Raw genomic sequence first — 57,671 nt, 5'->3', positions numbered from 1 at the left:
AAGAAGGTCGGCGTGTGGACAGTCGCAGGCGTCACCCTTGCCAACGGCGGCGACAACATCGGCGTCTACACCCCTGTCTTCCTCAGCGTGGAACCTCTCGCAGTAGTCGCCTACTGCATCATCTTCCTCGCGCTCGTCGCGGTCCTGGTGGCCCTGGCAAAGTTCGTCGCCACCCGCCCCCCGATCGCCGAAGTGCTCGAACGCTGGGAGCACATCCTCTTCCCCATCGTTCTCATCGGCCTCGGCATCGTGATCCTCGTCAGCGGCGGAGCCTTCGGACTCTGACGTAGCGGCAGCGATCCAAACGGCCCCGACCGGGCGCACCCCTCTCGGTTCAGACCGCGACACCTACCTGCAGCCAGTCCTGCGTGATCGCGGCAACAAGACCGCCACGGAGCGCTGCAAAAACCCCGCCACCAAGCGAACGAAGCCACAGGTGTACCCCAAGAGCCTCATGACATGATTATGACTCACAAACCCCTACCGAGCACCACCCTGCGACAGTTCACGGTGAGACGACTTCGCGAGAGGCAGAAGGTGCCCATCGGCCCATGAAGCGGTCTCGGCGTCCGGTCCCCGCCTGGTGTCTCATAAGACTGTAGGTTTTTAAGGCACATTCACGGCGCCAGGCGGGCCGCCGCGGGAGCCCTCGTCCACCCCGCTGGGGCCGCGGGTTTCAGGCGCAGCATGACGTCGGCATCTGGTTTCGGAAGAGGCCGGCCACGATGCGCAGGCTTTCGCTCATGGTCAGGTACGGCGCCCAGGTGTCGGCCAGATCGTCGACGGTCATGCCGCTTTTGATGGCGTAGGTGGCCGCCAGCATGATCTCCCCGGCCCCGTCCGCCAGAGCGTGCACGCCCAGAACCTTGCCGCTCACGGCGTCGGCGACGAGCTTCACCGCCCCGCGGGTGTCGTGCTGGACGAGCGCCCGGGGGACATCGGACAGGTCCAGGACGCGGCAGTCGCACGCGTGCCCTCGGGTGAGGGCCTCGTCCTCGGTCAACCCCGCCGAGGCCAGCTGGGGCCGGGTGAACACGACCGCAGGAAAGCCGGCGTAGTCGACCCGAGCTGCCGGCGGGTACCTGTCCTCGGTCAGGGCGTTGAGCGCGGCGGCCCGACCGCCGGCGGCGGCGGCGTAGACGTACTGGGGAGCCCCCGAGACGTCACCGGCGGCCCAGACGCGCGGGTTGGAGGTGCGCTGGGTCTGGTCGACCACGACGAAGCCGCGCTCGTCCACGTCCACACCGGCAGCGGCCAGGTTCAGGCCGTCGGTGCGGGGCAGGCGTCCGGTGGCCACCAGGACCTGCGCGCCGCGCACCTGTTCGCCCGAGTCCGTGGTCACCACCACCTCTCCTGCGGGGCCTGGTTCGCGGGCCACAGTGGTCGCGCGCTCTTCGACCACGGTGATGCCGTCGTCGGTGAAGACTTCCCGAAGTCTCTGGGCCAGCTCCGGCTCGGCGTGCGGCGCCAGACGCCCGACCACAGAGACCCGGGTGCCGAGGTGAGCGAACAGCTGGGCCTGCTCCATCCCGACGTACCCGCCACCGATAACGACCAGGGACTCAGGCAGCTCGGTCAGCTGCATCGCGGTGGTGGACGTCAGCCGGTCCACAGAGTCGAGACCGACCACCTCCGGGATGGCGGGGGTGGCACCGGTGGCGACCAGATAGGCCCGGGCCCGCAGCGCCTGGCCGTCGACGGCCAGGGTGTCCCCGTCCAGGAAGCTGGCCTGGCCTGGGCGGACCTGGAAGCCGTAGGCAGCGGCCACATCGGCGTACTTCGCATCACGCAGGCGCTCGATGAGTGCGTCCTTCTGGGCCACCAGATCGCCGAGGTTCACCGGTGCGGCTGACGTTGGGGCACCTTTGAAGGGATTGGTGAGCGCGGCGTGCCGGGCCCCGGCGGCCGCCAGGAGCGTCTTGGACGGCACGCAGCCGATGTTCACGCACGTCCCGCCCAGAACACCGCGCTCAACCAGCACGACGCTCTTACCGGCCTGGCTGGCCGCGATGGCGGCGGACATCGCCGCGCCTCCTGAGCCGATCACGGCCAGATCGACGTCGTAGTCCACACCCATTTGCCCACCTTCCTTCGCGTGACCCCTCTTCAGCGTCCATAGTGGACGTTCCAGCGCAGGGGAAGGTCAAGGCGAACATGGACGAGAGCCGAGAAAGGGGCCACTGTGCGCATCGGTGAGTTGGCCGTGGCCAGCGGCACCACAACCAAGACGCTGCGCTTCTACGAAGAAGCCGGCCTACTACCTGCGCCTGAGCGCACCGCCAACGGATACCGCGACTACACCCCTGCGGCCCTGGCGCGCCTGGACTTCGTTCGCCGCGGCCGCACCGCTGGGCTCACCCTGGCCCAGATTCGCGAGATCCTCGACATCCGCGACGCCGGAGTCGCACCCTGCCAGCACGTGCACGCCCTGCTCGAAGCCCACCTGGGCGACCTGGACCGCCAAATCGCCGACCTGCAAGCACTGCGACACACCGTCGCGCACCTTCACCACAGTGCCACCACCAGCGACCCCACCAAATGCGACACCACGACCGTCTGCCGCTATCTGTGACCAGACCGGTGCTCGCGTGTATCGCCATGAGCAGATGCCGCCACAGAGCGTCGACAGAACCCCGCCATATAACGGCGAAAGCCACATCAAGGGTCCGGGGCCTACGGCAGTCATTTGGGGTGTACCCCAGGTGCACCACCAACGCTCGCAGTTCAAGGTTTCACCTACCAAATGGTAAAGTTAGCTATATGCGACCCAGTCAGCGCTCCGCGATCCTGGAAGCTGCCCTCCGCGTCATGAACGCAGCGGAGGGTGGCGACATCACCCTTGACGCAGTGGCCCACGAGGCCGGGCTCACCAAACCGGGATTGCTGTATCACTTCAGCAACCGCGACGTGCTGCTCGCCGCGATCGTCGACCACGCTGCGGCCAACGTCGAGAACGACATGACTGCCACCCTTGGCAAGCCCCTCGAGAACGCCAACGCCACCGAGCGGCTCCTGAGCTACCTTCACGTCGCCGCCCACGGGGCCGCCAAGCGCGCCGAGTTCATCATCTGGGGCCAAGCGACGTACCGGCCCGAACTCACCGAACCGTGGACTACGCGGATGGGCCGCTGGCTCGAACTCCCGGACGATCTCGACGCCGCCACCCGAGCCAGGCTGACCACCGCCCGACTCGCCGCCGACGGACTCTGGGGTGCCCAGGCCACCGGTGTGTTCACCCTCCACGGCGCGGATCTCGAAGCCGTCGTCTCCAGCATTCGCTCCCTGATCGAAGGAACAACCCCATGAAGAAGTGGCTCCTGCTCGCCGGCGCCATCACTACCGAAGTGGGGGCGACGCTGTCTCTCAAGGCGGCGCTCAATCACCCATCCTGGTACATCGTGGTTGCTGCCGGATACATCGGCGCTTTCGTCTTCCTCACCTTCTGCCTGCGCGAAGGAATGCAGATCGGCGTCGCCTACGGCATCTGGGGAGCCAGCGGGGTCATGCTCGCCGCCGTGCTATCCGCCGCGATTTTCGGTGAACCTCTGACCGCTGTGATGGGTCTTGGAATGGTTCTGATCATCGGCGGTGTACTCACCGTCGAACTCGGCTCCCAGAAAGCTCAGCAAACCGCAGCCCAGGAAGCAGGAGTCAACTCATGAGATGGATCTTCCTCGCCGGCGCCATCTTGTCCGAAGTCGTCGCGACCATGTCGCTACGAGCCTCCGACGGTGGCCGGGTGAAGAAATGGTTCATCGGCGTCACCGCGGGGTATCTCGTGGCGTTCGTCGCCTTAAGTCTCGCCTTGGCCGACGGCATGGCCCTTGGCGTCGCCTACGGCATCTGGGCAGCATCCGGCGTAGCTCTCACCGCGATCCTCGCCCGAGTCATCTTCCACGAACCCCTCACCCGAACCATGACCCTCGGCATCCTCCTCATCGCCGTCGGAGTTCTCACCGTTGAACTCGGTGCCAACTCGGCGCACTGACGCATTTCCGCAGGTCAACCAGGCAGATTGGTGTACCCCAAACACCCCCGAAAAGATGTGCGACGGCTGACCCCGTGGGAGGACTTACGCTGCGAGGCTCAGTCGTCATGAGTAGCGTTGATGAGCTTGGCCAGCGCCTCGAAATTCCCAAGGGTCGTCGGGGATAGCTTCTCGATTCTGGAAGGGTCGCGAAGCAGAATTTCCGCTGGCCCCCAGTGATCGAACTTGCCGTCCAGCTCCGCCAGTCGAAGGACTAGTCGATCTGGATGAACAGGAAGGTCCCCCACCTTGTGCTTCCTACCGAATGCCTCGTTGTAAAGCATGAGGTAGTCGCTGACGCCAAAAAGGTCCTCGATGTCACTGTGCTTCTGCTTGAGAACCGACCCGACGAAAACGATCCTTTTGCCTGCAATCTTGTTGGCCTTTATCGCGGCCTCAACCTTGCCGCTGCCCTCGGTGCCAGAGTCGAGCAGTACCGTCACGGACACCTTCTGCCCGAGCAGGGAGACGAAAGCGGGCAAGTTGGACGCGCCGCCCGCTGGGAGGATCCGCCAGCGCTCGTCGAGCCCTTCCCTGCCTTGGGCGCGTAGGTGGCGGCCAATTAAGTCCAGATACACCAAGTCGGATGGACCCTCGACGAGCAGGTTGCGCTCACCGATAAAGAGGTTCTGCGACAGGTCATAGCCAAGGGCGGCTTGGAGGGGAAACGCACTGTCATCGCCGACCTCTAGAACGTCCGAAGAAGTTACAGAGCCGACCTCACCACCACGGTCCTCAACGATACGGACTCGCTCAATCTGCTCAACCATGAACGGTGAATGCGTCGTGTAGAGGACTTGGCCGATTGGCGCGAGGCGCTTGTTGATGAACCTCAGGAAGTCACGTTGAGCCTTGGCGTGCAGTGTGAGCGCTGGCTCATCGAGCAGGATCACCACGTCATCTCGGTCCTCGAATTCGCTGAACGCCGCAAGGAAGGAGAAGAACCACTGGTAGCCAGACGAGCGGAGTGAGAAATTGTTGGTGAAGTCGTGCTTGCGGTCCTCCACCCGAAAGTTGAGGTATCGGACAACGGTGTTCTGCCCGTTCGGCGCCTGGACGGTCTCCGGCTCAATTTCCACCTTGATCCGCAAATCGGGATTGGTGCTCCAGTACTCGGCCATCTCGCGCGATAGGTCGCTGGACACGGCTTCAAGCTCTGCAGTGCGCGATTCGAACTCCGCATCGGTAAGCGAATCGATGTCGGTGTCGGCGAGTCGGAGCAGAGCCCTCGCCGTCTGCTTAGACGAGGCACCCGGCTGCTCGTTCGCCGTGGAGCGCAGCGTGGAGACGTCAACGCGTCCCTCAAGGTTTTGATATGAAGCGAAGCGGAAAAACTTCGGCATCCGTTGCATCACGATCCTCATCGCGATCGCGTCCAGGCTCTCTTCCTCACCGAGAAGGGACGTGATCCTTGCCAGAGCCTCGGCGTCGGCGGCGGCCAACGCGGTAGCTTCGGCGTCCTCGTCGGACTCATCCGTAACGTCCCCACCGCCAGGCGAAGGCGTAGCATCCGCCGCGAGGGCGTCTTTAAGCGAGGTGACCGAGGCGTGCGCCTGCAAGAGTTCGGCTGCGCCAGGGTGCCCGTCGAGGACGTTGTGGAGAAAACGCCGCTCATCGACCAAAAAGTCAATCCACCGGTCTCCGTCGTAGCGCCGACCGGTGACTACGGTCGCGGACGTGGCGACGCCCTCACCAAGCGCGCTCCGCAGCGCCTCAAGGTCGTCCTCGTCGAGTTCGAAAGTCGCCTCAATCGGTGTGACCGCAGAAAGGTTCTCCTTTCGTCCGTCACGCTTCCATCGCCACCGCGGGTAGTCGTCCCTCTCCACGAAGATGTCGGCGTACACGGGGTTCAACCGGTAGAGCGCATCCAACATTGTCGACTTGCCCGACTCGTTCATGCCGACGAGCGTGGTCACGTCCGATTCCACCGAAACCTGCGTCGAATCCAACACGTTCTTGTACCGCCGGACCTGAAACGATCGAAGCTTCATCTCTCACCCTGTCTGCAGAGCCTCACATTTCTTGACCAGCCTAGTTCCAGCAACCGGTAACGGTCCGCGAAGCCGACTTTGGCCCGACCGTTTCGAACAACGTCTGCATAGGGTTGATAGGTCCAGGCAGCGACGTGCTCGCGGACCTCGCGCAGGTACGCAGGGTGTCGTCGGCTGCCATGGCTGGACCTGCGAACACCGGATTCACACGAGCTCGTGGGGGCGAGCCTTGCGGGCGTTGAGAAGGGGAGGACTTCCACCTCAACGGTCTCCATCGAGCCGTATTCACGCAGCAGGACCGCGCGGCGGTTGACCTTCGACCTACCCGGCCACCCACGCAAGCGGACTCCTGACGGGGCAGCCGAAAGGAGGCCGAAGGCCGCGGCCGCCCCACGGGCCAGATCGGCCGTGTCAGGTAGACGGCGACCGTGACCACCCTCGTCCTGGGCCCTTCGTCATGTCGCGTCGGTCGAAGACAGCGGTGGTGAGGAAGACTGCCCGCATGAGCAAAACCGACGATGGCGCACTGATCGATTGGACGACGATCGGCCGCGAGCGGTTCGAGAGGCTCATTGAAGCCCTGATTCCCTACCAGCACCCGCACGGAACACTCGTTCACCCTGTCGACGGGCGGGGTGGCGACGGAGGCATTGATGCCCTGGCCATCGAGCCGAGCGAAGACACCGAGGGGATGGTCGTGTACCGGGATGATCCGGGCCTGGTCGTGGTGTACCAGCTGAAGTATTTTCCCGACGGGTTCTCCGGAAGGAACAAGGACAGGCAGCAGCAGATAAGGCGGTCCCTCAGGCAAGCGATCAAGAACGTTCCTCGCATGAAGAAGTGGTTTCTAGTTGCGCCGTGCACAGCCTCCAATACGGGATGGGAGTTTCTCAGCAAACTCGGCAAAGAAAACCACGGATTAGAAAATTCCTTCATTCATCGAGGCATACTTGATGGGCCTAAATGGGCTCATCACAAACCAGGGTGTAGCTGAGGTCTGAAGCCGCCGGTTTCGAGGAGGGATCGGGCGATGTAGTGGGCGAGGTTGCGGAAGCCGAGGGCCGACCCGCGTAGGTGCTCGAGGCGACCGTTGATCGCCTCCGTTGGTCCGTTGCTGGTGCCAGGCCGGTCGAAGTAGGCCAGCACGTCGGCGGACCGCTTGGTCAGGGTGCGGCCAAGGGTGGTGATCTCGGTCAAGGCCTTGGGCACACCGGTACTGATCGAATCGATGAGGGCGGTCATGAGCTTCTTGCCGGTGGCACGGTCGCGGTGCCGGTACGCCGCGATCATCCGCTGGTAGATGCCCCAGGTGCACTCAACTTCCACATGCTCCTCGACCGCGAACAACGCGGTGAGGCGGTCCTGCTGCCGGTCGGTGAGCAGGTCCGCTCCGGTATGCAGCGTGCGCCGCGCACGGTACAAAGGGTCACCGGCCCGACCCCGGTGGCCGTGCAGCTCGTGCTGGACCCGGCGCCGGCACTTGTCCAGGGCGTCACCGGCTAACCGGACGACATGAAACGGGTCCATCACCGTGGTCGCGTCCGGGAGTTCTTCGGTAGCAGCAGTTTTGAAGCCGGTGAACCCATCCATCGCGACGACCTGCACCGTCTCACCTGAGTTGGGTCACTTTGATGGATTCGAGGGGTTTGAATCGCTGTGACCTGCGGGGATGCCGACGATTAGTGTGTCGCTAAGGCACTAATTCGATGGTGAGGGTCGCGCGGTGGTGTGGATTCGGCGGGTGCGGACGGCCTCGGGAGCGACCGCGGTGCAGATCGCTGAGTCGGTCAACGGTCGGCGTCGGATCGTGCGTCATGTCGGGTCCGCCAGGAACGAGGCCGACCTCGGGTTGCTGATGGAGCAGGCGCGGGCTCTGCTCGCCGATGACCGGCAGGGGGTGCTGGACCTCGGGATCACGCCGGTGGCCGCGAAGGCGGTGATGGTGCCCGCGGCGCGGCCGTCGGGGCTGTTCATGGACCCCGAGCCATCGTCGGCAGTGTCGGCAGTGCCAGCGGTGTCAGCGGCTCGGCCGATGGTGTCGAGGTCACGGGTGCTCAAGACGTCCTCGGGGCTGCTGTACGGGGCCCTGGCCGGGGTGTACACGGACCTGGGTTTCGATGTCGTGGCCGATGACATCTTCCGGGACTTGGTGATCGCTCGGGTCGTGGAGCCGACGAGCCTGCTCGATGTGGACCGGGTCCTGGCCGAGTTGGGGCGGCGAGCGGTGAGTCTGTCGACGCGGAAGCGGACGTTGCGGCGGGCGCATCAGGGCTCGTACCGCGACCAGGTCGCGGTGGCCTGTTTCGAGCACGCCTGCACCAGCGGTGATGTGTCGTTGGTGTTGTACGACGTCACCACGCTCTACTTCGAGGCGGAGAAGGAGGACGGCCTGCGTAAGGTCGGGTATTCCAAGGAGCGGCGGGTCGACCCGCAGATCGTGGTCGGGTTGCTGGTCGACCGGGAAGGGTTCCCGCTGGAGATCGGCTGCTTCGAAGGCAACAAGGCCGAGACGGCCACGATCATCCCGATCGTCAAGCAGTTCCAGGAACGCCACAACATCGCGGACATGGTCGTGGTCGCCGACGCGGGGATGCTGTCCACGTCCAACCTCACAGCCCTCGACGAGGCGAACTTGCGGTTCATCGTGGGCTCCCGGGTGACCAAGGCACCCAAGGATCTGGAGTCTCATTTCCGGTGGCACGGTGACGCGTTCACCGACGGGCAGCTCATCGATACCCTCACCCCACGGACCGGGCACACGGTCGAGAACGACCCGAACCTCAAGGCGGAACCGGTGTGGGATCGGGAGCAGCATCCCGGGTCGTGGCGGGCAGTGTGGGCGTACTCCGCGAAACGCGCCGCCCGGGACAGCACCACCTTGACCCTGCAGGAGAACCGCGCCAAGGCCGTCGTCGCCGGTGAAAAGGCCGCGCGGACACCACGATTCGTCAAAACCACCAACGGTTCACGCACGCTGGATGAGGCGTCACTGGCGAGGGCACGCCGGCTGGTCGGGCTCAAGGGGTACGTCACCAACATCCCGGCCGAACTGATGCCCGCGAGCGAAGTGATCGCCAGCTACCACGACCTGTGGCACGTCGAGCAATCATTCCGGATGTCCAAGACCGACCTGCGCGCCCGGCCCATGTTCGCCCGCACCCGCGACGCGATCGAGGCCCACCTCACCATCGTGTTCACCGCCCTCGCCGTCAGCCGCGAAGTACAAGCCCGGACCGGGCTGTCCCTGCGCCGTGTCCTGCGCGCCCTCAAACCACTGCGCTCAGCCACCATCGAAATCAACGGCGTCGTCACGACCATCCCACCCGCACTGAACAGCGACGAAGCCGAGATCATCGAGGCGCTGGAACGCCCGCCCTCAAGGCACTAAGCGTTTGACCCAACTCAGGTGGGCACGGCAGATAATCCGGTGGAGCTGTAGCTTGGATTCCTACGGTCGGCGACGATGACGCCGGTACGCAGCCATCAGGCATCTTGATCGATAGCTGCCCGCGAACCAGTTCGGTCCGGTTAGGCTCGCGTCGTGTCGGACCATACGCAGAATCTGGAATTCGTGCTCCAGGACAAGCTCATCGAAGTGGCGGACTATCAGCGACCGTACGCGTGGGGCGAAAAGCAGTTGCGGGACCGAGGTTGTTCTCAGTGAGGAATGACACAACAGTGTCCACGGCCCCCGGCGCCAGCCGAAGTTCTGGCCGAACCAGTACAAGACCCAAGCGTTGCAGACGATCCAGCCAGGGGGTCCCGAGAATAGAACGCACGGCCTCCGGGCCGCATCGGAAGTACGGGTCAGCGGCGAACAACTGGGCTTTGCCCGGCGATGCGGTGAGCGCTGTGGTGATGTCCGGGGCACCAAACCGTGTGCGCAGATGCGGCGACCGCTGACGGCCGTGTCACGTCATTTCCATCAAAACTTATGATTCCGCGCGGCACGTGCTGCATGCGGACCGACCTCATCCGCCACCCGAACCCCGACCGCCTGTCGGTGCCGTCGCGTAACCTCACGCGAAGACGTGAAAGGGGTACGGGTGACCGACGACAAACCGGCGACGAAGCGCTCGCTCGTGCTCGGCGCGTACCCCGCCATCCAGTGCCCCGTCCGCACGCATTACGACTTCGATCCTTCGATGGTCGGTGCGCCGATCCCGATCTCTCCCGAACTGCAGGACGCCATCGACGCCGGCAACGCGTTCGAGGCCGAGTTGTTCGATCGAATCACGGCTGATGCACCGGAGCGTTTCCACGTCGTCGACCCCGACGCGTACTACCGGGACGCGGTCGACCAGACGCTTGTCGCGATGGAGCGCGGGGTCGAGGTCATCGTGCGCGGTGCACTCCCTGAAGACAGCGAGGGTCACCGGTCCGGGCGCCCAGATCTGCTGATCCGACACGGCAATTCGTGGCCGGCCACCTACCTGCCCGGGGATGTGAAGCTGCACAAGTTCCTGTCGGCGATGAAGTCCAACAGCAGGAACACCTACGCCGTCACGGTCGCGCCGGCGAGCAACCCGCAGCAGCGCTCGACCCTCGCCGAGGCACGTCCGCGCGGCGGCCGGTTGGAGCCCGACGCGCTCCAGCTCGTCCACTACACTCGCATGTTGGAGGCCATCGGCCGCCACCCCGGTCCCGACCACTACGAAGCCTTCCTCGTCTCCGGCGACGACTGGGCGATGTGGGGGCTGAACGAGGTGCACGGCACCTGGATCGCGCTCGACGAACCCGCCTTCACCACATACTCGCGCAGCGAGGGCACCAAGACCCGCAGCGCGCTCGAACGCTACGACCACGAGTTCGGGTTCCGACTCGCCGTCGCGCAGAACGCTGCCGCCGGCAACGACTCGCTCGTCGTCCCGATCTACACCTCCGAGTGCGACAACTGCCCCTGGTACGCGGTCTGCGGGCCGGTGTTCGACGCCGACCCCACCACCTCGTTCACCTCCTGGCGCCCGACCCTGCGCGAGTGGCTCGCCCTGCGCACCCTCGGCGTCCACACCGTCGACCAGCTCGCCGCGCTCGAACTCACCCCCGAATGGCTTGGGAGCTACCAGGCCGAAACCGGTGACCGCACGAAGAACGCCGGCAAGCGCATCGCGCTCACCATCGAGAAGGCGAAGATCGCCGTCGCCGGTCACGCGCTCGCTTTTCGCACCGACGTCGTGCTCCCGCCGAGTGCCGACGTCGAGATCGATCTCGACATGGAGAACGACACCGACAACCGGGTGTTCCTTTGGGGTGCCCGGCTGCGGCGTGGGGACGAGTCGAGTTTCCACATCTTTGTCGAGTGGGACCACCTGAGCGATGAGTCCGAGTTGGCGCTCGCGAACCAGCTCACCGACTGGCTTGCGCAACAACGTGATTCGGCGCTCGCGAACGGCGAGACGATCCGGGTCTTCCACCACGGACCCGTCGAACGACAACGCCTCACCAACATCCAGGGCAAGTCCGCCGTCCAGGACACGGGTATCGAGTTTGTCGACACCTGCGCATGGGCCGAGAAGCACCTCATTTCCGCCGCCGGCCACGGACTCAAACCGCTCGCCGTCGCCCTCGGGTTCGCCTGGCGAGACGACGACCCCGGCGGACGCAACTGTCAGCTGTGGCTGGATGAGTCCCGTGCCACCACCGACCCGCAGCTGCGCCAGATCCTGCGCGACCGCGTCCTGGCCTACAACGAGGACGACACCGCCGCCACCGCCTGGATCCGCGACCACGCGCCCGGCCTGCCGACCCTCGCCTCGCTGGAGACCGAATGACCGGCATCCACGTGCACCGCAGCGACCGGCCGCAGGAACTCGCAGCCGGTCTCGCCACGATGCTCGCCGACAACCCGGCGGACGTCTTCAGTTCCGAGGTCGTCGTCGTGCCCGCGCGCGGTGTGGAGCGCTGGCTCACCCAGCAGCTGTCGCACACGCTGGGATCGGTCGCCGGCGACGACGGTATCTGCGCGGGACTGGAGATCCTCACCCCTTCATCGCTCGTCGGGTTGCTGCGCGACCGCGACCGCGACGATCCGTGGTCGGCCGACCGGCTCGTCTGGCCCACGCTGGACGCCATCGACGAGTTGTGTGGCACGCCCGGGTTCGAGGCCATCACTCGTCACCTCGGTGCCGGCCCGGAGATCGTCGCAGACCCCGCCGCCGAGTGGGACCGCAAGGCACGTCGGGCCCGCCGGTACGTCGTTGCTCGGCGCATCGCCGGGCTCTTTGCTGCGTACCACCGGGATCGTCCGCAGATGCTCGGCGAATGGGAATCCGGTTCGAAAACAGACGGATACGGGTCGTCTTTGGCGGACGATCTGATGTGGCAGCCGCCGCTGTGGCGGCGCGTCGTCGAGCTGACCCTGGACGCGCACGGGCTCGATGAGTCGGTCACCGGACGGCACCAGCGGGTCGTTGCGGGTTTGCGGGACGGTTCGTTGCCGTTGGAGTTGCCGGAGCGGTTGTCGTTCTTCGGGTACACCCGGTTGGCGCGGGCTGAGCGGGAGTTGATCCACGCACTGGGTTCGCAGCGGGAGTTGCACCTGTGGTTGCCGCATCCGTCGCCGGCTTTGTGGGACGCGATCGGGTCCCTGGGTTTCGGCGCGTCCGATTCCTCCCGCTGGTTGAGCCGTACTGATGAGCTTGCGAATCCGTACGCGCCGAAACCGAGGTCCGAGGACGAGACCGCTCTCGTTGCGGAGAACCCGTTGTTGGCGACGCTCGGGCGCGATGTTCGTGAGTTGCAGCAGACGCTCGTGAGCATGGGGCCGGTGGTTCATGAGCCGTTGTCGTCGGGTTCGTCCGCCGGTTCGCGGTTGGCGTCGATGCAGGCGGATGTGCGTGGGAACACGGCTCCGACCTCAGTGCCGCGCGATGTTCCGGTGGTTTCGGCGCGCGGGACTTCCTTCGTCAGTCCCGCGGCTCAACCAGCGGAACACGGTGGGCACGCGCCGTCGCCGCTGGTTGAGCCTGGGCGCGGCGACGAAGGAGCAGCGTCCAGTGCCGAAACCAAGGCACGCTTCACGGACAACTCGTTCCAGGTGCACTCGTGCCACGGCCGCCCCCGCCAGGTCGAAGTACTCCGCGAAGTGCTCACCTGGTTGCTCGCCGAGGGCAAGGGCGACCTGCAACCGCGCGACATCCTGGTCATGTGCCCCGACATCGAGGCCTTCGCACCGCTGCTGCGTGCCACCTTCGGACTCAGCAACGTTTCCTCGATCACCGTGCCCGACCACGACGTCCACCCCGGCCAACGACTGCGCCTGCAACTGGCGGACCGGTCGCCCGGTGCCACCAACCCGCTGTTCGACCTCGCCCGACGCGTGGTCGCGATCGTCGCCGGCCGGATGACCGCGTCCGAGGTGCTCGACCTCGCCGGCCACGAGTCCGTCCGCCGCCGTTTCGGGTTCGACGACGACTCACTCAGCCGCATCGCCGCCTGGGTCGAGGACGCCGACGTCCGTTGGGGATTCGACGAACTGCACCGCCGCGAGTACGGACTGCGCGGCTTCGACGCACACACCTGGACCCCTGCCCTCGACCGCATCGCCCTCGGGGTCGCCATCAGCGCGGACGCCGACGGTCCGGACGCGATCGGTGCCCCGGTCGACGACATCGGCAGCCGCGACATCGAGGTCGCCGGACGCTTCCTCGAGCTCATGGAGCGCATCAAACGTGCCGCCGACGACGTGCGCGGACGCGGCGAACACCTCACCTCCACCGACGGCAACGTGCAGACCGCGCAGTGGATGAACTGGTTGAAGGACATCGTCCACGGTCTCGCGGATGTGCCGCTCGACGACCGCTGGCAGCTGTCGCAGATCGACCGCGAACTCGACACCATCGCCGCCTCGGCCAGCGAGGTTCCGCTGCGGCTCAGCGACATTCGCACGCTCCTCGACCAGCGCTGGGCGGGCCGTCCGACCCGCGCCAACTTCCGCACCGGCGCGATCACCGTCTGCTCGATGGTGCCGATGCGTTCGGTGCCGCACAAGGCCGTCGTCGTGCTCGGCCTCGACGACGGCGTCTACCCGCGCTCACCCGTGGTCGACGGTGACGACGTGCTCGCCCGCCGACCGTTCGTGGGGGAGCGCGACCCGCGCAGCGAGGACCGCCAACTCCTGCTCGACGCCGTCATGGCCGCCGACGACTACTTCGTCGCGATCTACTCCGGCGCCAACGAACACAACGGTGCTCGGCGCCCACCGGCCGTCCCGCTGCAGGAGCTCATCGCGGTCGCCACTCGCACCGGGGGCGGCGACGACTCCTTCGTGCACCTGCACCCGTTGCAGGCGTTCGACGAACGCAACTTCACAGCAGCGTCCCCGCTGCCCGGCGGCACCTTCGACCGATCCGCGCTCGCCGGCGCGAAGGCATTGCGCCGATTCCGTCACGACCAACCGCAACAGGCACCGTTCCTGTCCGGACTTCTCCCGGCTCGCCCTGTCGACGCCGTCACCATCGACGAACTCACCGGGTTCCTGCACAACCCCGCCCGCGACTTCCTGCGCAGCCGCCTGGGCATCTTCGTGCCGCGCGAAGCCGACCCCGTCGACGACGCCGTCCCGATCGCCCTCGACGGCCTGCAGACCTGGGCCATCGGCGAACGCATGCTGCAACAGATGGTGCAGGGCGCGACCCTGGACGAGGTCATGCAGCGCGAGAACCGCCGCTCGAGCTTCCCGCCCGGTGCCCTCGGCGACAAGGCGCGTAAGGATGTCCAGGGTGAACTCGCCACGATCACAAAGCATTTGCACCGGCCGGACGACGTGCCACCGCGCTCGGTCGACGTTCGCCTTGACCTGCCTGGGACGGGCGGTCCAGGCTCGGTGCGGTTCACCGGTGTCGTCGGCGGCGTGCACGGCGACGAACTGCGCGTGCACACCTTCTCCCGCATCGGTCCCAAGCAGCTGATCAGCGGCTGGGTGCGACTGCTCGCGCTGGCCGCCGTCGAACCTGACCGCACCCACCATGCCACCCTGCACGGCAAGCGGGGCAGCGTCCGTCTGAGATCGCCTGGGGCACAAGAAGCTTCGACACTTCTGGCCGATCTCGTCGAACTGCGCGGCAAGGGACTGCAGTACCCGATGACCGTCCCACCCAAGACCGCGCACGCGTTCGTCCGCGGCAACCGCGTCAAGCTGTTGAACGGTGACGACAACCTGCTGCTGCACTTCGCGAGCACCGAATGGGAAGGCGACAAGATCCCCGGCGAGAACACCGACCCGTACTGGGTGAAGATCCTCGGCCGCGGAGCCCCGATCCAACAGATCGAGATGCTCGGTCTGCGGCAGTTCTCCGCCCGCATCTGGTTGCCGGTCCTCACCCACCAGGAGGACGCGTGAGCACCGACACCTTCGAAATCACCGGCCCCCTGCCCGAAGGCACCACACTCATCGAGGCGTCCGCCGGTACCGGCAAGACCTGGACGCTTGCGGCCCTCGCGACCAGGTACGTCGTCGAGCAGGGCATGCCGATCGACAAACTGCTCATCGTCACCTTCAGCCGCGCCGCCAGCCAGGAGCTGCGCGAGCGCGTGCGGGCCCGGCTGGAGGAGACCCTCGCCGAACTCGAATCGTCCGCCCCCACCGAAGACCCGCTCGTCGAGCACCTGCGTGACTGCGCGCCAACGGAATTGGCGCTGCGCGTGCGACGGTTGCGGACGGCGGTCGCCGACTTCGACACCGCCACGATCGCGACCATCCACCAGTTCTGCCACTACGTGCTGCGCGGACTCGGCGTCGCCGGCGACTCCGACCCGGGCGCGACCCTCGCCGAAGACCTCGAACAACTGCAGAGCGACGTCATCGACGACCTCTTCCTCGCCGACCACCTGCGCGCGGTGCCCGACACGCCCGAGTACGCGATCGCCCGCAAGGACGCCCGCCACGCACTCAACAACCCCGGCGCCGAACTGCACCCGACGGACGCGCCCGGCCCGCTCGGCGTGCGCATGGACCTGGTGCGACGGGTGCGGGAGGAGTTCGAGAGGCGGAAGCGGCGCGCGGCCGTGCTCTCCTACGACGACCTGCTCGAACAACTCGCCGAAGCCCTTGAGGACGAGGACGGACCGGCGCGGCGGAGGATGCGCGACCGCTGGTCGGTGGTGCTGGTGGACGAGTTCCAGGACACCGATCCGGTTCAGTGGCAGGTGTTCTCGCGTGCCTTTGCGTGTGAGGGCATCTCGCTGCTGCTCATCGGCGACCCGAAGCAGGCCATCTACGCCTTCCGCGGTGGCGACATCCACACCTATCTGCAGGCCGCCGACACCGCCGACCGGCGCACCTCGCTGCCCACCAACTACCGCAGCGACGAACCCCTCGTCCGTTCGCTGCAGACCCTGATGAACGGGGTCGCGTTGTCCGAGGGCATCGTCGTCCACCCGGTCACCGCGCACCACAAGACGCATCGACTCAGCGGTTCGCCGGACGACACCCCGGTGCGGCTGCGCACCTGGCCGCTCATCGACGGCGAACGCCAGCCGTCCATCGGTGACGTGCGCCGGCAGGTCTACCCCGACGTCGCGGACGACATCGAGCGGCTGCTCGCGTCCGGTGCCGAACTCGACGGACGGCCCGTGCAGCCACAGGACATCGCGGTGCTCTGCCACGTCGGCAGCGACCTCGCCGGGATTCGGGAAGAGTTGCGTCGCAGGGGAATTGCGTCGGTGCTGGTTTCCGGCACGTCCGTGCTGCGGACGCCCGCTGCCGAGGCCTGGCTCGAACTGCTGATGGCGCTCGAACAGCCCCACCGCCGCGACCGGGTCGGTCTCGCAGCACTCACCCCGTTCATCGGCTGGACCGCCGAGCAACTCGACAGCGCCGACGAAACCGAAATCGAAACAGTTGCGGCACAGATCCGTTCGTTGATCACCGCATTCCATCGTGGGGGAGTCGCGGCTGTGTTGGACGTCGCGCGCAGCCAGGGGCTGGCCGAGCGCGTCCTGGGTCAGGTCGGCGGCGAACGAGACCTCACCGACATCGAGCACTGTGCCCAAGTGCTGCACGAGCAGGTGCTGCAGGGCATGACCGGGTTGCCGTCGTTGATCGCGTGGATGATGAAACAGAGCGCGGACGACGCTGTCACGCCTGCGGATTCGAGGACCATGCGCCTCGACTCCGACGCGCTCGCCGTCACGCTCTCGACGATCCACAGCAGCAAGGGACTGCAGTACCCGATCGTGTACGCGCCCTTCCTGTTCAACAACTGGCTGTCCGACAAGGAGCACGCGGTTGTTGTGCACCGCGACGGCCACCGCATCCTGTCCTACGACCGCGCCGACCTCAACGGTTCCGAGCGTCGCGCCGACGACCTCGGCGAACACATGCGCCTGGCGTACGTCGCGATGACCCGTGCCCAGTCTCAGCTGGTGCTGTGGTGGGCGCCGACCTACAACAGCAAGGACGCCGGCCTCCACCGCCTCCTCTTCGGCCAAGCCCCCAACCCCGAAGCCCTCGACCAGTTGCTGCGGTCGCGGACACACGGCAACGCCGCCGAACCACACGCTGGTCGAGTAGGTGCGAGCCCGGACAACGCCGCCGAACCACACGCTGGTCGAGTAGGTGCGAGCCCCCAGGGCGAGCGCCGCGATCGAGACCATGGCGACGATCACGAAGACTCTCCCGACGACCTCACCGGGTCTCGATCGCGCTCGGTCGATAACCCTGCCTCGCTACTCGACCAGCGTGCGGTGATCACGCTGCTCGACCCGATCGACAAGCACTCGATCGCCACGAACCAGCGCTTCCTGCAGACCTGGGCCGACCACGGCGCGTTCAGCCTCGAGGTCATCGGTAGCGGCACGACGCAGCCGGCACCCCCGGTCGAGCCGTCGACCGAACGCCTGACGGCCCGCTGGTTCGATGACTCGATCATCGACCGGGACTGGCGCCGCGCGTCCTACTCCTCGCTTGCTGCAGCGGGTGAGGCGGCTGCCGAAGCCGCGGGCGAACTATCCGAACCCGAGGACGGTGCCGTCGGACGCATCGACGAGGAGGTCATCGTCGTCCCCGGTGGTTTCGGCGCGGGCGACTTCCTTCGTCAGTCGCCCGGCTCAACCAGCGGGAACGCGGGCGACCACACCACACCACTCGGCGACGAGCCGAAACCCGGTGACGGGAACGCGGGCGACCACACCACACCACTCATCGACGTGCCGAAACCCGGTGACGCGAACACCGAACCCTCGCCGATGGCCGACCTTCCCGTCGGGGCGACCTTCGGCTCCCTCGTCCACGCTGTCCTCGAACACGCCGACCTCCAGGCCCGCGACCTGCGCGCGAACCTGCTCGACAACGTCCGCGAACAACTCGTCTTCTGGCCGGTCGACCTCGTCCCCGAGGCACTCGTCGACGCGATGGAGGCGGTCTGCACCACGCCGATGGGTCCCGAACCTGATGCCCCTCGACTGGTCGACATTGCGAAGACCGACCGGTTCTCCGAGATGGACTTCGAGATGCCCCTCGCCGGCGGCGACCGCCCGCACGCGCGTCCGGTGCTGCGCGAGATGGCCGAGGTTCTGCGCACACACCTCTGCGACGACGATCCATTGATCGACTTCGCGGACGCACTGGCCGGCGACGCGTACGGCGACCAGACCCTGCTCGGCTACTTCACCGGATCGGTCGACCTCACCTTCCGGCACGACGGACGGTTCTACATCGTCGACTACAAGACCAACTGGCTCGGCGAACCCGGCGAACCGCTGACCCTCGCCGACTACGAACCCGCCCGCCTGAACGCGGCGATGGGCCACTCCTCCTACCCGCTGCAGGCGATCCTGTATTCGATTGTGCTGCATCGGTATTTGCGATGGCGGCTGCCCGCATACGACCCGGGCGAGCACTTCGGCGGCGTGATGTACCTGTACGTGCGCGGCATGGCCGGCCCCGCCACCCCGGTGGTCGACGGTGGACGCTGCGGCGTCTTCACCTGGCACCCACCGGCGGCCATCCTCGACGACCTGTCGAAGGTGCTTGACGGAGGTGAGCGATGACCGACGCCGCACTCAGTCTCAACGCCCAGGGACGCCTCGCCACACTGAACGAAGCGGGCATCCTCGACGGCAGCGACTGCCTCGTGGCCGCGCGGGTCTGTGCTGCGTTGGGGGAGGAGCCGACCTCGGACGCCGCCCTCGCCTTCGCGTTCGCGGTGCGGGCGGTACGTGACGGTTCGACCGCGCTTGACCTGGCAGACGTCGCCGGCTGGACCGCCGCCGTCGATGTCGACGAGATCGAGCAGGACGCGGAGACCGCACAGGGTCTCGTCGATCTGCCGTCACCTGAGGACTGGCTGCACGCCCTTCAAGCCAGTCCACTTGTGCAGCAACGGATCCTGCGCATCGACCTCGGTCTGGTCTACCTGGATCGATACCTCGCCGACGAGTTGCTCATTGCCTCCGCGCTGACCGACCGCGTGCCCGAACACCTGCCGCCGGTCGACCTGTCCGTCGTCGAGGAGAGCATCGGCAAGGGCGATCTCAACAAGGAGCAGCAAACCGCGGTTCGCTCAGTCGCGACCCGCCCGGTCACCGTGCTGACCGGTGGACCCGGCATGGGCAAGACCCACGCGATCGGCCAGATCCTCACCGCCCTGCTCGCCGCGTCCGAAGGCCAACTGCGCATCGGACTCGCTGCGCCCACCGGCAAGGCCGCCGCCCGCATGAACCAGTCGCTCGGCGCCACGCTCGAGGGTGACAGCGCGATCAAGCCGGCGGTGACGCTGCACCGACTGCTGGGTCCGCTGCCCGGCACGAACCTGCGCTTCCGTCACGGAGCGCACGACCCGCTCCCACACGACGTCGTCGTGGTCGACGAGGCCTCGATGGTCTCGCTAAACCTGATGGCTCGCCTGGTCGAATCGCTCTCACCCACAACGCGATTGCTGCTGGTGGGCGACCCCGACCAGCTCGCGTCCGTCGAAGCAGGGTCCGTGCTGGCGGACGTCGTCGCCGGGCTGGACGCGTCCGGTGCAGTCGTCCGGCTCGTCCATGACTACCGCATGGGCGACGACCGCGCGCGCCTCGCCGCAGCCTTCCGCACCGGTGTCCCGGATCAGGTGGCCGAGGCAATCGACCAGGCGAAGTCAGGCGTGCAATTGATCGAGACCGACACCCCCTCGCTCGAACTCATCCCGCGCGTGGCCCAACACGCCCTGAAGCTGCGCGAACTCGCTGCCGCCGGGGACGCCGACGCAGCCGTCGAACAACTCGGACGTCTACGTCTGCTGTGCGCCCACCGCCACGGACCCTTCGGCGCGAGCCACTGGAACCGCCTGATCGAGATGGAACTCGCCAAGCACGCGCCCGACATCCGCTCTCACCAGATGTACGTCGGCCGCCCGATCCTGATCACCCGCAACGACCACGGGCTCGGCCTCAACAACGGCGACGCCGGTGTCATCGTCCAGACACCCGACGGCACCCGCGCGGTCATCGAGACCGGCCACGGACGCGAGTCGTTCCCGCCGTGGCTGCTGTCGGAGGTCGAGACCATGCACGCGATGACCGTGCACAAGGCACAGGGCAGCCAGGCCGCCGAGATCATTGTTCTCGTCCCGCCGGTCGAGTCGCGGCTGCTGACCAGGGAGATGCTCTACACCGCCGTCACCCGGCCGCAGGAACACCTGACGATGGTCGGCACCCGCGAAGCGATCGCCCTCGCCGTCGACACCCCCGTCCGCCGTACCTCCGGTCTACGTCAACGCCTGTCGAGCTGACCCCGATCCGAGGCGACTCCAAGTGCACGAGGGCACGCCGTATACGGAGTGCCCTCGTGCATTTCGGATCCTCTCGGCAACGTCGCCCCTCGAGTTCGATGATTTGTTTGCACACACGGGCACCGCGCGGGACTCTTACTGCGGGTAGTCGGTGCGGGGAGGAACAAATTTGATGCACACATCATCGAAGCGTCGTTTTGCGACGCTGGTAGTCACAGCGGTCACGGCCTTCGGGATGAGTGCAACGGCGGCGCCTGCGAGCCACGCAGATCCGAGCGAGCGCACGTCCCAGACGGTTGCTGCGCAGAAGCCCGCGTCGAAGGCGCCGCAGAAAAAGACAACGCGCGAGGTGCGCGGTGCGCCCGTCGACACCACGCCGAAGACGGTCACCCAGCCGGACGGCAGCAAGGTCACGATCCAGCGCAACGGCGACCGGCTGCGTAACTGGACCTCGACCATCAAGGGCAACGCCACGGTCGTCAAGGACCGGCAGGGGTACTGGCGGTACGCGTCCGGACTCGACAGCAAGGGCCAGCCCAAGGCCGGCTCGAAGAAGGCGGCCGCGTCCGCAGCGGTGCCGCAGGAGTCGGTCGGGTTGACCCCGACCCAGGACCTGCAGGAGGCGGCAACGGTTCAGCAGCCGCTGGGCTTCACCGGCACACAGCGCACGTTGGTGATCCTGGCTCAGTTCTCCGACCGGTCTTCGCTCGGTACGACTGCAGCACAGTGGAGTTCGAAGTTCTTCGCAGGCACCGGCAGCGTTCGCTCGTTCTACAAGGGCGCCAGCTTCAACAAGCTCGACGTGGCGCCGGCTCAGGAGTCGAGCGGTGCGGCGAACGACGGAGTGGTCGGGTGGGTGACCCTGCCGATGAGCCACCCGGACAGCACCCGCACCAACGCCGGCGACCGGGAGGTCGCTGCAGCGGCGATCACGGCAGCTGACCCCTACATCGACTACGCGTCCTACGACACCAACGGCGACGGCGCGATCCAACCCAACGAACTGCACGTCACTGTGATTGCCGCCGGCTACGAAGGCTCGGTCGGCAACCCCTGTGGAGTGAGCGTCTGGGGTCATCAGTGGTCCGTTCCGGTGAGCATGACGCAGCCCGTCGACGGCACGTACGTCGGTACGAACGGCTACACCGAGTTCGGTGAGATGCACTGCGAGAAGGAGTACCCGGCGCAGTCGCGCATGGCCACCATCGGGATCATGGCGCACGAGTTCGGTCACGACCTCGGCTGGGTCGATCTCTACGACATCAGCCAGAAGAGCGAAGGCCTCGGCATCTGGAGCCTGATGGCGGGCGGCTCGTGGGGCACGAAGCCCGGGGGAATGCCGGGTGACACCCCGACCCTCCCGGACGCGTACAGCAAGTACCTGCAGGGATGGATCGCACCGACTGCAGTCAACTCACTGGCCAATGTTTCTGTGCCACAGGCGAGTACGAACCCGAGCGCGTTCCGGTTGCTCGCGGATCCGGACGGTCCCGGCGTCGGCTCGAAGGGTGAGTACTTCCTCGTCGAGAACCGGCAGCAGTCCGGTCTCGACGGCGGCCTGCCCGGCTGTGGCTTGCTGGTCTACCACGTGAAGGAGGCCTACCAGGACAACGTCCGAACCCCGTACGGCCAACTCATCGACATCGAGGAGGCGGACGGCGACGAGGACTACTTCTCCTCACCCGGCGATCCCTTCCACGGTCTCGCGGGCCGGACGAGCTTCAACGCAACCTCGGTGCCGAACTCCAAGGCCTACAACGGCCAGGACGCAGGAGTGCGGGTCACGACGACCAGCGGCTGCTCGGCGTCCATGCCGGCCACGATGGCCGCGACCGGCACGGTCTCGATCACCCCGCCCGCGAACGACACTTTCGCGGCGGCGAAGGCACTCTCGCCGGCAACCGCGGGCATCTGGAAACAGGGCACGGTGGACGCGTCCATCCAGGCCGGTGAGCCTCGCCACGCGGACGCCGTCGGCGGAAATTCGGTGTGGTTCAACTGGACTGCCCCGTCGGCCGGCAAGCTGACCGTTGCCACGGCCAACACGACGTTCGACTCGACGCTGGCCGTCTACACGGGAGGTGCGGTGAACGCGCTGACCCGGATTGCTGCGAACGACGACGTGGACGCGGCCAACGGTGTGCTCACCAGCAAGCTCAGCAACGTCCCGGTGACCGCTGGCACGACCTACCGGATCGCCGTGGACTCCTGGTACGGCGCGCCGGGTTCTTTGGATCTGCAATGGAGCTTCACGCCGGCGGCGACGTCGTCGTTCGTGTCGTTGGCTCCGTCGCGGATCCTGGACACGCGGTACGGCACGGGCGCACCGAAGGCGGTTGTGCCGGCAAACGGGAAGGTCGATCTGCAGGTGACCGGTCGGGGTGGTGTGCCGGCGAATGCGTCGTCGGTGGTGTTGAACGTGACTGCTGTCAGTCCGAAGGCGAACGGGTGGGTGACGGTGTGGCCTGCCGGTGCGACCAAGCCGACCGCGTCGAACCTCAATTTTGTTACCGGACAGACCGTTCCGAACCTCGTCATCGCCAAGGTCGGCAACGGTGGCAAGGTGTCGCTCTCGACCTTGGCGGGCACCCACCTGCTGGCGGACGTGGCCGGGTATTACCCGACGGGCAGTGCGTACACAGGTGTGAATCCGACGCGGGTGATGGACACCAGGTATGGCACGGGCGCGCCGAAGGTTCGGATTCCAGCCGGTGGGTCGGTGACCATCGCGGTCGGCGGCACCCATGGTGTGTCGGCGACGGCGTCGGCGGCGATGTTGAATATCACGTCGGTGAACCCGTCTGCTGCCGGGACGGTGACTGCGTTCCCGGCGGGTGTGGCGACCCCGGCGGCGACGTCGATCAGTTTCCGCAAGGGGCAGACCATCGCCGGTCTGGGCATCGTGAAGCTGGGGACGGGTGGAAAGGTAACGTTGCGGTCGACCGCGAGTACCGATCTGGTGGTCGATCTGAACGGTTGGGTGCCGGCGGGTGCGGACACGGTTGCGTTCACGCCGACGAGGTTGCTCGGTTCCCGGGCCACCGCCGCCGGCACCGCGTTCCAGGTGAAGGTCGCCGGCGTTGCCGGTGTCCCGTCGAACGCGAAGGCGGTTCAGGTGACGGTGACGTCGGTGAACCCGTCGCAGGCCGGTTACTTGACTGTGTGGCCGACCGGGGTTGCTCGTCCGACGGTTTCGAACCTGAACTACGTCCCGGGTGGGTCGATCTCGAACTCGGCGATCGTGAAGGTCGGTACCGGCGGGACGATCACCGTGTTCGCGTCCGGCAAGACTCCGGTCACGATCGACACGTCGGCGTACTTCAAGTGACCTGCCCGACAGTCCGGTATCACCGCCTTGGTGCAGGTCGGCGGCGACTCCCAGGATGCCCTCTTCGAGCAGGCCGCGAAGCCGTTGCTGGAGAAGCTGCGCGCCCGGTGACCCAAGCCTTGAAACTCGCGTGACGTGTGGTCGTCTTCAACCCTTGAAACGAACACACGTCATGCGGATTCGGGCGTGGATCAGTCGTCGGACTTCTTCTCCTTCGAGACCCCGCCGCTCGCGACGTCATTGGTGTCGCCGCCGTCGTCCTGCTGCGCTCCCGGCCCACCGTCCTGCTGGTCGACCTCGGCCTTGTGCTCTTCCGGCTTCCCGTTCTGTTCGCTCATGCTTCGACGCTACGCGCCACCGCCCGCCCGGTGGCGACCTGCGAGGAGGAAGATGTCGGCATGCCCCGTTCCACGAAGATCATCGACCGCTTCGAGGGGCGCATCCTCGGCGCCGGATCGACCAGCGGCGTCCGGGTGGTGGTCGGCGATTGGTCGCACTCGCCGCTCGGTGCGTTCACCGATGTCATGGTGGCGGACGCGTCCGGTCGCCGCTTCCTGCTCGCACCGAATGAAGCCGTCGCTCAGTATGTTTCGCAGACCTACAACTTCGACGAGACCGTGCTGTGTGATGTCCACTTGACGCAGGGCTGGACGGTCGACGCCGGCCCGCTCCGGGCGTCCTTCGGCCTGGGAAAGCGCACCCCGACAGGCTGGCTTCTGCACGCCGTGCCGCAACGGATTGCCAGCAGCAGGCCGCTTGCTGTTCTCGCCGACCCGGTCGCCCGCATCGTCCACCCCGGCGTGCGCACCGTCGGTACCGCCGGCAACGGACGCCGGGAGTATTACGGGGCGCTGGACCAGCACGCAGTGACTCGCCTCACGGGCACCTGGCACGAAGAGGCGCTGGGAGCGCTCACTCGGGTCACGCCCAACCCGGCCTTCGGTTTCAGCTCCACGCCCCAACTCCCTGCCGTGACGCGGGTCGTGACCACGATCGTCCGCGAACGCTGATCCCGGGAGCGGTCGTCATCGACCGGTCGGTGTTGGAGTGGCGCCTCGACCCGACCAGCGGTTACTCGATGTCGGACGGACCGACCAAGGACGACGTCGTGGTGGTGGTGTGCAATGAGGGCTACTCGTCCTCGCTTGCCGCCAGCGACCTGAAACGACTCGGATTCCGTTGGGCTGCAGACCTGGTCGGCGGCTTCCGTGGCTACGTCGAGGCCGGCCTGCCGATCGACGAAGAACCCACCCGCGTCGTCGAGTAGTCCTCAGCCGATCAGATCCCATGCGAACCGCCAGTTGTTGCTGATCAGCCAGAGTCCGAGCAGCGCGAACACCCACGCCAACGTTTCTTTGGAGTTGTTGCGCAGCCAGCGATCCACGCGCTCCAACGTCGGTTGGATGCGCTCGTGCATCGAGAGTCGGAGCGCGAGCAGCAACAACGCCGGCGCGACCATCACCACGCAGTAGGACGCCAGTACCCCCACCGCGCCGAGCGTCGGCAGATCGGCGGCGACCATCAGTCCGATCGCGGCCAGATAGGGCAGCATGCTTGCGGCCTCGATCAGCGCGGCCACGGTCGCGAAGGCCATGACGGACGCGGGGGACGCCGAACCGTCCGCGGTCGACGTCCGCCACCGTTCGATGCGTCCGGGTCCACGGGCCTGCCGACGGGCGGCTTCCCTGGCCCGCTTGCGCTTCTTGCCTGCCTCGGTCCACGGCTCGATGGTGAGTCCGAGCAGCAGCAACACCGCGCCCGCCACGAGAGCGACCCAGCGAGCGGGTTCGGATGTCGACAGCGAGGCGAACGCGTCGCGCAATGACTGTGCCCCGAAGTACAGGCCGAGACCAAGTACGAAGTAGAACACCGTAATGGTGCTCAGGTACAACAAGATTCGGCCCAGTCGCGGCTTCGAAGGGTGGGTCATCACCCACACCGGGATCGCGAGTGTGCCGAAGCTGGTGCTGTCGATCAGCGCGAGCACCACCAGTGGGGCGAGCAGTCCGAGTTCCATGGTGCCAGCTTCGCCGAGACAGTTCGTGCCGTCATCGGCCGACCGAACCCCTACCTAAGTCGTACCCGCCCCTCTACGCCCGTAGTCAAGGAAAACGGCCGCTACGACGACCGCTCTCCCCAACTTTTTGGGCGGTTCAGATGACGCCGAGCGCCACCATCGCGTCGGCGACCTTCATGTAACCGGCCAGGTTCGCACCGGCGACGTAGTTGCCCTCGAGCCCGAACTCGTCCGCGGTCGTGACGCAGCGGGTGTGGATGTCGCGCATGATCTGCTCCAGGCGCGCCTCGGTGTCCTCGAAGCTCCACGAGTCACGGCTGGCGTTCTGCTGCATCTCCAACGCGCTGGTCGCGACACCGCCGGCGTTGGACGCCTTGCCCGGGCCGAACAGCACGGACGACTCCTGGAAAACCTTGACCGCGCCCGGGGTGCAGGGCATGTTCGCGCCTTCGGCCACTGCCTGAACCCCGTTGCTCACCAACGACTTCGCGTGCTCTTCGTTCAGCTCGTTCTGGGTGGCGCAGGGGAGCGCGACGTCACACTTCACATCCCAGATCGAACCCTCGGTCGAGTGCGCGGCCGAGTCGGACGAGTACGCCGACAGGCGCTCACGGCGCACCTCCTTGAGGTCCTTCAGCTGGCCCAGGTCGAGACCGTTCTCGTCGACCAGGTAGCCGTTGGAGTCGGAGCAGGCGATGACCGTGCCGCCCAGCTGCTGCACCTTCTCGATCGCGTACAGCGCCACGTTGCCCGAGCCGGAGACCACGACGCGCTTGCCGTCGAAGCTCTCGCCACGCGTCCCCAGCATTTCCTGGGTGAAGAAGACCGTGCCGTAACCGGTCGCCTCGGTACGCACCCGTGACCCGCCCCACGACAGGCCCTTGCCGGTGAGGACGCCGGATTCGTACCGGTTGGTGATCCGCTTGTACTGCCCGAACAAATAGCCGAGCTCGCGTCCGCCGACGCCGATGTCACCGGCCGGGACGTCGGTGTATTCGCCGATGTGCCGGTAGAGCTCGGTCATGAACGACTGACAGAAGCGCATGATCTCGCCGTCCGAACGACCCTTGGGGTCGAAGTCGGAGCCGCCCTTGCCGCCGCCGATCGGCATGCCGGTCAGGGAGTTCTTGAAGATCTGCTCGAACCCCAGGAACTTGATGATCGACAGGTTCACGCTCGGGTGGAAACGCAGGCCGCCCTTGTACGGGCCGAGCGCGGAGTTGAACTCGACGCGGAAGCCGCGGTTGATCTCCACTTCACCGGAGTCGGTGACCCACGGGACGCGGAAGATGATCTGTCGTTCCGGTTCGCAGACGCGCTTGAGGATCGACCACTGCGCGTACTCCGGCCGCTTGCCGGCGATCGGGCCGAGGCTGTGCATCACCTCGTACACCGCCTGATGGAACTCCGTCTCGCCGGGATTGCGGGCGACGACGGCGTCGAAGTGCTCCTGCATGTTCGGGTGAAGTCCGGCGCTCATGCGTACAAGTGTGCCAAGTCGCCGGCAACCGTGCCGCGGCGTCCCAGCAGACGCCCCTGGGCTGCGCGAGGACCGGCGGATCGTACGGGCGCTCGCGTACCTGTTGATCAGCGCCGAACCTACTGAGCACACCAGTGGGCTGGGCGAGACGTAGTGGGTTCGCCTGGATCACGGGCTCCGGGCCTGGTCGGGCGTTCCACTTGGCACCGGCATCGCTCGAACCGGTGGTCAAGTTGTTCTCGTTCCCGCCCGTGCCACTGGACCCCCTTTGAGAATGCCTGTGCAGCAACAGTTTCTGAGGTTCCTCGGTGAGTGAACCTGCCCTCTGACTGCGACTTTGTAGCAGCGGTTGCGCCGGGGCCATGGGTAGAATTCCCCGGGCTGACTCGCCGCCCGCGCGCGTCGGCGGCTAGCGTCGGTGATGACCTGTACAGCAGCTGAGAGGACGTTCATCATGGAAACGCTCTACACCGCCGAGGCACTCGCAACCGGTGACGGCCGCAACGGCCACACCAAGACCGTCGACGGGTACGTCGACCTCGACCTCAAGGTGCCCGAGGGCATGGGCGGCCCCGGTGGCGGCGCCAACCCCGAGGACCTCTTCGCCGCCGGCTACGCCGCGTGCTTCCATGGCGCCCTGAAGAAGGCCGCGACGCTCAGCGACGACAAGCCCGACCTCACCGGCTCGACCGTCGGCGCGAAGGTCAGCATCGGCAAGGTGGACGGCGGCTTCGGGCTCGCCGTCGTGCTCGAGGTCGTCATCCCGAATATGGAGAAGGACGCCGCCCAGGCGCTCGCCGACAAGGCGCACCAGATCTGCCCGTACTCCAACGCGACCCGCGGCAACATTCCCGTCGAGGTCACCGTCTCCGACGACTGATCGAACCCCTCACGCCGTCACCGCTGGTTGAGCCGCACGGATGAGGAACGATTCCGTGCGCGTCTCAACCAAGATGGCGGACAACGAGAACCCAGCCCGACGCGGCTGGGTTCTCGTGTTTCCGCGCCTTGGTTTCGGCACGGGCCGCTGCTCCTTCGTCGCTGCGTCCGGGCTCAAACAGCGGGCATCCGGTCGGGTTCTTGCGTCTCCGAACGGACTCGTAGGCTGATCGACCGTGCGTATCGCCAGTTACAACGTCAACGGAATCCGAGCTGCCCAACGCCGCGGCTTCGAGCAATGGCTCGCCACGAGAAACCCGGATGTAGTTGCGCTGCAAGAGGTTCGGGCCCAGCACGCGGACATCCCGGACGGTGTCTACGGCGACTATCACGTCGCGTACGAAGAGGGCGGGATCAAGGGACGCAACGGCGTCGCCGTCCTCACCCGGCACGCGCCGTCCGCCGTCCGCACCTGGAGCGGCGACGTCCGACTGAACGGCGAGCTCGTGCCGACCGAGCCGATGACGCTGGCCCGTGGCATGCGCGAGTTCGCGCACGAGGGGCGCTACGTCGAAGTCGACCTTGCGGACGCACCGCTGACCGTCGCCTCGCTGTACCTGCCCAAGGGCGGACTGCCCGTCCACCTGCAGAGGCCCGGCCGGATGCGCGAAGCACCGGACGGCGGCGTGAAGTACGAACGCAAGATGCGCTTCCTCGACTCCTTCGCCCGGCAGCTGTCCCGTTCCCGCAGAACGGCATCGGCGAACGGACGCGAGTTCCTGCTCATGGGTGACCTCAATATCGGGCACACCCGGTACGACCTGACCAACTGGCGCACCAGCAAGAACTCCGAGGGCTTCCTGCCCGAGGAGCGCGAGTGGATCGGGGCGCAGATGTCGCCGCGCACCCTCGTGGACGTCGTCCGCACACTCCACCCCGAGACCGACGGTCCGTACTCCTGGTGGTCGTGGATGGGGCAGGCCTTCGACAAGAACGTCGGCTGGCGCATCGACTACCACCTGGCCACACCGAAACTGGCGCGCACGGCGTCCGCTGCGTGGGTGGATCGCGAGCCCTCCCGCGACGTGCGGATCAGCGATCACGCACCGGTCGTCGTGGACTACGACTTCTGAGCCTCGCGACAACGGGTCGCAATAACGGCCGGTTTCCTTTACTACGCCCGTAGTCAAGGAAACCGGCCGCTATGACGACCGCTTACGGTGTCAGCGCGAGGTGGCCGGGCTGCTTGCCCGACGCGGTCCGCGGTTACGTCGCGGCGCCGCACCTGCCCGCTCGCCGGTGGGCTTCGGCGAACGCTGAGACGAACCGTGCGACGAACCAGCAGATGAACCCTGCGAGGTGCCACGACCCTGGCCCGAACGACCCGCACCCTGGCCGCGTCCCGAGCCGGAGCCCTGACCGCGTCCGGAACCCTGGCCGCGTCCGCCGCGCGAACCCTGCTTCTGCGGGGCCGGTGCGACCTGAACCTGCTCGGACAGAGCGACGAACGAGCGCTCGCCCGGAGCCAGTTCGGTCAGCAGCGGGTGGGCCGGGTCGACCTTGGTTGTCGTCGGCTTGATGCCGGCCGCGCGGGTCAGATCTCGGACGTCCTTCTGCTGCTCGTCGAGCATCAGCGTCACAACGGTGCCGGCGGCGCCCGCACGAGCGGTGCGTCCCGAACGGTGCAGGTACGCCTTGTGCTCGGCCGGCGGGTCGGCGTGGATCACCAAGGAGACGTCGTCGACGTGAATGCCACGCGCGGCGATGTCGGTGGCGACCAGCGTCCGGACGGTGCCGCTGTGGAACGCGTCCATGTTGCGGACGCGGGCGTTCTGGCTGAGGTTGCCGTGCAGGTCGACTGCCGGAACTCCTTGTGCCGCAAGCTGCTTGGCCAACTTCTTGGCTCCGTGCTTGGTGCGGGTGAAGACGACGGTGCGGCCGGGGGCAGCAGCGAGGTCGACGAGCACCGGCAGGCGGTGGTCCTTGTGCAGGTGCAGGACGTGGTGGTCCATCGCGCTGACCGGCGACTGTGCGCTGTCGGCGTGGTGGGTGACCGGGTTGGTGAGGTAGCTCTTGACGAGCACGTCGACACCGCGGTCGAGGGTCGCGGAGAACAGCAGACGCTGTCCGTCGCGCGGGGTCTTGTTCAGGATGCGCTTCACGCCGGGCAGGAAGCCCAGGTCGGCCATGTGGTCGGCCTCGTCGAGGATGGTGATCTCGACCGCGCTCAGGTCGCAAAGTCCCTGGGAGACAAGGTCTTCCAGGCGGCCCGGGCAGGCGACGACGATGTCGACGCCCTTCGCGAGCGCAGCTGCCTGCGGGTTCTGACCCACGCCACCGAAGACGGTCTGGCTGCGTAGCCCGACCATGTCGGCGAGCGGCTTCAACGAAGCGTTGATCTGGTTCACCAGTTCACGCGTCGGCGCCAGGATCAGCGCACGCGGACGCTTGGGCTGACGGCGGCTGCTGGACGCCTGCAGTCGGGCGACCAGCGGCAGCAGGAACGCGTACGTCTTGCCGGAGCCGGTGCGGCCACGGCCAAGGACGTCACGACCCGCGAGCGAATCCGGCAGGGTCGCCGCCTGGATCGGGGTCGGGGTGGTGATTCCCTGCTCCGCGAGGACGCGGACCAAGGAAGCGGGCACACCAAAAGGCGCAAAAGTATTGTCGGACAAAGAAACTCCGTAAGAAAGGCGGTGTCTCGCCGGGCTCGCCCCGCGCTCGGTTTCGGCTGCGGTAGCGGCATAAGTGAAGGCATCTAGCGCTTCTCGAACACCTGCGGCCCGAGGCAAGACTGTGCGGACCGCTGGCTCCACCCTACGGGCAGACGCTCGAATCACCTATTCGACGCGTTGACTCACGCTAAATGCCCGCGTGGGTGGAGTCATTGACTCATCCCAGAATGCCCGCGTGGGGTGCAGCCTCGATGGATGGAGCTCACGGTGGGTCAGCGCAAGGCGGTCCTGGTCTCGCAGGTGAAGGCGTGGCCGAAGGCGACGAAGGCGGAGAAGACAGCGATCCTGGACCATCTGGTCGCGGTCAACGGGTGGCACAGGGACCACGCCCGCAAGATGCTCCGCCGCGCGGTCGCCGGTCATGACCCGAATCGTCCCCGAGCACAGCGTGATCCGGTCTACCGCTACGACCCTGCCGTGATCGATGCCCTGGTGACCTGCTGGGTGGTCCTGGACGGCCCCACCGGGAAGCGACTGCACCCTGCGCTGCCCGACCTGACCACCGCGCTGATCGCCCACGGCGAACTGCACTGCACCCCTGACACGTTGGCCGCGCTGCTACGAATGTCACCCGCCACGATCGACCGCCGCCTCAAACCACACCGCACCGGCCTGATCGCGACCAAGGGCCGGTCGATGACCAAACCCGGCAGCCTCCTCAAGGCCAGCATCCCGATGAAGACCTGGCACGAATGGAACGAAACCGTCCCCGGCTTCCTCCAGATCGACCTGGTCGCACACGAAGGCGGCGACAACAACGGAGCCTTCCACTACACCCTGGACGCCACCGACATCGCGACCGGTTGGACCGAAGCGATCAGTGTCCGCTCCAAAGGCGAACGAATCGTCGCCGCCGGCCTGACCGACCTGATCCTGCGATTCCCGTTCGGCATCAACGGAATCCACTCCGACAACGGGGGCGAGTTCATCAACCACCACCTCGCGAAGTGGTGCGACGCGCGACGTATCACCCTGACCCGCGGCCGGGCCCACCACAGCAACGACCAGGCCTACGTCGAGCAGAAGAACTGGTCCAGCGTCCGCCGCGCGGTCGGTTACTACCGGTACGACACCCGCCACGAGCTCGACCTGCTCAACCAACTGTGGCCCCTGCAAGCAGCACTCGACAACCTCTACCTGCCCCAACAAAAGCTGCGCAGCAAGTCTCGCAACGGCGCCAAGGTCACCAAAACCTACGACACCGCCGCGACCCCGCTGCACCGCCTGACCCGGGACCACCCGCAGTACCTCACCGATCAAGACGCCGCTGACCTGAGCACACGAGCCACCCAGATCAACCCCGCCGAACTACGCCGTCAGATCCACGCGATCCAAGCCAGTCTCATCGAACTCGCCCGCCGCAGAGGCAAAGTCGAACAACGACCCAAGCGCAACGCGACCTACCTCAGCCGCAAGAAAATCCACCCCACCAAGCGGGCAAATTCAGATGAGTCAACGACTCACTCCACGCGGGCATCTTGACGTGAGTCAACATGTTCGAAGACATCCGACTGGTCTCGTCGCGGTACCCCGCTGACGCTCCGCATCTGACCGACCAGCGTGATTCCTGCGTCAGGCGGCGTACCTGGAGACGAGGGCTCGCGCTGTCGCTTCACCTTCGTCGATGGCCTGCTCGTATGGTTCGCGCAGCATGGTGGCCATCGTTCCGGTGTAGGCGATGAACAGTTGCGAGGCAAGGGAATTCGCGTTCTTACCGGCGACCGGCACGGAGTAATCGTGCAGTCGCATACGCAGCAGGTGAGTCTCGTCGGCCAGCACTGCGGCGAGTTGCTCGCTCGGCGAGGGATGTGCGGCCGCGGTGCCGCTGAAGGCGCACCAGCGCTCGGCCAGGTGGTGGGCCTGATAGGTGCGCAGCGCCGGCCAGAGTGCGAGCAGTCGGTCGACGTCGGACTCGGCGGACGCGATCGCTTCGTCCCAGACTTGCGTCCAGATCGTCAGGCGACGACGCAGGGCGGAGGCGATCAAGCCCTCCTTGTTGCCGAAGTGCGAGTACAGGCTCGGCGGGGACGCTCGCGCGTGCTTGAGGATCACGTCCACCGGCGTCGAGACCGAGCCGTTCTCGAACAGCACGGCATCGGCGGCGTCCAGCAGCCGTTCGCGCACGGGTCGTTCCGATTTCACATTCTTACTATAACGTGCGTTATGTTGTAACGAGCGTTATCGAGCTGCCTGGCATCCCAGAGACGCCGGACGTGCTCACGCGGACTGTGAAGCGATCGTCTTGGAGGAGAACTGTGCCCAGCTTGTTCATCGATGGTGAGTGGGTCGACGCCGCATCTGGCGCAACCCGTGAGATCACCTGTCCTGCAGACGGATCCGCGGTGATCACCGTCGCCGAGGCCGGCCAGGACGACGCCCGCCGCGCCGTCGAAGCGGCTCGGCGGGCGTTCGACGAGGGTCCCTGGCGTGACACTCCCTCGCCCGAGCGGGCTGCTCTGCTGCACCGCTTGGCCGACCGGCTGGCGGCGGAGAAAGACGAGGTCGCCCGCCTCGAATCCCTCGACACGGGTAAGCGGTTCGTCGAGTCGCAGATCGACGTCGACGACATCGTCAACGTCTTCCGGCACTTCGCCTCGCTCGCTCAGGGTGAAGCCGGACGCATCGTCGATACCGGCATGCCGGACGTCTCCAGCCGGGTCGTCACCGAACCCGTCGGCGTCTGCGTGCTGATCACCCCGTGGAACTACCCGCTGCTGCAGACCGCGTGGAAGGTCGCCCCGGCGCTCGCAGCCGGAAACACCTTCGTGCTCAAGCCCGCCGAACTCACCCCGCAGACCGCCATGTGGCTGGTGCGTACCCTCGACGAACTCGGCCTGCCCAAGGGCGTTGCCAATTTGATCCTCGGTGCCGGAAAGGACGTGGGTCCGACGCTGACCGAGGCGCCCGAGGTCGACCTGGTCTCCTTCACCGGTGGTGTCGTGACCGGCCGCTCGATCATGGCGTCCGCCGCACCGACCGTGAAGCGCGTCGCGCTCGAGCTGGGCGGCAAGAACCCCAACGTGATCTTCGCGGACGCCGACCTGCCGGCCGCGATCGACAACGCGCTCACCGCGATCTTCCTCGACTCCGGCCAGGTCTGTTCTGCCGGTGCACGGCTCATCGTCGAGGAGTCGATCCATGACGAGGTCGTCGATGAACTCGTCCGTCGTGCCGAGAAGATCCGCCTCGGTGGTCCGTTCGACGACAGGGCCGAGGCAGGACCGCTGATCAGCGAGGACCACTTGGCGAAGGTCGCCACGTACGTGGATGATGCCGTCGCCGAGGGTGCCGTGCTGCGGACCGGCGGAAAGCGTTGCGACGAAGGCGAACTCGCGAAGGGTTCGTACTATCCGCCGACGATCCTCGACGGTTGCGACACCTCGATGAAGTGCGTGCAGGAGGAGTCGTTCGGGCCGGTGCTGACCGTAGAGACTTTTCCCGGCGCGGACGCGGACGCTGCCGAGGATGCTGCGGTGAAGCTCGCCAACGACACCATCTACGGACTCGCCGGAGCAGTGTGGAGCCAGAACGCAGGCCGCGCCGAGCGCGTCGCCAAGCGGCTGCGCCACGGCACCATCTGGATCAACGACTACCACCCGTACGTGCCGCAGGCCGAATGGGGCGGGATGAAACAGTCCGGTATCGGCCGCGAACTGGGTCACGCCGGGTTGCACGAGTACCAGGAGACCAAGCACATCTGGCACAACACTCGGCCCGCCCCGGCGGGATGGTTCGGCAACTGACTCTCGCCTTTTCGCTGGTTGAGCCCTACGGATGAGCTTGCGAATCCGAAGGTGCCGAAACCTCGTGCGTGGACGGAGCACTTCATCCGAGGCGCTTCGTAAATGCGAGAGGTTTCGGCGCGCGGGACTTCGTTCCTCAGTCCCGCGGCTCAACCAGCGGAAAAGGGTGTGGCTCGACCAGCGGAGACGTGCGGCTCGACCAGCGGGTCGCCGCGACTGCACTTCGACTGTGATTCAAGGAGATACGAAACGATGAAGAAGAAGTACGACTACGTGATCGTCGGCGGCGGGTCCGCCGGCTCGGCTCTTGCCAACCGGCTGTCGAGCGACAAGAACACCAGCGTCCTGGTGCTGGAAGCAGGTCGTGCCGACTTCCTGTTCGACCCGTTGATCCACATGCCGGCGGCGTTGATGTTCCCCTCGGGCAACCCGCTCTACGACTGGGCCTACGAGACCGAGCCCGAGCCGCACATGGGTGGACGACGCGTCCCGCATGCCCGCGGCAAGGTGCTCGGCGGGTCGAGCTCGATCAACGGCATGATCTTCCAGCGCGGCAACGCCGGTGACTACGACAAGTGGGCCACGTTCGAGGGCATGGAGCACTGGGACTACGCCCACTGCCTGCCCTACTTCAAGCGCATGGAGACCTGCATCGCCGGCGCGGACGACTGGCGCGGTGGCTCCGGTCCGCTGAAGCTCGAGCGTGGGCCGGCCAGCAGCCCGCTGTTCCAAGCGTTCTTCGAGGCGACCCAGCAGGCCGGTTATCCGCGCACGGACGACGTCAACGGTTATCGCCAGGAGGGTTTCGCGCCCTTCGATCGCAACGTCTTCAAGGGCAGCCGGATGAGCGCGTCCCGCGCCTACCTGCGCCCGATCCGCAACCGCAAGAACCTCGACATCGCCACGCTCGCCACCGTGACCGGCCTGCAGTGGTCGGGCAACCGGGTGACCGGCGTCGACTTTGCGCGCGGCGGCAAGTTCAAGCACTCCGTCGAGGCGGGCGAGGTCATCCTGTGCGGTGGCGCGTTCAACTCTCCACAACTGTTGCAGCTCAGCGGAGTCGGCAACCCGGAGACGCTTCGTGCAGCCGGCGTCACGCCGCGCATCGACCTGCCCGGCGTCGGTGAGAACCTGCAGGACCACCTCGAGGTCTACCTGCAGCACTCCAGCTTGCAGCCGGTGTCGATCGCGCCCTGGCTGAAGAAGTGGAAGGCCCCGTACATCGGTGCCGAGTGGCTGTTCCTCAACCGCGGCGTCGGTGCGTCCAACCACTTCGAGGGCGGCGGATTCATCCGCACCAACGAGGAGGTCACCTACCCGAACCTGATGTTCCACTTCCTGCCGATCGCGGTCCGCTACGACGGCACCGCGCCGGAGGGCACGCACGGCTACCAGGTGCACGTCGGCCCGATGAACTCCGACGTGCGCGGCCACGTCCGCATCAAGAACGACGACCCGCTGGCCAAGCCCGGCATCTTGTTCAACTACCTGTCCACCGAGAACGACCGGCGCGAGTGGGTCGAGGTCATCCGGGCCGCCCGGCACATCCTGAAGCAGCCCGCGTTCGCGCCGTTCAACGGCGGCGAGATCTCGCCCGGACCGTCGGTCGAGACCGACCAGGAGATCATCGACTGGGTGGCCAAGGACGCCGAGACCGCGCTGCACCCGTCCTGCTCGGCCAAGATGGGTGTCGACGACATGGCGGTCGTCGACCCGTCGTCGATGAAGGTGCACGGCACCGAGGGTCTGCGGGTTGTGGACGCGTCGGTCTTCCCGACCATCACGAACGGCAACATCTACGCACCGGTGATGATGGTCGCGGAGAAGGCGGCCGACCTGATCGCCGGCAACGCCCCGCTCGCGCCGGAGCACCCGCCGGTCTACCGGGCGAAGTCGGGCATGCCGATCTTCCCGGAGGGTGACCCACGCAACCACTCGTGGAACGCTGCGGACAAGGTGCCGAGTGCCGCCGAGGCCATGGGTGAGATCCAGTGAGTTCTGTTGATACGCAAGAGATCACGCAGCCGCGCACCAAATGGCCGGTGCTGATCGTCTCGGGCGTCTTCACGCTCGCGGTCGCTGCCTGGGCGCTTTTTGCTCCCGACCACGCCGGACGGGTCCTGGGTGACACGGTGAGCTGGATCTCGAACTGGTTCGGCTGGTTCTACATTCTGCTGGCGACCGCGATCCTCGTTTTCGTCGTCTACCTCGGACTGCGGTACTCGAGGGTGCGACTGGGTGCGGACTCCGATCGTCCGGAGTTCTCCACATTCTCCTGGGCGTGCATGTTGTTCGCGGCCGGCATCGGCACGGACGTGATGTTCTTCGCCGTCGCCGAACCGGCAACGCAGTACCTCCACCCGCCGCAGGGCAAGGGTGAAACCCTCGACGCGGCAAGGGAATCCACCGTCTGGACGCTGTTCCACTACGGCATCACCGGGTGGGGAATGTACGCCCTCATGGGCATCGCGCTCGGCTACTTCGCACACCGCAAGGGTCTGCCGCTCGCCGTTCGTTCGGCGCTGCATCCGCTGTTCGGCAAACGCATCAACGGACGCATCGGGGACGCCGTCGACATCGCGACCGTGCTCGGCACGATCTTCGGTGTCGCCACCTCGCTGGGCATCGGCGTGGTGATGCTCAATGTCGGCCTCGACGTGATGTTCGGCATCGACCAGGGGACGCCGGCACAGGTGGGACTGGCGATCCTCGCGGTCGTCGTCGCGACCATTTCCGCGACGTCCGGCGTCGACAAGGGCATTCGCATCCTGTCCCAGCTCAACGTCGTCCTCGCGATCGTCCTCGCCCTGTGGGTGCTGGTCACCGGGCAGACCGCATTCCTGCTGCGGGCCGCGATGATGAACGTCGGCGACTTCGTCAACCTCTTCCCGGGCATGACGATGGACACCATGGCCTTCGACTACGACGCGGAATGGATGAACGGCTGGACGCTGTTCTTCTGGGCCTGGTGGATTGCCTGGGCGTCCTTCGTGGGCATGTTCCTCGCCCGCATCTCCAAGGGCCGCACGATCGGCCAGTTCGTGGTCGGCACGCTGACCATCCCGTTCATCTACATCGTGATGTGGGTGACCATCTTCGGAAACAGCGCCGTGAAGCGAATCATGGACGGGGACAAGGCTTTCGGTGAGACCGCGGTCAACACTCCGGAGACCGGGTTCTACGACATGCTGCAGCAGTACCCGGGCGCGATGGTCCTCGTCGCACTGGCCACGTTCGTGGGTCTGCTCTTCTACGTGACCAGCGCGGACTCGGGCGCTCTGGTGATGGCGAACCTCTCGTCCGACCTACCCGACTCCGACGTCGACGCCAAGCCGTGGCTGCGGGTCCTGTGGGCCGCCGCGACCGGTCTGCTCACGGTGGCCGTGTTGCTGGTCGGCGGCATCGGTGCGCTGCAGAGCGCCACGATCATCATGGGTCTGCCGTTCGCGATCGTCATGGTGCTGGTGATGATCGGCCTGCACCGCGCGCTCGAAGGCGAACGTCTGCACGCGGACGCACTACGCACCTCGGTGACCGCGTCCGTCGTCGGGCGGGAGGCAGCGGCGAGCCCGGGTTCGTGGAAGCGTCGCCTCGCACGTTCGCTCGGCACCGTCTCGCTGAAGCAGGCGACCCAACGACTCGACTCGACCGTCGTCCCTGCCCTGCGCGAGGTCGCGGGCGAGTTGGTCGAGCGCGGTGTGGACGCGTCCGTCGAGGACGTCGCAGGCTCGACCACGCAGGCGCCGCGGACGGCGGTGCTGACCGTCCGGGACGGTGAGGAGCAGTTCGCCTACACCGTGCAGGTGCGTCGGATGAAGGCCCCGAGCTACGGCTCGCGGATGATCGAGGCCGACGACCAGACCACGCTGCTGGAGGTCGTGCTCCCCAGCGGGGGTGCCTACGACGTGATCGCCTACTCGTTCGAGCAGATCTGTCACGACGTGTTGGACCACTACGAGTGGTGGGTCTCGACGCAGCAGGCGGTCTCCGACGCCACCTGATCCACCGAGTGGCCGGGCTATGAACTGGTGGACGGGTTAGAGCCCGGCCGCTGGCTCACAGCCCGGCCACTCGGCGTTCGGGGCTGGTCGGTGCGGACTCACCAACTTCCTCGATTCAGATGAAAGGCTCGTGCCCAAACCTGCCGAGAGGAGTCGCACATGGTCAACGTTCTCTGGGGGATCGGGGGCATGATCGGCCTGCTGACCATCGCGTATCTGCTCTCGATGGACCGCAAGGCGATCAAGGCGCGGACGATCGCTGCCGCGCTTGCGTTGCAGGTGGGCTTCGGCGTGCTGGTGCTGTTCGTGCCGTGGGGACGCGACGCGCTCGCGAAGGCGTCCGAGGGCGTCCAGGCCGTCATCGACTCCTCGAAGGAAGGCATCAGCTTCCTGTTCGGGCCGTTGATCCCGAAGGAGGGGATGGTCTTCGCGTTGCAGGTGCTACCGGTGATCGTCTTCTTCGCCTCGCTGACGGCGATCCTGTTCCACCTGGGCATCCTGCAGAAGGTGGTCACCTGGCTCGGTGGGGCGCTCGCCAAGGTGCTCGGCACCCGTCACGAGGAGTCGGTCAACGCCGCCGCAAACATCTTCCTCGGCCAGACCGAGGCGCCGTTGGTGATCAAGCCGTACCTTTCGAGGATCTCCCGCTCCGGGCTGTTCGCGGTGATGGTCGGCGGGTTGTCGACCGTCGCAGGTTCGGTGCTGGTCGGTTACGCGCTGCTCGGCGCCAAACTCGACTACCTGATCGCTGCCAGCTTCATGGCTGCTCCGGGCGCGCTGCTGATGGCGAAGATCATCCTTCCGGAGGGTGCCGAGCCAGCCACCGTGCCGGCCACCGCGAAAGCCGGCGATGGGGTCGGCACGGTCGACCTCGACAGGGGTGAATCGCGCGCGGTCGCTGTCGATGACGACGACGATGAGGACGAGGTCAAGCACCGCAACGTGATCGACGCCGCCGCCGCGGGCGCGTCCGACGGCATGAAGCTCGCATTGAACATCGGCGCGATGCTGCTGGCCTTCATCTCGCTGATCGCGCTGATCAACCTGCTGCTCGGCGTGGTCGGTGGGTGGTTCGGTGCTGACGACCTGAAGTTCGAGACGATCCTCGGCTATGTGATGGCGCCGATCATGACGCTCATCGGTGTGCCGTGGTCGGAGGCGACGGACGCGGGTTCGTACGTCGGTCAGAAGGTCGTGGTCAACGAGTTCGTGGCGTTCTCCAACTTCGCTCCCAACATCGCCGACTTCTCCCAGCGCACCCAGGCGATCGTCACCTTCGCGCTCACCGGCTTCGCCAACCTGGGCTCGCTCGGCATCCTGCTCGGCGGCCTCGGTGGGATGGCTCCCAAGCGCCGCGGTGAGATCGCCGAACTCGGTCTGCGTGCCATCCTCGCGGCCACTTTGGCGAACCTGATGAGCGCGGCGATCGCGGGTATCCTGCTGGGTTGATCGGCACGTACGGTGGGGGTATGAGCCTTCCGACCAGAACCCGTGAGATCCAACTGGCGTCCCGCCCGAGCGGCGCGCCGACGCCCGACAACTTTCGGCTGATGGAGGTGGATCTGCCCGAGCTGAAGGACGGCGAGATCCTCGTCCGCAACACCGTCATGTCGGTCGACCCGTACATGCGTGGGCGGATGAACGATGTGAAGTCTTACGTGCCGCCGTTCCAGATCGACCAGCCGCTCGACGGCGGTGCGGTCGGCACCGTGATCGCTTCTCGTTCGGACGAATTCGCCGAAGGGCAGAGCGTGCTGCACGGACTCGGCTGGCGCGAGCACGCCATCCTCCCGGCAGCGCGCGCGACGGCCGTCGACACCTCCGACCTGCGTGACAGCAGCTATCTCGGGGTACTCGGCATGCCTGGCCTGACCGCGTATGCGGGACTCATGGCGGCGGCCGAGTTCCAGCCCGGGGACGCGGTATTCGTCTCGGGTGCCGCCGGCGCCGTGGGTTCACTGGTCGGGCAGATCGCCCGACTGTCCGGGGCCTCGCGCGTAGTCGGATCGGCCGGTTCCGCAGCCAAGGTGGAGCGACTCATCGACCTCGGGTTCGACGCCGCCTTCGACTACCACGACGGATCGGTGCGCGACTCGTTGAAGAAGGCCCTGCCCGACGGCATCGACGTCTACTTCGACAACGTCGGTGGCGACCACCTCGAAGCCGCGATCTCCGCGCTCAACGTCGACGGGCGCGTGGCGATGTGTGGTGCGATCTCGCAATACAACGCGACCGAACCCGCTTGTGCACCAAGGAATCTCGCGCTCGCGATCGGCAAGCGCCTGACGCTGCGCGGATTCATCGTGGGCAAGTACTCCGACATGCGGGACGAGTTCCTGTCGGTGGTCGGTCCGTGGCTGGCCGACGGTTCGATCCAGTGGGACGAGACGGTGCGCGAAGGACTGGAGAACGCCCCGCAGGCGTTCATCGACCTGCTCGCCGGGGCCAACACCGGCAAGATGATCGTCCGCCTGTGAACCGCAGCGGCAACAGGTCGCAGTAACAACCGGAACCCTTGACTACGCCTGTAGTCAAGGGTTCCGGTTGTTACTGCAGCCGGTGCTGGCTCAGTCGCTCTCGCGGGTCGTCATCACCCGCGCGGAGTCGGGGCGGTACTCCTCGACGTCGTCCTCGGTGCCCTCGCCCGTGAACTCCGGAACCTCGAGATCCAGGTTGTCGACCGGAGCACGCAACCAGGTGGCCGTGGCCCAGCCCTGGGTGAGCAGGTGATGATCCGAACCGGGCTCGTCGTCGGCGTCCTCCGCGATGTACGTGACGTCGATGCCCTCGGTGAACCGCTCGTCGATGCGCGCCTGCACGGCGCCGAACGGTGCCAAATGTGCACCGCGCAGGCCGCGCAGCTTCGACCACGGCACGTCGGGGACGTTGATGTTGAGCACGTGGCCGTTGAACTCGGTCTTCTCCAGCCACTCAAGCGCGATGTCGGTGATGCGCTGGACGGTGTCCCAGTTCTGCGGCTCGCCTGAGGTCACCGACACGGCCAGGCCGGGGATGTCGTGCGTGACCGCAGTGTGGGCCGCTCCGACGGTGCCGGAATGCAGCGTCGCGTGACCGGTGTTGGCGCCGAGGTTGCATCCGGACATGATCAGGTCGGGCTTGTCACCGAAGGCGCCGTACGAGGCGAGGAAGGCAATGAGACCGGGCGCTGCCTTCACGCCGATGCAGTCGACCCCTTCGGGCATTTCGGGTGGATCCGCTTTGACGAGAACGATTTTCCCGTCCTTCTCCTCACCGGCCAGGGACGCGGAAGCACCCGAGTACTCGTGTGCCGGTGCGGCCACCTGGACGGTGTAACCGCGTCCGAGAGCCGCCTTGACGAGTGCTGCCAGACCTGCCGACTCGATCCCGTCGTCATTGGTGACCAATACGTGCATGTCAGCGTTCCTTGATCTGGACGTGGTCGGCGATGCGCTCGATGGTCTCGCGGTTGCCGGTGCCCAGGCCGCCGCGAGTGACATTCAAAGCGCCGGCGGCTGCACCCAATCGGGCTGCCTCGGTGAGGTTCTCGCCGCGGGCGAGCGCAACGGCGATGCCGGCCGTCATCGAGTCACCGGCGCCGCGGTGTTCGTGCGTGGTGACGGCCGGGGTGATGAGCTCGCGGACGCCATCCTTGTCGATCGCGAACGCCGGCTTCTCCGCGCGCGAGACGACGATCGCGCCGACGCCCTTGTCGAGGACCTTTTTGGCCCCGGCGATGATCTTCTCGGCGCTCTCGCCGTCGGCGAGCTTTGCTTCGAGAAGTTCGTCGTGGGCGATCTTCAGCACGTCGACCCCGGCGTCGATCGCGGCCAGCGCCGGTCCACCCGAGAGGTCGGCGACAACGCGTCCGCCCGAGGAACGGATGTCGGAGACGAGCCGGTGGAAGAACTCGTCCGGCAGCACGTCGGCCGGCTCACACCCGGTGATCACCGTGAGGTCGGCGTCCATGCCCTCGACCAGGGCGATGCCGTAGAGGTCGTCGTACTCGTGACGGGTGAGCACAGGCGGTGGCATGTGGGTCAGCACCTCCCGCTCGCCGTTTCGCAGTTCGTAGATGTAGCCACCGTTGCCCGCGGAGTAGGGCACCGGCTTCACCTCGAGATCAAGATCGGTCAACATCGTCTGGATCAATGGACCCAGCTCCCCACCGAACGGGCCGACGACCGTCACCTTCGCACCCAGCGACCGTGCCATCCGGGCCATCCACAGTCCCTGACCACCCGGGTGGATGTGGACGCCGCCCTCGGCATCAACGTGTTCGCTGCGCTTGACGTCGGTGAGAGCAGCGGTGGCCTCGACGACGGCGAGGGGAGTGGGGGCAAGGACGGCAATGCGGGGTTCGAAGGTCACGCCTCAATCGTTGTCGATGAACGGCGACGAACGGGGCGAGCGCGGCGACGATTTCGACCGAGACGAACGGCTCCACCCGGGTGGGTGGAGCCGTCGACGTGAGCGGTCAGGTGATCTTGTCGGAGTCGTAGACCGAACGGGGCTCCTTGTCGTCGTGGGCACGTCCCCGGTGTTGCTCCCGGCGAGCAGCGGGAGAGCCATCAGGCACGCAGCGGCGGTGAGCTTCTTCATGGTCTTCATCCTGGTTTGCTGTCGCCGGGGCGACGTCGCATCTGGTCCGGGAAGCAGACGGGTCCGGTGCGGGATTCGGTTCCGTGCAGCCTGAGCTAGCGCTTCACCGCGGCGATGGGGACGTCGTGTTCGTTGCCCCAATCGACCCATCCGGCAACGGTTTTCGTTGCCATGACGGACGCGACGTCGGCGTACTCCTCGGCGCAGTCGAAAGCATCCGCGAACCGTTTCCAGAAGTGTTGTTCCAGTGCGGCGAGTGCTACCCAGCCGTCGTCGCTCGCGCGGTAGAGGTTGTACCGGGCCCAGCCGCCGGAGATCGGGCTTGCCGGGTCGATCATGCCGTGCCGGTTGGGTCCGGCCGCGAACGCACCGGCCTCGTCCAGGCCGGCCATGTGGGTGCCGCCGTGTCCGGTGAGCGAGCGCTGCACCAGCGCACCGAGCGCGGTCGACACCGCGCGTTCCGCGCCGAGGACGTCCGCCACCAGCACGGACGGCAGCGCCGGCGGCCGCAGCAGGCCGGCCGTCGCCTGGTAGGTCAGGTCGTGGCCACCCACCTCCGGGGCGTCGGAGTGCCCGACGATCCGCACCTGGCACAACTGCGGTAGGTCCAGGTCGTCCAGACCGAGGCGGGCGAGTGCGGAAGGACGCTGCGCGGTGAGCAGCAGATCGGCGTCCGTGAGCAACTCGGCCAGTTGCGCACGTCCGTCGTCCGTCTTGAGGTCGATCGTCAGAACCTGTTGTGCTGCAACAAGTTCGGCGTAGTAATCGGGCACCATGCTGGCCAGGGGATCACCGGACGGGGGCTCCACCTTCGTTACATCCGCACCCATCGAGGCCAGCCGTGCGGCGGCCAACGGACCGGGCAGATTGATCGCCAGCGACACCACGCGGGTTCCCTCGAGCATGAACCGAACCTAACCCTGACGGACCCGCTGCGCGACCTTCTCGGCGTGTGACTCGCGCAGTGCGTGATGGCCGGGGCGGCGACGGATGACCAGGTAGCCGATACCGATCGCGACGAACCATAACGGCGTCCACAAACCTCGCGCTCCGTCTGCACAGCGGTCAATCCGCGCGTCCTGCGGACTTTCGGGTCAGGGGACGCGGTGGGTCCACTCGGGAGTGGAGAACTTCTCGTCCATCAGCTGTTCGGCAGCCTCCAACTCTGCCTGCGTGTAGTCCGATCGCGTCGTGGCGTAACGCTTCTCGAAGGTCGCCAGGAACGAGTCGAGGATCGCGTCGCGGGTCATGCCGGTCTGCGAGCGCATCGGGTCGACGCGCTTGTTCGCCGAACGGTGGCCCTTGTCGCTCATCTTCTCGCGGCCGATGCGCAGCACCTCGACCATCTTGTCGGCGTCGATGTCGTAGCTCATCGTCACGTGGTGCAGCACGGCTCCGTCGGCGAACCGCTTCTGCGCGGCGCCGCCGATCTTGCCCTGGTCGCTCGCGATGTCGTTGAGCGGGACGAAGTGCGCGTTGACGCCGACCTCGCGCAGGGCCTCGATCACCCAGTCGTCCAGGAAGGAGTAGGACCGCTCGAAGGACAGCCCTTCGACCAGCGACGCAGGCACCACGAGCGAGTAGGTGATGCAGTTGCCCGGCTCCATGAACATCGCGCCGCCGCCGGAAACGCGTCGGACGACGTCGATGCCGTGCTTGGCCGCACCGTCCGGGTCGACCTCGTTCTTTACCGACTGGAACGAACCGATGACGACCAGCGGAGAGTCCCAGTCCCACAAGCGCAGCGTGGGCGGACGCTCGCCGCGGGCCACCTCACGTCCGATGACCTCGTCCAGTGCGACGTGCATGGCGGGGTCCATCACCTTGGCGGGCATGACGTCGAAGGTGTGGTCGTGCCAACCGGTGGCCTTGCCGAGGGCCCGGCGCACCGCGATGCCGACGGCCTCCGGCGAGAACCCGATGAACGCGACGTCTCTGTCGACCGAACCCTGGATCGCCGAACTCAGCTGGTCGACACCGGCCTCCGTCGAGACGCCGTTGAGGGCCGCGTTGATGTCGAGCAGCGCCTCCTCGGGTTCAAGGAAGAAGTCGCCGGAGACACTGACCTCGGCCAGGCGTCCGTCACGAACCTCGAGATCGACGGCGACGAGTTTGCCGCCCGGAACCTTGTATTCACCGCGCATGCAGTCAAGAACAACACGAGCCGCCCGGTCCTTCCCGCGCCTGCCTGCCCGTAGCGTCGATGTATGAGCGATGAATACGACGTGATCGTGATCGGTGCCGGACCCGTCGGGGAGAACGTGGCGCAGTACGTGACCGAGGCTTCCGACCTGAGCGCGGTGCTGATCGAGAATGAACTCGCCGGCGGTGAGTGCTCCTACTACGCATGCATGCCGAGCAAGGCGCTGCTGCGTCCGGTCGAGATCGCGAACGATTCGGTTGACCTGCAAGGCATTTCGGACGCCTCGGTGCAGGTAGAGGAACTTCTGAAACGTCGGGACGAGTGGGTCTCGCACTACGACGATGCGAGCCAGGTGGAGTGGGCCGACGGCATCGGCGTCCCCGTGGTGCGCGGTGCTGCGCGACTGTCCGGCGAGCGGAAGGTGCAGGTGGACGGGCGAACAATCGCCGCGCGCAAGGCCGTGGTGGTTGCCACCGGAAGTACGCCCGTCATTCCGCCGGAGTACGCGGACGTGTGTGCCTGGGGTTCGCGGGACGCGACCGGCGTGGTGGACGTGCCCGAACGGCTGGCCATCGTCGGCGGTGGTGTCGTAGCGTGCGAAGCCGCCACCTGGATGCGCGCGCTCGGCAGCGAGGTCACGATGCTGGTGCGGGGTGACAGCCTGCTCACCAACCAGGAGCCCTTCGCCGCCGAGACCGTGCTGAAGAGCTTGCGGGACAGCGGTGTCGACGTCCGGCTCGAAGCGAACGTGACCTCCTGTGAGCGCCCGGACGCGAGCGACACGGGCCTCGGGCGGGTCCACGGCGGAGCTGTCACGGTGACGGTCGATGACCAGAAACTCGAGTTCGACGAGATCCTGCTGGCTGTCGGGCGCCGTCCCCGCCTCGGCGAGATCGGACTGGACGCGCTCGACCTGACCGACGACCCGGACGCTTGGCCGGACTGGCTGATCGCCGTCGGCGACGCGAGCGGCGAGGCCCCGTTGACGCACTGGGGCAAGTACCGAGCTCGCGGGATCGGCGCCCGGCTGGCCGGCGCCGCTGAACCGGAGCACGCGGATGTCCCGGTCCCGCAGGTGGTCTTCACCGAGCCGCAGATCGCCCAGGTCGGACCGCTCCGCAAGGACCTCGACGAGGTCGAGGTCGTCAGGGTGCCGTTCAACTCTGCCGCCGGCGCCGCGCTGCTGCGTGACCACGTCCAGGGCCAGGCCCAGTTGTTGGTCGATCGGAAGGATCGCGTGGTGCGGGCCGCGACCTTCGTCGGACCGGGTGCCGGCGAACTCCTGCATGCGGCGACGATCGCGATCGTGGGACGGGTGCCCGTCCACGTCCTGCGGCACGCGGTGCCGAGTTATCCGACCGCGAGCGAACTGTGGCTGCGGCTGTTGGAGGAGCTCCCGAGGCAGTACCGCCGCGGCTGAAAGAGCCCGGAATAGAGTCGGTTGGACGTTAGTTGACATGTCCACTAACGTGGCCATCGGTCGATCAGAGGAGTCAGTCATGCAGTTCGGAATCTTCACCGTGGGTGACGTGACCACCGACCCGGTGACGGGCCGCACGCCCACCGAGCATGAGCGGATCAAGGCCACGGTCGCGATCGCGAAGAAGGCCGAGCAAGTCGGCCTGGACGTATTCGCCACCGGTGAGCACCACAACCCGCCGTTCATCGCGCCGGCCAACCCGACGATCCTGATGGCGCACCTCGCCGCTCAGACCGAGCGGATCATCCTCACTACCGCGACCACGCTCATCACCACGAACGACCCGGTGCGACTGGCGGAGGACTACGCCTACGCCCAACACCTCGCCGACGGACGCATCGACCTGATGCTCGGACGCGGCAACACCGGTCCGGTCTACCCGTGGTTCGGCAAGGACATCCGCGACGGACTCGAGCTCGCGGTGGAGAACTATGCGCTGCTGCACAAGTTGTGGCGCGAGGAGGCGGTGAACTGGCAGGGCAAGCACCGCACGCCACTGCAGGGCTTCACCTCCACCCCGCGTCCGATGGACGGCATCGCACCGTTCGTCTGGCACGGCTCGATCCGCAGCCCCGAGATCGCCGAGCAGGCCGCGTACTACGGCGACGGGTTCTTCGCCAACCACATCTTCTGGCCGAAGGAGCACACGCAGCAGATGGTGCAGCTGTACCGCCGCCGCTTCGAGCACTACGGCCACGGCACCGCCGACCAGGCGATCGTCGGCCTGGGTGGTCAGGCGTTCATTCGCAAGAACAGCCAGGACGCCAAGCGGGAGTTCCGTCCCTACTTCGACAACGCCCCGGTCTACGGGGGTGGTCCGTCGATGGAGATGTTCACCCGCGAGACGCCGCTGACCGTCGGTTCGCCGCAGGAGGTCATCGAGCGGACGCTCGGTTTCCGTGAGTACGTCGGCGATTACCAGCGCCAGCTGTTCCTGATGGACCACGCCGGCCTGCCGCTCAAGACCGTGCTCGAGCAGCTCGACCTGCTCGGCGAGGAGGTCGTGCCGGTGCTGCGCAAGGAGTTCGCGGCGATGAAGCCGGCGCACGTGCCGGACGCGCCGACGCACGCCTCGCTGCTCGCCGCGGCTCAGGCCAACGGCACCGCCACGGGGGACGCGGCCACACCCGCCACCGACCAGTGGACGGGCACCCGCGCCGAGGACGCCAACCAACTCTGATTTTCCCTACACCCGTAGACATGGAATGTGGATGCTGTTGCGACCGTTTCCATGGACTACGGGTGTAGATCACCAGCAAAGGAGACCTGACGTGACCACCGTTACCGTCATCAGCGCGGGCCTGCGCTCGCCGTCGTCGACGAAGTTGCTCGCCGACCAGTTGGCGGACGCCGTCCGTCGTCAACTGGGTGCCGTCGACGTCCACGACATCGAGGTGCGCGATCTCGCCCACGAGATCACCGACGCCCTGCTCACCGGTTTCCCGACCGGTGCGCTCAAGGACGCGGTCGAGCAGGTCACCGCGTCCGACGCGATCATCGCCGTGACCCCGACCTTCCAGGCGTCCTACAGCGGACTGTTCAAGTCCTTCGTCGACCTCATCGAGCCCGACACGCTGCGTGGGACGCCGGTGCTGGTCGCCGCGACCGGCGGCACCGAGCGCCACTCGCTCGCGATCGATCACGCGCTGCGTCCACTGTTCGCGTACATGGGTGCGTTCGTGCTGCCGACCGGCGTGTACGCCGCGACCTCCGACTTCGGCGGAGAGGGCGCTGCCGCGCTCGAGCGCCGTATCGAGCGCGCTGCCGGCGAACTGCGAACCGTCCTGGGCGGCAGCAGCATTCGGAAGCCGAAGGTGGATGAGTTCGCCGACGTCACGCCGTTCGAGCAACTGCTCGCCGCGGCAAACTAGTTTGAGTGGAAGATCGGGCCCGCCAGGACGGGGTCGATCTTCCATCAGAAATCGGAAGGAGCACCGATGATCCAGGAGTTCGACCGTTACGAGTACGGACGTCGGCTGTTCGAGCAGCGCAAGTATGCGCAGGCGGCGCGTGAGTTCGAGGAACTGCTGACGTCCGGCGAGGGCCACGGCACCGGCGACGCCCGCGAGCTGCTCATGCGAGCGCTGTTCCACTCCGCGCAGTTGACCAAGGCCGAGGCCGCGGCCCGCGCGGCACTCGAGGACAACCCGACGGACGCGTACGCGCTCGTCGTCCTGGGCCGCACCCTGTACCGGCAGGCCCGGTACGAGGAGGCCGAGACCTATCTGAAGCAGGCCGAGGCGTTCGGCGTCTCGACCGTCTAGAAAGCCTCCACCGAGTGGCCGGGCTGTCAACTGGTGGCCGGTCTATACCCCGGCCACTCGTTCATAGCCCGGCCACTCGTTCATAGCCCGGCCACTCGGTGATGGGATGACGTCATGGCCACGCAACTGATGAAGCCGCGGGAGGTGCCGCTCGGCGGGCTGCGCGCGATCACCGTGCGGCGGACGCTGCCGGCGAAGGATCGCTCGTTCGTCGGGGCATGGTGCTTCGTCGATCACTACGGTCCGCAACGGGTTCGCGCGAACAACGAGGGTGGCATGGACGTCCCGCCGCACCCGCACACCGGACTGCAGACCGTCTCGTGGCTGTTCGAGGGCGAGATCGAGCACCGCGACTCCGGCGGCGCGATCGGCCAGGTGCGCCCGGGTGAGCTCAACCTGATGACCTCGGGCGCCGGCATCTGTCATTCCGAGGTGTCCACCGAGTCGACGGACGTGCTGCACGGCGTCCAACTCTGGGTTGTTCTGCCGGACGCCGACCGGCACACCGTCCGGAATTTCGAGCACTTCGCGGCCGAGCCGGTGGCGCTCGCGGACGACGCCGGCACCGCTCGCGTCTTCCTCGGCTCCCTCGCCGACGTCGCTGAGTCGCCGGTGCACACCTATACCCCGCTGCTCGGGGCACAACTCGACCTCGCGCCCGACGCGAAGGTCACGCTGCGGCTCGACCCGACGTTCGAACACGGGGTGCTGCTCGACACCGGCGCGGTGAGCGTGGACGGCGAGCCGCTGGAGTTCGGTGACCTGGTCTGCCAGGACGAGGGCCCGGATTCTCTTGTGCTGCAGGCAGGTCCGGACGGTGCGCGGATCATTCTGCTCGGCGGTGAGCCGTTCGAGGAAGAGATCATCATGTGGTGGAACTTCGTCGGGCGCACCCATGACGAGATCGAGCAGTTCCGTGAGCAGTGGCAGGCACAGGCCGAGCGTTTCGGCGAGGTCGAGGGGTACGAGGGCGAGACGCTGCGGATCCCGGCCCCGAAGCTGCCCGGTGTCCGGCTGCGTCCGCGCAACCGTCGCGGCAAACGGACTGCGTGAAACCCTGAACTACCCGTGAGTCACGCCTAGCGTTGTGACCAAGGATCCGACTCAGAGGAAGTGTTGCCCGACATGACCGACAAGCTCGACATCGACGTCCGTGACAACCCCGAGCGCAGCCGTTACGAAGCCGTCCACGACGGTGAGGTGATCGGGTTCGCGGAGTACGACAAGACCGAGGACGTCGTCGTGTTCACCCACACGGTCGTCGATTCGGGGTACGAAGGGAAGGGTGTCGCCGGACAACTCGTCCGGTTCGCGCTCGACGCGGTGCGCGACGAAGGCACCCGTGAGGTCGTGCCGCAGTGCTCGTACGTCAAGGGGTGGATCGCCAAGCACCCCGACTACATCCCGCTGGTCTACGGCCAGGCCAAGCCGGCCGCCGACTGACGACGTCCGAGAAGTTCATCGCCCGGTCGGTCTGAAAGGTGCCGCGTTCCAGTTGCGTAGCTGAACCCGAACGCTGGTTGAGTCAGGCGGCTGACGAAGCAAGCAGCGTGCGCCGAGACCACGGTGCCGCGAAGGAGAACCCGGCCACACGATGGATACGTGTGGCCGGGTTTCGTTGTGTCTCATCGGGTTCGGCGCGCGGGTTTTCCTTCGCCAGTCCCGCGGCTCAACCAGCGGTGAGTTCCGTTGGGTATGACCGATTTTCGGTGCAACCAGCGGTGATGATTGGTCGTCAGCCGGTGGTGAGGTCGCGAGCCATCTCGTCGAACACCGCCACGAATGCGTCGATGGCTTCATCGGTGTGGGTGATCGACAGCGTCCACTCCTCTTCACGCCCGGGGGTCATGAAGATGCCGCGGTTCATGTTGTAGAGCCACGCCAGGTCGGCCAGCGGGCCGTTCTGGTGCTCTTTGTAGCTGGCGTAGTCGACGACCTTCTCCGGCGCAAACGTCACGCAACCCTTCGAGCCGATGCCGACGGCGTACCCGGGCAGGTCGTACTTGTCGACGACGTCCTGGCAGCCACCGACGATGCGGTCGTTGAGGTGCGCGAGGTGCTTGTAGGCGTCCGGGGTGAGGACGTCGAGCAGGTTCGCGCGCATCGCGGCGACGCCGAGCGGGTTCCCGTTGTAGGTGCCGACCTGGTAGACCGAGCCGTCCTCGACGACGGACATGACCTCTTCGGTTCCACCGATCGCACCGGTGGGCAGACCCGCGCCGAGACCCTTGGCGAGCGTGACCATGTCGGGCAGCACGCCGAACAGTTCGGTGGCGCCACCCGGAGCAACCTGCAGGCCGGTCTTGACCTCGTCGAAGATCAGCACGATGCCGTGCTTCTTGGTGATCTCACGGACGGCCTCGAGGTAACCGGGTTCGGGGAGCACGACGCCGAGGTTCATCATCGCGGCTTCCATGATCACGCAGGCCGGCTTGCGGCCCTCCTTGTCGAGGGCAACGATGCGCCGCTCCATCGCGTCGGCGTCGTTGAACGGCACCGCGACGGTCATCTGGACGGTGGCGTCCGGGATTCCCGCACCGTAGGGCAGCGATTTGAGGTCGTCCTTGTCGCCGATCTCGCCGTAGGGCACGCCGATCGAGACCATGACGGTGTCGTGGTGGCCGTGGTACGAACCGAAGATCTTCATCACGGTGTCGCGACCGGCGTAGGCACGAGCGATGCGGATGGCGTCCATCGTCGACTCCGAACCGGAGTTCGTGAAACGCCACTTCGGTAGGTTCCAGCGGCGGGCGAGCTCGTCACCGACGACGATGGCGTCCTCGGTGGGTGCCGCGAAGTGCGTGCCCTTGGGGTAACGGTCGGCGATCGCCTTGCCGATGATCGGGTTCGCGTGACCCTGCACCATCGAGCCGAAGCCGTTGTGGAAGTCCCACATCTCGTTGCCGTCGACGTCCCACACGCGCGGGCCCGAACCACCCTCCAGGTAGATCGGCCACGGGTCGCGCAGCTGGTAGGACGACGCGACGCCGCCGGCGAGGTGCTTCTGCGCCCGGGCGTACATCTCCTTGGACTTCTGGGTCTTCTTGTCGAGCTTGGCCGCCTCGATCTCGGTGAGTTCGGCGATCCGCTCGGGACTGATCTCTACAGGCATGACAGTTCTCCAGCCGATCGGCCTGGCATCGGCGGCTGTGTCGTTCGGCTCCGACCGGCCTGGCAGCGGAGCAGGGCGCGTGAACGCGCGACCTCCACAGTACCCCGGACACTCACCCACGAAAGTTCGCAGAACGCGTCGAACGCAGCGCGGCCGCACGGCACGAGCGGACGCACTTTATCGGGGAAGGGCGGGTACAGACCGTCCACCGCGTTGGCCATGCTTGCGCAGACAGTGCTGAAATCGGCGTGAGTTTGTGCCCTTCGCCCGACTCGGCGAAGGGCACAAACTCACGCGGATTCTGCTTGTCAGCCGAGGGAGCGCAGGGGGTCGGCCAGGTCGCGCTCGAACTGCTCCAGGAAGCGGCGCTGGTCGTGGCCGGGCGCGTGGAAGACCAGGTGGTCGAATCCGGCGTCGACGTACGGCTTGACCTGCTCGAGCACCTCGTCCGGGTTCGAGGCGACGATCCACCGCTTGGCGACCTGCTCAATCGGGAGTTCGTCGGCCAGGCGCTCCATCTCGCGCGGTGAATCGACCGAGTGCTTCTGCTCGGGAGTGAGTGACAGGGGAGCCCAGAAGCGAGTGTTCTCAAGGGCATTCGCCGGGTCGGTGTCGTACGACAACTTGATCTCGATCATCTTGTCGAGGGCCTCGTAAGAACCCTTGCCCAGCTCAGCGCCCTCCTTCACCGCGGGCAGCAGTTCGTCGGTGTAGAGCGACATGCCCTTGCCGGAGGTGCAGATGAACCCGTCGCCCATGCGTCCGGCGTACTTGGCGACGGTCGGACCGCCGGCCGCGACGTACACCGGGATCCCGCCGTCGGGCACGTCGTAGATCGACGCCGAGTCGGTGCGGTAGTAATCGCCCTCGAAGGTGACCTCGTCGCCCTTCCACAGCTGTCGCATCAGTCGGACGGCCTCACGCAGACGGGCGAAGCGTTCCTTGAACGGCGGCCACTCGCCCTCGAACCCGGTGGCGATCTCGTTCAACGCCTCGCCGGTGCCGACGCCGAGCACGACCCGTCCCGGGAACAGGCAGCCCATCGTTGCGAACGCCTGCGCGATGACCGCGGGGTTGTAACGGAAGGTCGGAGTCATGACGGACGTGCCGAGCGTGATGTCGCTGGTCTGCGCGCCCACGGCCGACATCCACGAGATCGCGAACGGTGCGTGCCCGCCGTCGTGGCGCCACGGCTGGAAATGGTCGCTGACAAAGGCCGACTGCATTCCGTGTTGCTCGGCGGCGACGCCCAGGTCGACGAGTTCGCGCGGGCCGAACTGCTCGGCTGACGCTTTGTACCCGAGGGTGAGGGCCATGGGGTGCTCCTAGCGGGACGGTGGCGAGGCGGTGTCAAGGCGGTGGCGCGGTCTGACCGAGTATCCCCCGCGACCTAGGGTTGAGTGCATGGAGCCGTTGCTGCGACTGCCCGACGGCACCGTGAAGCAGATCAACCCGTTCTCCGGCACGGAGGTGTGGACGGTGCCCGGCCGCGGCAACCGTCCGCTGCCGTCGGTGCTGGACGACGTGCACTCGCTCACCGAACACGAGATCCGCAACCGGTGCGCGTTCTGCGAAGGGCGCTACCTGGAGACGACGCCGGAGCGCACTCGTTGGACGCGGGTCGAGTCCGGCTGGGTCGAGACAAGTGACCTCACGGCGGACGAGGTGATTGCGGCGCCGGCCGAGTTCCGCCGGATACCAAACCTTTTCGAGATCCTCTCCTACGACTACTGGCACCTCAACCACGGGTACGACGGTGGTCCGGCGGCACTCGAGCGCGAGGAGCACTACCTGTCGACGGAACTGGGTCGCCGGCACGTTCGCGACCTCGTCCGCACCCGGTTGAAGGCCAAGGGTGAGGAATCCGCCGACCTGGACGACGACCTGCTGCAGAACGAGTCACGCGGCTTCTTCGCCGGCTGCCATGACGTGATCGTCGCCCGCCGGCACTACGTCGACGGCGCGACGCGCACCGACCAGCTCGCGTCGTCCGGCACGCTCAGCCCGCACGAGCACACGGCTTTCGTCCGAGCGACGGTCAGCAGTGCACGGCGGTTGTACGAGGGCAACCCGCACGCGCAGTACGTCTCGATCTTCCAGAACTGGCTCGCGCCCGCCGGGGCGTCGTTCGAGCATCTGCACAAGCAACTGGTCGCGATCGACCGCATCGGTGGTCGACTGCGCGGGGAGATCGCCAAGTGGCGCAAGGACCCGGAGATCTACCGCCGGTTCGGGCCCGACCTCGCGCGCACGCACGGTCTGGTCATCGCCGAGAACGAGCACGCGATCGCATTCGCCGGCGTCGGGCACCGCTACCCGGGCATCGATGTGTTCACCAAGGCCGACGGGCTGCCGTGGGAGTTGGGGGACGAGGTGCTGCGCGGCTGGTCCGATCTGGTCCACGCCTGTCACGCCGCGACCGGCGTGCTCGTACCCACGAACGAGGAGTGGCACCACCAGCCGCCGTCCGTGCCGGGCGTGCGCATGCCGCTGCGGGCGGTCATCAAGTGGCGGATCAACAACCCGGCCGGATTCGAAGGCGGCACAGGGGTGTTCGTCAACACCATCGACCCGTGGACGTTGCGCGAGCGGCTGGTCGATCGACTGGGTGACCTGCGCAGCGACGGTGTGTTGGGTGAGGTCGAACGCGGGTCGACCACCTGAGTGACAGCAACTGCTGACAAAGATCGGGCTTTGTCCTGCGTGAGCCAAGATGTTACCGACGGGTAAATAAATAGGACCCGCGTCACACCGCCGCTGTCGGCCATGGCAGATTTGACCCCAGCACGGCCAACCCCAGAAGAAGTACTATTCTGAGTAGTAGCTAGGACAATGACGTCCGAACGCGACGTCATGCCTCGCACCCGTTGAGAGGGAAGTGAACCGATGGTTGATGTGGCGGCGGCGCTCGAAGCCGGTGGCCTGACGAATCCCCATGTTCGCGAGTACGTCGAACACTGGGCGAAGATCACCGGCGCGGACCGCGTCGAAGTGGTCGGCGCCGAGGATGACGCGCGACTGATCCAGGAATGCCTGGACGCGGGCGAGCTCGAGCCGGCCGGGGAGGGCCTGTACTACTCGCGCAGCTACGAGAAGGACACCGCGCGCTCGGAGGAGCGCACCATCGTCGCCACGAACCGTGAGAGCGACAAGGGTGTCTACAACAACTGGCGCCCGGCGCAGGAGATGAAGCAGGTCCAGGGCGAGCGCATGACCGGCGCCTCGAAGGGCAAGACGATGTACGTCGTCCCCTACCTGATGTCGCCCCCCGGCGCTCCGCTGGAGAAGTACGCCGCCGGGGTCGAACTCACCGACTCGCGCACCGTCGTCCTGCACATGATCCGCATGGCCCGCGTCGGCGCCGACTACATCAACAAGCTCGCCGAGCCCGACCACTTCGTGCGCGCCGTGCACGTCACCGGCGACCTGGAGAACCTCGGCCAGGGCACCGACGACGACCAGCGTTACTTCGTCACCGTCGCCGACGAGCGCACCATCCTGCACTTCGGTTCCAGCTACGGCGGCAACGCCTTGCTGGGCAAGATCGCCCACGGTCTGCGCCAGGCGGCGTACGACGGATGGGCCTCCAAGGAGTTCCTGTCCGAGCAGTTCATGCTGATCGGCATCAAGGACAAGGAGACCGGCAAGGAGTACCACATCTGTGGTGGCTTCCCGAGTGCCTCGGGCAAGACCAACCTGGCCATGATGCTCCCGCCGGACGCCCTGGGCGACCGGTACGAAGTCTCCTTCTACGGCGACGACATCGCCTGGCTGTGGGTCGGCGACGACGGCAAGCTCTACGGCATGAACCCCGAGTTCGGTGCGTTCGGTGTCGCCAAGGACACCAACGAGAAGACCAACCCGACGGCGCTCGCGTCCGTGGCACCCGGCACCGGCACGATCTTCACCAACGTCGCCTACAACGAGAAGACCCACGAGGTGTGGTGGGAGGGCAAGACCCCGAACACCCCCTCGGACGTCGAGGGCTGGCGTGACTGGCGCGGTCGCCTCATCTCCGAGCGCAGCGACGATGAGAAGAGCGCCCCGTGGGCGCACCCGAACAGCCGCTTCACCACGACGCTGGCCAATGTGCCGAACGTCGCGCAGGACTTCGAGGACCCCAAGGGTGTGCCGATCGACGGCATCATCTTCGGTGGCCGCACCCGGGACCGTGAGCCGCTGATCCGCGCGATCGACGACCTCGCCGAAGGTGTGTACGACGGTCTGACGCTCGGCGCCGAGGCGACCGCTGCGGCCGACGGCAAGGAGGGCGTGCTGCGTTACGACCCGATGTCGATGCGCCCGTTCATGTCGTACGGCGAGGGCGATTACGCCCAGCACTGGCTCGACATCATCGGCGCCGTCAAGGACAAGCCGATCTTCGCGCACGTGAACTGGTTCCAGCGCAGCCAGGAGGACGGTCACTACCTGTGGCCCGGCTACCGCGAGAACCTGCGTCCGCTGCTGTGGCTGATGGCGCTGAAGAACGGCGAGGTCGACGGCGTCAAGACGCCGGCCGGCATCATCCCCAAGCAGGAGGAACTCAACCTCGAAGGCCTGGAGATGCCGCAGGCCGACCTCGACAGGATCCTGTCGATCGACGTGCCGCGCTGGCGCGAAGAGATGGGCTACCGCGAGGAGCACCTCAAGGCGTTCGAGCGTTTGCCGCAGGAGATCTGGGAAGCCCACCGCCGCGTCGCCAAGGACTTCGACGACGCCGAGTGACCTACACCCGTAATCAACGAAAGTGGCCGCTCCTGCGGCCACTTTTCGTTTGCTCCCGCTACTCGGCGAATTCCTCGGCGACGTCCCAGAATCGGGTACGAAGCCGAAAACGGGTGGGCTCGCTGATCTCGTAGACACCGAGGCGACCGGACAGGTCGACCAGCAGCGCCCGGTCGAGTTCCGGCGGTATCGACGGCTTGCGCTCCAGCAGGTGAGCGCGTGCGCTCGGCGACGCCGAACGCATCCACGACGACACGACGGCCTTGCTGACCGCGGTGATCGCGGCCTCCTCGTCGGCGGTGACCAACATCGCCGGGTCGACCCGGTCGAAGTCAATCGGTACCGGGATGGGCGCCGGTCGGTCGACCCGCCTGGCGGGCATCTGTTTCGGGCTCGGGCGAGCGCCGATACTCGTGGGAGTAGGCGCCGAATCTACTTGCGGTTCAGCGGTTTC

General features: G+C 66.5%; 45 protein-coding genes and 1 pseudogene (2 of these 46 cut by a window edge). 30 read left to right on the top strand and 16 right to left on the bottom strand.

Annotation, left to right across the window (positions count from 1 at the left end; translation table 11 throughout):
• Positions 1–285, top strand: the 3' end of a protein-coding gene (locus FB459_RS01570; protein WP_048695616.1) for a cadmium resistance transporter. 318 nt of this gene lie to the left of the window's left edge; only the last 285 of its 603 coding nucleotides appear in the window; its start codon lies beyond the left edge, outside the window; the stop codon is at positions 283–285.
• Between the two features lie 391 nt (positions 286–676).
• Here the strand turns inward: FB459_RS01570 and merA are convergent, their stop codons facing one another.
• Positions 677–2,077 (bottom strand): mercury(II) reductase, encoded by a 1,401-nt coding sequence (gene merA / locus FB459_RS01565; protein ID WP_017838447.1) that lies wholly within the window; start codon positions 2,075–2,077, stop codon positions 677–679.
• A gap of 105 nt (positions 2,078–2,182) precedes the next feature.
• Here merA and FB459_RS01560 point away from each other — a divergent pair, with 105 nt between their 5' ends.
• The 4 genes from FB459_RS01560 (at position 2,183) to FB459_RS01545 (ending at position 3,988) form a co-directional block, all read left to right on the top strand.
• On the top strand, positions 2,183–2,572 hold the full coding sequence (locus tag FB459_RS01560; protein ID WP_007928756.1) for a heavy metal-responsive transcriptional regulator: 390 nt from the start codon (positions 2,183–2,185) through the stop codon (positions 2,570–2,572).
• Between the two features lie 188 nt (positions 2,573–2,760).
• On the top strand, positions 2,761–3,306 hold the full coding sequence (locus FB459_RS01555; RefSeq protein ID WP_141927229.1) for a TetR/AcrR family transcriptional regulator: 546 nt from the start codon (positions 2,761–2,763) through the stop codon (positions 3,304–3,306).
• Positions 3,303–3,662, top strand: coding sequence for a DMT family transporter (locus tag FB459_RS01550; protein ID WP_141927228.1), 360 nt, complete (start codon positions 3,303–3,305; stop codon positions 3,660–3,662). The genes FB459_RS01555 and FB459_RS01550 overlap by 4 nt, the downstream gene beginning before the upstream one ends.
• On the top strand, positions 3,659–3,988 hold the full coding sequence (locus tag FB459_RS01545; RefSeq protein ID WP_141927227.1) for a DMT family transporter: 330 nt from the start codon (positions 3,659–3,661) through the stop codon (positions 3,986–3,988). The genes FB459_RS01550 and FB459_RS01545 overlap by 4 nt, the downstream gene beginning before the upstream one ends.
• Positions 3,989–4,086: 98 nt before the next feature.
• Here FB459_RS01545 and FB459_RS01540 read toward each other — a convergent pair whose 3' ends face one another.
• Positions 4,087–6,018 (bottom strand): AAA family ATPase, encoded by a 1,932-nt coding sequence (locus FB459_RS01540; RefSeq protein ID WP_141927226.1) that lies wholly within the window; start codon positions 6,016–6,018, stop codon positions 4,087–4,089.
• 502 nt (positions 6,019–6,520) lie between these two features.
• Between FB459_RS01540 and FB459_RS01535 the strand changes: the two genes are divergently transcribed.
• The gene (locus FB459_RS01535; RefSeq protein WP_141927225.1) at positions 6,521–7,012 is read left to right on the top strand and encodes a hypothetical protein; all 492 of its coding nucleotides are present in this window, start codon (positions 6,521–6,523) and stop codon (positions 7,010–7,012) included.
• On the opposite strand, the pseudogene FB459_RS01530 reads toward FB459_RS01535, so the two are convergent.
• Positions 6,991–7,629: pseudogene (locus tag FB459_RS01530) on the bottom strand (ISL3 family transposase); the annotation flags it as partial. The gene FB459_RS01535 and the pseudogene FB459_RS01530 sit on opposite strands and share 22 nt — an antisense overlap.
• Positions 7,630–7,741: 112 nt before the next feature.
• Between FB459_RS01530 and FB459_RS01525 the strand changes: the two are divergent.
• From FB459_RS01525 to FB459_RS01500, 6 genes are all read left to right on the top strand, one after another.
• The gene (locus tag FB459_RS01525) at positions 7,742–9,406 is read left to right on the top strand and encodes an IS1634 family transposase (RefSeq protein ID WP_141927224.1); all 1,665 of its coding nucleotides are present in this window, start codon (positions 7,742–7,744) and stop codon (positions 9,404–9,406) included.
• 658 nt (positions 9,407–10,064) lie between these two features.
• Complete coding sequence (locus FB459_RS01520) at positions 10,065–11,789, top strand: TM0106 family RecB-like putative nuclease (RefSeq protein WP_141927223.1); 1,725 nt, start codon at positions 10,065–10,067, stop codon at positions 11,787–11,789.
• Positions 11,786–15,358, top strand: coding sequence for an exodeoxyribonuclease V subunit gamma (gene recC / locus FB459_RS01515; RefSeq protein WP_141927222.1), 3,573 nt, complete (start codon positions 11,786–11,788; stop codon positions 15,356–15,358). The genes FB459_RS01520 and recC overlap by 4 nt, the downstream gene beginning before the upstream one ends.
• On the top strand, positions 15,355–19,008 hold the full coding sequence (locus FB459_RS01510; RefSeq protein WP_170221641.1) for a UvrD-helicase domain-containing protein: 3,654 nt from the start codon (positions 15,355–15,357) through the stop codon (positions 19,006–19,008). Before recC ends, FB459_RS01510 begins: the two co-directional genes overlap by 4 nt.
• The gene (gene recD, locus FB459_RS01505) at positions 19,005–20,729 is read left to right on the top strand and encodes an exodeoxyribonuclease V subunit alpha (protein WP_141927220.1); all 1,725 of its coding nucleotides are present in this window, start codon (positions 19,005–19,007) and stop codon (positions 20,727–20,729) included. Before FB459_RS01510 ends, recD begins: the two co-directional genes overlap by 4 nt.
• A gap of 235 nt (positions 20,730–20,964) precedes the next feature.
• Positions 20,965–24,057, top strand: coding sequence for a M6 family metalloprotease domain-containing protein (locus FB459_RS01500; RefSeq protein ID WP_170221640.1), 3,093 nt, complete (start codon positions 20,965–20,967; stop codon positions 24,055–24,057).
• Between the two features lie 191 nt (positions 24,058–24,248).
• On the opposite strand, the gene FB459_RS17065 is transcribed toward FB459_RS01500, so the two are convergent.
• On the bottom strand, positions 24,249–24,395 hold the full coding sequence (locus FB459_RS17065) for a hypothetical protein (protein ID WP_168990275.1): 147 nt from the start codon (positions 24,393–24,395) through the stop codon (positions 24,249–24,251).
• 60 nt (positions 24,396–24,455) lie between these two features.
• Between FB459_RS17065 and FB459_RS01495 the strand changes: the two genes are divergently transcribed.
• The gene (locus FB459_RS01495; RefSeq protein WP_141927218.1) at positions 24,456–25,067 is read left to right on the top strand and encodes a hypothetical protein; all 612 of its coding nucleotides are present in this window, start codon (positions 24,456–24,458) and stop codon (positions 25,065–25,067) included.
• 29 nt (positions 25,068–25,096) lie between these two features.
• Positions 25,097–25,324 (top strand): rhodanese-like domain-containing protein, encoded by a 228-nt coding sequence (locus tag FB459_RS01490; RefSeq protein ID WP_141927217.1) that lies wholly within the window; start codon positions 25,097–25,099, stop codon positions 25,322–25,324.
• Between the two features lie 3 nt (positions 25,325–25,327).
• Here the strand turns inward: FB459_RS01490 and FB459_RS01485 are convergent, their stop codons facing one another.
• Positions 25,328–26,074: a GAP family protein gene (locus tag FB459_RS01485; protein ID WP_141927216.1), complete on the bottom strand. Its 747-nt coding sequence runs from the start codon at positions 26,072–26,074 to the stop codon at positions 25,328–25,330.
• 136 nt (positions 26,075–26,210) lie between these two features.
• Complete coding sequence (gdhA, locus tag FB459_RS01480; RefSeq protein WP_141927215.1) at positions 26,211–27,554, bottom strand: NADP-specific glutamate dehydrogenase; 1,344 nt, start codon at positions 27,552–27,554, stop codon at positions 26,211–26,213.
• Between the two features lie 454 nt (positions 27,555–28,008).
• Here gdhA and FB459_RS01475 point away from each other — a divergent pair, with 454 nt between their 5' ends.
• Both FB459_RS01475 and FB459_RS01470 read left to right on the top strand, forming a co-directional pair.
• Positions 28,009–28,434 carry an organic hydroperoxide resistance protein gene (locus tag FB459_RS01475; RefSeq protein WP_141927214.1) on the top strand — a complete coding sequence of 142 codons (426 nt, stop codon included), beginning with the start codon at positions 28,009–28,011 and terminating at the stop codon, positions 28,432–28,434.
• Positions 28,435–28,669: 235 nt separating this feature from the next.
• On the top strand, positions 28,670–29,566 hold the full coding sequence (locus FB459_RS01470) for an exodeoxyribonuclease III (RefSeq protein WP_141927213.1): 897 nt from the start codon (positions 28,670–28,672) through the stop codon (positions 29,564–29,566).
• A 90-nt stretch (positions 29,567–29,656) separates the two neighbouring features.
• On the opposite strand, the gene FB459_RS01465 is transcribed toward FB459_RS01470, so the two are convergent.
• Complete coding sequence (locus FB459_RS01465; protein WP_246092271.1) at positions 29,657–31,078, bottom strand: DEAD/DEAH box helicase; 1,422 nt, start codon at positions 31,076–31,078, stop codon at positions 29,657–29,659.
• Between the two features lie 285 nt (positions 31,079–31,363).
• On the opposite strand from FB459_RS01465, the gene FB459_RS01460 reads away from it, so the two are divergent.
• Positions 31,364–32,650, top strand: coding sequence for an integrase catalytic domain-containing protein (locus FB459_RS01460; RefSeq protein WP_211345110.1), 1,287 nt, complete (start codon positions 31,364–31,366; stop codon positions 32,648–32,650).
• Positions 32,651–32,740: 90 nt separating this feature from the next.
• Here the strand turns inward: FB459_RS01460 and FB459_RS01455 are convergent, their stop codons facing one another.
• Positions 32,741–33,310 (bottom strand): TetR/AcrR family transcriptional regulator, encoded by a 570-nt coding sequence (locus FB459_RS01455; RefSeq protein WP_141927211.1) that lies wholly within the window; start codon positions 33,308–33,310, stop codon positions 32,741–32,743.
• A 113-nt stretch (positions 33,311–33,423) separates the two neighbouring features.
• Between FB459_RS01455 and FB459_RS01450 the strand changes: the two genes are divergently transcribed.
• The 5 genes from FB459_RS01450 to FB459_RS01430 all read left to right on the top strand — a co-directional run bounded on the left by FB459_RS01450 (position 33,424) and on the right by FB459_RS01430 (position 41,389).
• Entirely contained in the window at positions 33,424–34,911 is a 1,488-nt protein-coding gene (locus FB459_RS01450; RefSeq protein WP_141927210.1) for an aldehyde dehydrogenase family protein, read from the top strand.
• A gap of 252 nt (positions 34,912–35,163) precedes the next feature.
• A complete protein-coding gene (betA, locus tag FB459_RS01445) occupies positions 35,164–36,906 on the top strand; it encodes a choline dehydrogenase (protein ID WP_141927209.1) in 1,743 nt (580 codons plus the stop codon).
• Positions 36,903–38,912: a choline BCCT transporter BetT gene (gene betT, locus FB459_RS01440; RefSeq protein WP_141927208.1), complete on the top strand. Its 2,010-nt coding sequence runs from the start codon at positions 36,903–36,905 to the stop codon at positions 38,910–38,912. Before betA ends, betT begins: the two co-directional genes overlap by 4 nt.
• Positions 38,913–39,071: 159 nt before the next feature.
• Positions 39,072–40,361: a NupC/NupG family nucleoside CNT transporter gene (locus FB459_RS01435; RefSeq protein WP_141927207.1), complete on the top strand. Its 1,290-nt coding sequence runs from the start codon at positions 39,072–39,074 to the stop codon at positions 40,359–40,361.
• 20 nt (positions 40,362–40,381) lie between these two features.
• A complete protein-coding gene (locus tag FB459_RS01430) occupies positions 40,382–41,389 on the top strand; it encodes an NADP-dependent oxidoreductase (protein ID WP_141927206.1) in 1,008 nt (335 codons plus the stop codon).
• 90 nt (positions 41,390–41,479) lie between these two features.
• Here FB459_RS01430 and surE read toward each other — a convergent pair whose 3' ends face one another.
• The 5 genes from surE to lplAB form a co-directional block, all read right to left on the bottom strand.
• Positions 41,480–42,307: a 5'/3'-nucleotidase SurE gene (surE, locus tag FB459_RS01425; protein ID WP_129626533.1), complete on the bottom strand. Its 828-nt coding sequence runs from the start codon at positions 42,305–42,307 to the stop codon at positions 41,480–41,482.
• Position 42,308: 1 nt separating this feature from the next.
• Positions 42,309–43,262 carry a PfkB family carbohydrate kinase gene (locus FB459_RS01420; protein ID WP_129626531.1) on the bottom strand — a complete coding sequence of 318 codons (954 nt, stop codon included), beginning with the start codon at positions 43,260–43,262 and terminating at the stop codon, positions 42,309–42,311.
• A gap of 326 nt (positions 43,263–43,588) precedes the next feature.
• Complete coding sequence (locus FB459_RS01415; RefSeq protein ID WP_141927205.1) at positions 43,589–44,398, bottom strand: CoA transferase; 810 nt, start codon at positions 44,396–44,398, stop codon at positions 43,589–43,591.
• A 9-nt stretch (positions 44,399–44,407) separates the two neighbouring features.
• A complete protein-coding gene (locus tag FB459_RS18005; RefSeq protein ID WP_281279514.1) occupies positions 44,408–44,533 on the bottom strand; it encodes a hypothetical protein in 126 nt (41 codons plus the stop codon).
• Positions 44,534–44,587: 54 nt separating this feature from the next.
• Complete coding sequence (lplAB, locus tag FB459_RS01410) at positions 44,588–45,637, bottom strand: lipoate-protein ligase LplAB (protein WP_141927204.1); 1,050 nt, start codon at positions 45,635–45,637, stop codon at positions 44,588–44,590.
• A 63-nt stretch (positions 45,638–45,700) separates the two neighbouring features.
• On the opposite strand from lplAB, the gene FB459_RS01405 reads away from it, so the two are divergent.
• The 6 genes from FB459_RS01405 to FB459_RS01380 all read left to right on the top strand — a co-directional run bounded on the left by FB459_RS01405 (position 45,701) and on the right by FB459_RS01380 (position 50,823).
• The gene (locus tag FB459_RS01405) at positions 45,701–47,056 is read left to right on the top strand and encodes a dihydrolipoyl dehydrogenase family protein (protein ID WP_141927203.1); all 1,356 of its coding nucleotides are present in this window, start codon (positions 45,701–45,703) and stop codon (positions 47,054–47,056) included.
• Between the two features lie 79 nt (positions 47,057–47,135).
• Positions 47,136–48,296, top strand: coding sequence for an LLM class flavin-dependent oxidoreductase (locus FB459_RS01400; RefSeq protein ID WP_141927202.1), 1,161 nt, complete (start codon positions 47,136–47,138; stop codon positions 48,294–48,296).
• Positions 48,297–48,387: 91 nt separating this feature from the next.
• Positions 48,388–48,987, top strand: a complete 600-nt coding sequence (locus FB459_RS01395; RefSeq protein ID WP_246092270.1) for an FMN reductase — start codon at positions 48,388–48,390, stop codon at positions 48,985–48,987.
• 66 nt (positions 48,988–49,053) lie between these two features.
• Positions 49,054–49,380 (top strand): tetratricopeptide repeat protein, encoded by a 327-nt coding sequence (locus FB459_RS01390; RefSeq protein ID WP_141927200.1) that lies wholly within the window; start codon positions 49,054–49,056, stop codon positions 49,378–49,380.
• A gap of 114 nt (positions 49,381–49,494) precedes the next feature.
• Entirely contained in the window at positions 49,495–50,433 is a 939-nt protein-coding gene (locus tag FB459_RS01385; RefSeq protein ID WP_141927199.1) for a pirin family protein, read from the top strand.
• A gap of 72 nt (positions 50,434–50,505) precedes the next feature.
• On the top strand, positions 50,506–50,823 hold the full coding sequence (locus FB459_RS01380) for a GNAT family N-acetyltransferase (RefSeq protein WP_129626515.1): 318 nt from the start codon (positions 50,506–50,508) through the stop codon (positions 50,821–50,823).
• 292 nt (positions 50,824–51,115) lie between these two features.
• Here the strand turns inward: FB459_RS01380 and FB459_RS01375 are convergent, their stop codons facing one another.
• Both FB459_RS01375 and fgd read right to left on the bottom strand, forming a co-directional pair.
• Positions 51,116–52,492: an aspartate aminotransferase family protein gene (locus FB459_RS01375; RefSeq protein ID WP_141927198.1), complete on the bottom strand. Its 1,377-nt coding sequence runs from the start codon at positions 52,490–52,492 to the stop codon at positions 51,116–51,118.
• A gap of 308 nt (positions 52,493–52,800) precedes the next feature.
• Positions 52,801–53,808: a glucose-6-phosphate dehydrogenase (coenzyme-F420) gene (fgd, locus tag FB459_RS01370; RefSeq protein ID WP_141927197.1), complete on the bottom strand. Its 1,008-nt coding sequence runs from the start codon at positions 53,806–53,808 to the stop codon at positions 52,801–52,803.
• Positions 53,809–53,896: 88 nt separating this feature from the next.
• On the opposite strand from fgd, the gene FB459_RS01365 reads away from it, so the two are divergent.
• Both FB459_RS01365 and FB459_RS01360 read left to right on the top strand, forming a co-directional pair.
• The gene (locus FB459_RS01365) at positions 53,897–55,156 is read left to right on the top strand and encodes a DUF4921 family protein (RefSeq protein ID WP_141927196.1); all 1,260 of its coding nucleotides are present in this window, start codon (positions 53,897–53,899) and stop codon (positions 55,154–55,156) included.
• Positions 55,157–55,378: 222 nt separating this feature from the next.
• On the top strand, positions 55,379–57,217 hold the full coding sequence (locus tag FB459_RS01360) for a phosphoenolpyruvate carboxykinase (GTP) (RefSeq protein WP_141927195.1): 1,839 nt from the start codon (positions 55,379–55,381) through the stop codon (positions 57,215–57,217).
• Between the two features lie 58 nt (positions 57,218–57,275).
• Here FB459_RS01360 and FB459_RS01355 read toward each other — a convergent pair whose 3' ends face one another.
• On the bottom strand, positions 57,276–57,671 hold the 3' portion of the coding sequence (locus FB459_RS01355; protein ID WP_141927194.1) for an NYN domain-containing protein. 591 nt of this gene lie beyond the right edge of the window; the window shows 396 of its 987 coding nt (coding positions 592–987); its start codon lies off the right edge, out of view; its stop codon occupies positions 57,276–57,278.

Origin of the sequence: Yimella lutea, from assembly GCF_006715095.1 — a bacterium.
Classification (GTDB): domain Bacteria; phylum Actinomycetota; class Actinomycetes; order Actinomycetales; family Dermatophilaceae; genus Yimella; species Yimella lutea.
This window is presented reverse-complemented; position numbering and strand designations above follow the sequence as displayed.

Excerpts from the sequence above, each read along its gene's own strand:
- merA (WP_017838447.1), bottom strand. The coding sequence starts at position 2,077 with ATGGGTGTGGACTACGACGTCGATCTGGCCGTGATCGGCTCAGGAGGC.
- FB459_RS01555 (WP_141927229.1), top strand. The coding sequence starts at position 2,761 with ATGCGACCCAGTCAGCGCTCCGCGATCCTGGAAGCTGCCCTCCGCGTC.
- FB459_RS01550 (WP_141927228.1), top strand. The coding sequence starts at position 3,303 with ATGAAGAAGTGGCTCCTGCTCGCCGGCGCCATCACTACCGAAGTGGGG.
- FB459_RS01545 (WP_141927227.1), top strand. The coding sequence starts at position 3,659 with ATGAGATGGATCTTCCTCGCCGGCGCCATCTTGTCCGAAGTCGTCGCG.
- FB459_RS01540 (WP_141927226.1), bottom strand. The coding sequence starts at position 6,018 with ATGAAGCTTCGATCGTTTCAGGTCCGGCGGTACAAGAACGTGTTGGAT.
- FB459_RS01535 (WP_141927225.1), top strand. The coding sequence starts at position 6,521 with ATGAGCAAAACCGACGATGGCGCACTGATCGATTGGACGACGATCGGC.
- recC (WP_141927222.1), top strand. The coding sequence starts at position 11,786 with ATGACCGGCATCCACGTGCACCGCAGCGACCGGCCGCAGGAACTCGCA.
- recD (WP_141927220.1), top strand. The coding sequence starts at position 19,005 with ATGACCGACGCCGCACTCAGTCTCAACGCCCAGGGACGCCTCGCCACA.
- FB459_RS01500 (WP_170221640.1), top strand. The coding sequence starts at position 20,965 with ATGAGTGCAACGGCGGCGCCTGCGAGCCACGCAGATCCGAGCGAGCGC.
- FB459_RS17065 (WP_168990275.1), bottom strand. The coding sequence starts at position 24,395 with ATGAGCGAACAGAACGGGAAGCCGGAAGAGCACAAGGCCGAGGTCGAC.
- FB459_RS01495 (WP_141927218.1), top strand. The coding sequence starts at position 24,456 with ATGCCCCGTTCCACGAAGATCATCGACCGCTTCGAGGGGCGCATCCTC.
- FB459_RS01485 (WP_141927216.1), bottom strand. The coding sequence starts at position 26,074 with ATGGAACTCGGACTGCTCGCCCCACTGGTGGTGCTCGCGCTGATCGAC.
- gdhA (WP_141927215.1), bottom strand. The coding sequence starts at position 27,554 with ATGAGCGCCGGACTTCACCCGAACATGCAGGAGCACTTCGACGCCGTC.
- FB459_RS01475 (WP_141927214.1), top strand. The coding sequence starts at position 28,009 with ATGGAAACGCTCTACACCGCCGAGGCACTCGCAACCGGTGACGGCCGC.
- FB459_RS01460 (WP_211345110.1), top strand. The coding sequence starts at position 31,364 with ATGGAGCTCACGGTGGGTCAGCGCAAGGCGGTCCTGGTCTCGCAGGTG.
- betA (WP_141927209.1), top strand. The coding sequence starts at position 35,164 with ATGAAGAAGAAGTACGACTACGTGATCGTCGGCGGCGGGTCCGCCGGC.
- FB459_RS01435 (WP_141927207.1), top strand. The coding sequence starts at position 39,072 with ATGGTCAACGTTCTCTGGGGGATCGGGGGCATGATCGGCCTGCTGACC.
- FB459_RS01430 (WP_141927206.1), top strand. The coding sequence starts at position 40,382 with ATGAGCCTTCCGACCAGAACCCGTGAGATCCAACTGGCGTCCCGCCCG.
- surE (WP_129626533.1), bottom strand. The coding sequence starts at position 42,307 with ATGCACGTATTGGTCACCAATGACGACGGGATCGAGTCGGCAGGTCTG.
- FB459_RS01415 (WP_141927205.1), bottom strand. The coding sequence starts at position 44,398 with ATGCTCGAGGGAACCCGCGTGGTGTCGCTGGCGATCAATCTGCCCGGT.
- lplAB (WP_141927204.1), bottom strand. The coding sequence starts at position 45,637 with ATGCGCGGTGAATACAAGGTTCCGGGCGGCAAACTCGTCGCCGTCGAT.
- FB459_RS01405 (WP_141927203.1), top strand. The coding sequence starts at position 45,701 with ATGAGCGATGAATACGACGTGATCGTGATCGGTGCCGGACCCGTCGGG.
- FB459_RS01400 (WP_141927202.1), top strand. The coding sequence starts at position 47,136 with ATGCAGTTCGGAATCTTCACCGTGGGTGACGTGACCACCGACCCGGTG.
- FB459_RS01390 (WP_141927200.1), top strand. The coding sequence starts at position 49,054 with ATGATCCAGGAGTTCGACCGTTACGAGTACGGACGTCGGCTGTTCGAG.
- FB459_RS01385 (WP_141927199.1), top strand. The coding sequence starts at position 49,495 with ATGGCCACGCAACTGATGAAGCCGCGGGAGGTGCCGCTCGGCGGGCTG.
- FB459_RS01380 (WP_129626515.1), top strand. The coding sequence starts at position 50,506 with ATGACCGACAAGCTCGACATCGACGTCCGTGACAACCCCGAGCGCAGC.
- FB459_RS01375 (WP_141927198.1), bottom strand. The coding sequence starts at position 52,492 with ATGCCTGTAGAGATCAGTCCCGAGCGGATCGCCGAACTCACCGAGATC.
- fgd (WP_141927197.1), bottom strand. The coding sequence starts at position 53,808 with ATGGCCCTCACCCTCGGGTACAAAGCGTCAGCCGAGCAGTTCGGCCCG.
- FB459_RS01365 (WP_141927196.1), top strand. The coding sequence starts at position 53,897 with ATGGAGCCGTTGCTGCGACTGCCCGACGGCACCGTGAAGCAGATCAAC.
- FB459_RS01360 (WP_141927195.1), top strand. The coding sequence starts at position 55,379 with ATGGTTGATGTGGCGGCGGCGCTCGAAGCCGGTGGCCTGACGAATCCC.